Source organism: Chitinophaga ginsengisegetis (assembly GCF_900168065.1).
Taxonomy (GTDB): Bacteria; Bacteroidota; Bacteroidia; order Chitinophagales; family Chitinophagaceae; genus Chitinophaga; species Chitinophaga ginsengisegetis.
In genome coordinates this window covers 2,018,498-2,076,168 of record NZ_FUZZ01000001.1, presented here as the reverse complement: position 1 = coordinate 2,076,168, position 57,671 = coordinate 2,018,498, and the positions used below count along the sequence as shown (strand labels likewise).

At 47.7% G+C, this 57,671-nt stretch carries 40 protein-coding genes (2 of these 40 running past the window's edge); 23 read left to right on the top strand and 17 right to left on the bottom strand.

Features of this window, described 5'->3' with window-relative positions; all coding sequences use genetic code 11:
• Both B5Z18_RS08220 and B5Z18_RS08215 read right to left on the bottom strand, forming a co-directional pair.
• Nucleotides 1–896 carry the 5' portion of a copper amine oxidase gene (locus B5Z18_RS08220; RefSeq protein WP_200817213.1) on the bottom strand. It extends 301 nt beyond the left edge of the window, so only the first 896 of its 1,197 coding nucleotides appear in the window; it begins with the start codon at nucleotides 894–896; the stop codon falls past the left edge of the window.
• A gap of 102 nt (nucleotides 897–998) precedes the next feature.
• Nucleotides 999–2,237, bottom strand: coding sequence for an ROK family transcriptional regulator (locus tag B5Z18_RS08215; protein WP_079470008.1), 1,239 nt, complete (start codon nucleotides 2,235–2,237; stop codon nucleotides 999–1,001).
• Nucleotides 2,238–2,403: 166 nt separating this feature from the next.
• Between B5Z18_RS08215 and B5Z18_RS08210 the strand changes: the two genes are divergently transcribed.
• From B5Z18_RS08210 to B5Z18_RS08155, 12 genes are all read left to right on the top strand, one after another.
• Nucleotides 2,404–3,624 (top strand): n-acyl-d-glucosamine 2-epimerase, encoded by a 1,221-nt coding sequence (locus B5Z18_RS08210; protein WP_079468888.1) that lies wholly within the window; start codon nucleotides 2,404–2,406, stop codon nucleotides 3,622–3,624.
• Nucleotides 3,625–3,644: 20 nt separating this feature from the next.
• Entirely contained in the window at nucleotides 3,645–5,504 is a 1,860-nt protein-coding gene (locus B5Z18_RS08205) for an FAD-dependent oxidoreductase (protein ID WP_079468887.1), read from the top strand.
• 49 nt (nucleotides 5,505–5,553) lie between these two features.
• Nucleotides 5,554–8,751, top strand: a complete 3,198-nt coding sequence (locus B5Z18_RS08200) for a SusC/RagA family TonB-linked outer membrane protein (protein ID WP_079468886.1) — start codon at nucleotides 5,554–5,556, stop codon at nucleotides 8,749–8,751.
• A gap of 18 nt (nucleotides 8,752–8,769) precedes the next feature.
• Entirely contained in the window at nucleotides 8,770–10,476 is a 1,707-nt protein-coding gene (locus tag B5Z18_RS08195; protein ID WP_079468885.1) for a RagB/SusD family nutrient uptake outer membrane protein, read from the top strand.
• Between the two features lie 35 nt (nucleotides 10,477–10,511).
• Nucleotides 10,512–12,179, top strand: coding sequence for a DUF5018 domain-containing protein (locus tag B5Z18_RS08190; RefSeq protein ID WP_159454234.1), 1,668 nt, complete (start codon nucleotides 10,512–10,514; stop codon nucleotides 12,177–12,179).
• A 74-nt stretch (nucleotides 12,180–12,253) separates the two neighbouring features.
• Nucleotides 12,254–13,654: an alpha amylase family protein gene (locus B5Z18_RS08185; protein ID WP_079468883.1), complete on the top strand. Its 1,401-nt coding sequence runs from the start codon at nucleotides 12,254–12,256 to the stop codon at nucleotides 13,652–13,654.
• 22 nt (nucleotides 13,655–13,676) lie between these two features.
• Complete coding sequence (locus tag B5Z18_RS08180) at nucleotides 13,677–15,068, top strand: DUF5009 domain-containing protein (RefSeq protein WP_079468882.1); 1,392 nt, start codon at nucleotides 13,677–13,679, stop codon at nucleotides 15,066–15,068.
• A 57-nt stretch (nucleotides 15,069–15,125) separates the two neighbouring features.
• The gene (locus B5Z18_RS08175) at nucleotides 15,126–16,988 is read left to right on the top strand and encodes a sodium:solute symporter family protein (RefSeq protein WP_079468881.1); all 1,863 of its coding nucleotides are present in this window, start codon (nucleotides 15,126–15,128) and stop codon (nucleotides 16,986–16,988) included.
• Entirely contained in the window at nucleotides 16,985–17,662 is a 678-nt protein-coding gene (locus tag B5Z18_RS08170; protein ID WP_079468880.1) for a GDSL-type esterase/lipase family protein, read from the top strand. The genes B5Z18_RS08175 and B5Z18_RS08170 overlap by 4 nt, the downstream gene beginning before the upstream one ends.
• A gap of 1 nt (nucleotide 17,663) precedes the next feature.
• Nucleotides 17,664–18,356 carry a GDSL-type esterase/lipase family protein gene (locus B5Z18_RS08165; RefSeq protein ID WP_079468879.1) on the top strand — a complete coding sequence of 231 codons (693 nt, stop codon included), beginning with the start codon at nucleotides 17,664–17,666 and terminating at the stop codon, nucleotides 18,354–18,356.
• Between the two features lie 17 nt (nucleotides 18,357–18,373).
• A complete protein-coding gene (locus B5Z18_RS08160; RefSeq protein WP_159454233.1) occupies nucleotides 18,374–19,243 on the top strand; it encodes an alpha/beta hydrolase in 870 nt (289 codons plus the stop codon).
• Between the two features lie 28 nt (nucleotides 19,244–19,271).
• Nucleotides 19,272–20,216, top strand: a complete 945-nt coding sequence (locus tag B5Z18_RS08155; RefSeq protein ID WP_079468877.1) for a DUF4434 domain-containing protein — start codon at nucleotides 19,272–19,274, stop codon at nucleotides 20,214–20,216.
• 193 nt (nucleotides 20,217–20,409) lie between these two features.
• On the opposite strand, the gene B5Z18_RS08150 is transcribed toward B5Z18_RS08155, so the two are convergent.
• From B5Z18_RS08150 to B5Z18_RS08080, 14 genes are all read right to left on the bottom strand, one after another.
• Nucleotides 20,410–20,751, bottom strand: coding sequence for a HopJ type III effector protein (locus tag B5Z18_RS08150; protein ID WP_079468876.1), 342 nt, complete (start codon nucleotides 20,749–20,751; stop codon nucleotides 20,410–20,412).
• Nucleotides 20,752–20,858: 107 nt separating this feature from the next.
• Nucleotides 20,859–21,380: a putative antibiotic biosynthesis monooxygenase gene (locus B5Z18_RS08145; protein ID WP_079468875.1), complete on the bottom strand. Its 522-nt coding sequence runs from the start codon at nucleotides 21,378–21,380 to the stop codon at nucleotides 20,859–20,861.
• Nucleotides 21,381–21,459: 79 nt separating this feature from the next.
• Nucleotides 21,460–22,320, bottom strand: coding sequence for an NmrA family NAD(P)-binding protein (locus B5Z18_RS08140; protein ID WP_079468874.1), 861 nt, complete (start codon nucleotides 22,318–22,320; stop codon nucleotides 21,460–21,462).
• A gap of 116 nt (nucleotides 22,321–22,436) precedes the next feature.
• Entirely contained in the window at nucleotides 22,437–23,357 is a 921-nt protein-coding gene (locus B5Z18_RS08135; RefSeq protein ID WP_079468873.1) for a hypothetical protein, read from the bottom strand.
• 245 nt (nucleotides 23,358–23,602) lie between these two features.
• Complete coding sequence (locus B5Z18_RS08125; protein ID WP_079468871.1) at nucleotides 23,603–26,407, bottom strand: M16 family metallopeptidase; 2,805 nt, start codon at nucleotides 26,405–26,407, stop codon at nucleotides 23,603–23,605.
• A gap of 54 nt (nucleotides 26,408–26,461) precedes the next feature.
• Nucleotides 26,462–27,772, bottom strand: coding sequence for a MutS-related protein (locus B5Z18_RS08120; RefSeq protein ID WP_079468870.1), 1,311 nt, complete (start codon nucleotides 27,770–27,772; stop codon nucleotides 26,462–26,464).
• On the bottom strand, nucleotides 27,769–29,118 hold the full coding sequence (locus B5Z18_RS08115) for a MutS-related protein (protein WP_079468869.1): 1,350 nt from the start codon (nucleotides 29,116–29,118) through the stop codon (nucleotides 27,769–27,771). Before B5Z18_RS08115 ends, B5Z18_RS08120 begins: the two co-directional genes overlap by 4 nt.
• A gap of 14 nt (nucleotides 29,119–29,132) precedes the next feature.
• Nucleotides 29,133–31,433, bottom strand: a complete 2,301-nt coding sequence (locus tag B5Z18_RS08110) for a Gldg family protein (protein WP_079468868.1) — start codon at nucleotides 31,431–31,433, stop codon at nucleotides 29,133–29,135.
• Between the two features lie 21 nt (nucleotides 31,434–31,454).
• Nucleotides 31,455–32,384: an ABC transporter ATP-binding protein gene (locus tag B5Z18_RS08105; protein WP_079468867.1), complete on the bottom strand. Its 930-nt coding sequence runs from the start codon at nucleotides 32,382–32,384 to the stop codon at nucleotides 31,455–31,457.
• A 146-nt stretch (nucleotides 32,385–32,530) separates the two neighbouring features.
• Entirely contained in the window at nucleotides 32,531–33,457 is a 927-nt protein-coding gene (locus tag B5Z18_RS08100; protein ID WP_079468866.1) for a hypothetical protein, read from the bottom strand.
• Between the two features lie 28 nt (nucleotides 33,458–33,485).
• Nucleotides 33,486–34,913, bottom strand: coding sequence for a RagB/SusD family nutrient uptake outer membrane protein (locus B5Z18_RS32675; RefSeq protein ID WP_079468865.1), 1,428 nt, complete (start codon nucleotides 34,911–34,913; stop codon nucleotides 33,486–33,488).
• A gap of 11 nt (nucleotides 34,914–34,924) precedes the next feature.
• The gene (locus B5Z18_RS08090) at nucleotides 34,925–38,509 is read right to left on the bottom strand and encodes a SusC/RagA family TonB-linked outer membrane protein (protein ID WP_079470007.1); all 3,585 of its coding nucleotides are present in this window, start codon (nucleotides 38,507–38,509) and stop codon (nucleotides 34,925–34,927) included.
• A gap of 259 nt (nucleotides 38,510–38,768) precedes the next feature.
• Entirely contained in the window at nucleotides 38,769–39,977 is a 1,209-nt protein-coding gene (locus B5Z18_RS08085) for a FecR family protein (RefSeq protein WP_079468864.1), read from the bottom strand.
• A 57-nt stretch (nucleotides 39,978–40,034) separates the two neighbouring features.
• A complete protein-coding gene (locus tag B5Z18_RS08080; protein WP_079468863.1) occupies nucleotides 40,035–40,637 on the bottom strand; it encodes an RNA polymerase sigma factor in 603 nt (200 codons plus the stop codon).
• 270 nt (nucleotides 40,638–40,907) lie between these two features.
• Here B5Z18_RS08080 and B5Z18_RS08075 point away from each other — a divergent pair, with 270 nt between their 5' ends.
• The 3 genes from B5Z18_RS08075 to B5Z18_RS08065 all read left to right on the top strand — a co-directional run bounded on the left by B5Z18_RS08075 (nucleotide 40,908) and on the right by B5Z18_RS08065 (nucleotide 42,419).
• Nucleotides 40,908–41,120: a dodecin family protein gene (locus B5Z18_RS08075; RefSeq protein WP_079468862.1), complete on the top strand. Its 213-nt coding sequence runs from the start codon at nucleotides 40,908–40,910 to the stop codon at nucleotides 41,118–41,120.
• A 117-nt stretch (nucleotides 41,121–41,237) separates the two neighbouring features.
• Nucleotides 41,238–41,864, top strand: coding sequence for a DUF4142 domain-containing protein (locus B5Z18_RS08070; RefSeq protein WP_079468861.1), 627 nt, complete (start codon nucleotides 41,238–41,240; stop codon nucleotides 41,862–41,864).
• Nucleotides 41,865–42,074: 210 nt separating this feature from the next.
• Nucleotides 42,075–42,419 carry a winged helix-turn-helix transcriptional regulator gene (locus B5Z18_RS08065; protein ID WP_079468860.1) on the top strand — a complete coding sequence of 115 codons (345 nt, stop codon included), beginning with the start codon at nucleotides 42,075–42,077 and terminating at the stop codon, nucleotides 42,417–42,419.
• A gap of 36 nt (nucleotides 42,420–42,455) precedes the next feature.
• On the opposite strand, the gene B5Z18_RS08060 is transcribed toward B5Z18_RS08065, so the two are convergent.
• Nucleotides 42,456–43,928: a M28 family peptidase gene (locus tag B5Z18_RS08060; protein ID WP_079470006.1), complete on the bottom strand. Its 1,473-nt coding sequence runs from the start codon at nucleotides 43,926–43,928 to the stop codon at nucleotides 42,456–42,458.
• A gap of 245 nt (nucleotides 43,929–44,173) precedes the next feature.
• Here B5Z18_RS08060 and B5Z18_RS08055 point away from each other — a divergent pair, with 245 nt between their 5' ends.
• The 8 genes from B5Z18_RS08055 to B5Z18_RS08020 form a co-directional block, all read left to right on the top strand.
• Complete coding sequence (locus B5Z18_RS08055; protein WP_079468859.1) at nucleotides 44,174–47,263, top strand: SusC/RagA family TonB-linked outer membrane protein; 3,090 nt, start codon at nucleotides 44,174–44,176, stop codon at nucleotides 47,261–47,263.
• A 39-nt stretch (nucleotides 47,264–47,302) separates the two neighbouring features.
• A complete protein-coding gene (locus B5Z18_RS08050; protein ID WP_079468858.1) occupies nucleotides 47,303–48,961 on the top strand; it encodes a RagB/SusD family nutrient uptake outer membrane protein in 1,659 nt (552 codons plus the stop codon).
• A 91-nt stretch (nucleotides 48,962–49,052) separates the two neighbouring features.
• Nucleotides 49,053–51,260, top strand: a complete 2,208-nt coding sequence (locus B5Z18_RS08045) for an alpha-galactosidase (RefSeq protein WP_079470005.1) — start codon at nucleotides 49,053–49,055, stop codon at nucleotides 51,258–51,260.
• A 6-nt stretch (nucleotides 51,261–51,266) separates the two neighbouring features.
• Complete coding sequence (locus B5Z18_RS08040) at nucleotides 51,267–52,340, top strand: UDP-glucose--hexose-1-phosphate uridylyltransferase (RefSeq protein WP_079468857.1); 1,074 nt, start codon at nucleotides 51,267–51,269, stop codon at nucleotides 52,338–52,340.
• Between the two features lie 49 nt (nucleotides 52,341–52,389).
• Nucleotides 52,390–53,406, top strand: a complete 1,017-nt coding sequence (locus B5Z18_RS08035; protein WP_079468856.1) for a GntR family transcriptional regulator — start codon at nucleotides 52,390–52,392, stop codon at nucleotides 53,404–53,406.
• Nucleotides 53,407–53,418: 12 nt separating this feature from the next.
• Entirely contained in the window at nucleotides 53,419–55,017 is a 1,599-nt protein-coding gene (locus B5Z18_RS08030; RefSeq protein ID WP_079468855.1) for a solute:sodium symporter family transporter, read from the top strand.
• Complete coding sequence (locus B5Z18_RS08025) at nucleotides 55,014–57,023, top strand: alpha-amylase family protein (RefSeq protein ID WP_079468854.1); 2,010 nt, start codon at nucleotides 55,014–55,016, stop codon at nucleotides 57,021–57,023. The genes B5Z18_RS08030 and B5Z18_RS08025 overlap by 4 nt, the downstream gene beginning before the upstream one ends.
• Nucleotides 57,024–57,070: 47 nt before the next feature.
• On the top strand, nucleotides 57,071–57,671 hold the 5' portion of the coding sequence (locus B5Z18_RS08020) for a DUF2652 domain-containing protein (protein WP_079468853.1). 482 nt of this gene lie beyond the right edge of the window; the window shows 601 of its 1,083 coding nt (coding positions 1–601); it begins with the start codon at nucleotides 57,071–57,073; the stop codon falls past the right edge of the window.

Sequence of the window (57,671 nt, the reverse complement as noted above, 5' to 3'; positions counted from 1 at the left end):
TTCAGTTCCACGTTGTACATCACACCGTAGTTGCCGGCCAGGGTAGCTCTTTTTCCCGTGGTGCCTTCCCGGCCGAGTACCCAGGGGTCTTGCTCACCATCGGCCATCACCATTTGCACGATGCCTTTCTGTGTGTCGATGGTATCGTTGGAAACCACTTCATAATTGTTTACGCCAAAAAGGCCGCGGCCTGCGCCGCTCTGGCTTTTGGAGGGTAGTACGCTGGCGCGTGCAAGGGCAGTGGCGACAGGTGTTCCGGGGGCTGTTTGCACAACACTGATTTCGCCCGGCTGGTCAATCACAAAATCATACAGGCCATGCACCAGTTCATCATATTTTACCTGGTATTTTTCCTGTGCAGGATCAATGGCCAGGATTTTTCCGGGTGCTATGGTGCGGACTTCGGTTTGCGGTGTAGCAGCAAAATAATCTGCCAATCCCTGTTTACCTATCTGGAAATAGCTGGTGCTGGGCTTTTGGGAAGAATATTTCAGCATGCGGATATGCATGGGTGCGGCGCCGGTATTTTTTATCACCGCTACAATTTTGGTGGTGATCTTAGTTGGTTCTTTCACACCGTTTACGTTATATACATAAAGCCGTACTGTGCCTGGTGCTACTTTTTCTTTCAGTGCAATGGCTTCCGGCACGCGGATATATTCCGGATCATCTGAAATAATATATTGCGGGCCTGATAAAACTATCTTCTCATAGTTAATCTTTGGCAGTTGTTCATTGAGGATACCAGGCAGTTCTACAATGCTGCCTTGTTTGGTGGTCAGCAGCTTTTGCCGGATTTCTGCCGGCACCGTTTGTGCTGCGGCAGGCAAAGTAAGTACAAGATGACTGCTGATAAAGAGCATGGTGAGCCCTGAACGTGTGAATAATTTTTTCATGATGTTACTTAATAGAGATAGATAATATTTTTTATCAATTAAGACAAACTTAATAAAAAAATTAAGAAACAAATAGGTAAAAGAATATTATCTGCAAAAACATCATTGAACGGAGAGTAGTTTGTCTCTCGCAATCAGGCAGCCGCCTATGATACCGGCTTTTTCTTTTAGTTTGGACATCAGCAGCTGTGTATCGTTATTCACCAGGCTGAGGGAATACTTATTCAGTGCGCTGCGTATAGGGAGACGGATATACTCGTCGGTTTGGGAAAGGATGCCGCCCAGTACCACCAGCTCGGGGTTAAATATATTAATGAGTACGGAGAGGCCGCGGCCTATCTTTTCTCCGATACCGGCTACCAGCTCTATGCAGAGCACATCTTCATTACGGGTGGATTGTATAATATCTGCCAGGTGGAGTGGCTCGGGCAGTTTATTGTCGTGCTGCAGCGATGAGCCGGAGCCCTGTGCAATTTTTTCCTTGAACATCCTTATCAGCGCCTGTCCGGAGGCCTCTGTTTCCAGGCATCCCTTTTTGCCGCAGTGGCAGATCAGTTCATTGGTAAACAGCGGAATGTGGCCCATTTCACCTGCGAAACCTGATTTACCACGGTATATTTTGCCGTCGATCATGATCCCAAGACCAATGCCATAGTCAAGGTTTACGAACAGTACATTTTTTTCATCGCGTACAATCCCGTTGTGGAATTCCCCGTATGCCATTGCCCTGGAGTCGTTTTCCAGGTAGGTGCGTATGCCGGTGATCTTTTCAATGATGGTGCTGAGCGGTTCTTCATGGAAATGGAAGAAGCTGTAACTGTAGCCGTTTTCACTGTTCACACGGCCGGAGAGGTTTACACAGAGCGCCAGGATATTCCGGTGTGCAGCGGACAGGTTGCCGATAAATCCCTGGATGATCCGGATAAGATGATCAAAGGATTCCTGCGTGTTGGCCAGCAGGTAAGGCACCTGCATTTCATCGGACACCAGGTTTTTCTTGAAATCCAGCAGTCCTATATTCACATGATAATGTTTTACATCTACTCCTATAAAAAAGGCCGATTCGGCCACCAGTCCGTATATATTGGCGCGGCGGCCGCCTTTTGAATCTACTTTGCCTTCATCTTTTACCAGGCCGTCGCCTATCAGTTCATTAATTAGACTGGTGGTTTTGGGTACGCTGATGTTCAGCGCAAGTGTCAAATCTGTTATGGTAGCGTTGCCGGTTTTATCGAGATGGTTAATGATGGCCCGTTTCAGCGATTTATTCTTATAAGCTACCCCCGAAATAGTTTCTTCAGAAAAAAGATCAAAGATATTTTGATTTACCTGGGATTGCATTGGATCAGTTTTTTTCATTGTTCTAAGATAAATGAATTGATTTTAGTGAAAAGTAACCGTGTTATTTTGTTTTAAAAAAATATTTTTACAAAGTTTTGCTTAATTAATAATTTAATTTATAAATTTACGAACGAAAGTAAAATAAATTACAAAGATAGCGTTATTTATGAGGAGTGATCTACAGAATAAAAGCCAGGCACCGGAAATATTAGCGGCGGCATCCCTGCATAGCTCTTATGCAGGGCAATACCGCCAGGAACTGCTGGACAATGTGCTGCCTTTCTGGATGAAGCATAGCAAAGATGAAAAGAACGGTGGCTACTTTACCTGTTTGCAAAGGGATGGCCGCGTATTCGATACCGATAAATTTATGTGGCTGCAAGGCCGGGAAGTGTGGTGTTTCAGTTACATGTATAATCACGTGTCGCCAAAAGAAGAATGGCTGCAGATGGCATTGCATGGCGCCGGCTTTATGGAAAAATATGGACGGGACGCTTCCGGCAACTGGTTTTTTTCCCTGACAGCCGATGGAAAACCATTAACGCAACCGTACAATATTTTCAGTGATTGTTTTGCTGCCATGGCGTTTGCATCATTGGATAAAGCAGTGCCGAACGACCGCTACAAGGAAATAGCCATATCCACTTTTAAAAACATCCTGCAAAGAAAAGATAACTGGAAAGGCCAATACAATAAAGCATATCCGGGTACCCGTGCGCTGAAAGGGTTTAGTTTGCCTATGATTTTGTGCAACCTGTCGCTCGAACTGGAGCACTTGCTGGGTGCGCAACAGGTGAATGAGCTGATCCCGCCGGTGATCCATGAAGTGATGAATGTGTTTTACCAACCTGCCCGTGGGCTGATCCTGGAAAATGTATATGCCGATGGCCGTTTCTCCGACAGCTTTGAAGGGCGTCTTGTAAATCCCGGTCATGCTATTGAAGCCATGTGGTTTATCATGGACCTGGGTGTGCGGCTAAACGATACTGCATTGATACGCAAAGCGTGCGACATTATGCTGCGTACCCTGGAATACGGGTGGGACCAGGAGTTTGGTGGTATTTTTTATTTTATGGATATCCTCGGCAATCCGCCGCAGCAACTGGAGTGGGATCAGAAATTATGGTGGGTACATGCGGAAGCGCTGGTGGCCTTGTCCAAAGGGTATGAATTAACGGGTGATGAGCGCTGTTTGCTATGGTTTGAAAAAGTACACGCCTATGTGTGGGAGCATTTCAGAGACGAAGCATTCGGCGAATGGTACGGCTACCTGAACAGACAGGGCACGCCTTTGCTAACGCTGAAAGGAGGTAAATGGAAGGGATGCTTTCATGTACCACGTGCGCTGTACCAGGTATGGAAAACATGGGAACGTATCCAGTCTTAATACTATAAAATATCAACCAGATGACCACCAGTATCAGGTATATAATATTCGTTTTATTGTTGACGGGCTGTATGCAGCTCCGGGCGCAATCTGCCAATACGGATGTGCTGATTATCGGCGGTGGCGCCAGTGGCGCAACCGCCGGTATCCAGGCGGCACGAATGGGAGCGGAAGTGATTATTATAGAAGAAACTACCTGGCTGGGCGGGATGCTTACTGCAGCTGGCGTGTCGGCTATTGATGGCAATCACCGTTTGCCCGCCGGATTGTGGGGCGAGTTCAGGCAACAGTTATACAAATATTATGGTGGCCCGGATTCCGTTGCCACCGGCTGGGTAAGCAATACTTTATTTGAGCCGCATGTTGGCAACCAGGTATTGCAGCAGCTGGCATCTGCAGAAAAAAAATTGCAGGTATGGTATAACACCCGCTGGCAATCTGTAAAAAGAGAAAACGGTAAATGGACGATTACCGTAACACAAGGGAAGCACCTGCGGGTACTCACTGCCACCATCCTCATCGATGCCACCGAATTGGGAGATGTGATGGCTGCCGCCGGCGCACATTACCGCATCGGGATGGACAGCCGCCTGGATACGCGTGAAGAGCAGGCACCTGTAAAGGCCAACAACATCATACAGGATCTGACCTATGTTGCAGTACTGAAAGATTATGGCAAAAACGGTAACAAAATAATTCCCCGGCCGGAAGGCTACGATGCCTCTGTGTTCCAATGCAGCTGCGATGTAAGCGATCCGGCTACATCCGACAGCCCGCAGAACAACTGCTACCGCATGATGCAATACGGACGATTGCCACATAATAAATACATGATCAACTGGCCCAAATGTGGTAACGACATATACCTCAACGCGATTGAAAGTACCCGTGCAGAAAGGGAAGCTGCGTGGAAACAAGCGAAGCTGCATACGCTTCGTTTTGTTTACTATCTGCAAACAGCATTAGGATATAAAAACCTGGGACTGGCAGATGATGAATTTCCGACTGCTGATAAACTGCCCATGATACCTTATCACCGGGAATCGAGAAGAGTGAAAGGGCTGGTGACCTTAACGGTTAATGAAGTAGCGCATCCCTATGAAAGCACGCAACCATTATTTCGTACAGGCGTTGCCGTAGGAGACTATACCATCGATCATCATCATCTGAAAAATCCGGCTGCGCCGGCGATAGATTTCGTCAAGATAAAAGTGCCTTCTTATAATGTGCCTATGGGCAGCCTGATTCCGCAGGGAGTAGAGGGTTTGATAGTGGCCGAAAAAAGCATCAGTGTAAGTAATATTATGAATGGCGCTACACGCCTGCAACCGGTAGTGTTGCAGCTGGGGCAGGCCGCCGGCGTGATAGCCGCGCTGTGCATACAACTGCATCTGCAACCCGCGGCGCTTTCCGTACGTCAGGTGCAACAGGCATTGCTGAATGCCAACGGCTACCTGATGCCATTTATTGATATAACGCCTGCTGACCCTAATTTTGTCGCCGTCCAGAAAATAGGCGCCACCGGCATTCTTAAAGGAACCGGTGTGCCTTATATGTGGGCCAACCAAACCTGGTTTTACCCGCAGCAACCTGTTAGCGGTTATGAACTGGTGCAGGGCTTACGCGCTTATTATCCTGTACTGAACACCTATTGGGCTGCTTCGGGTGATATGCTAACGATAGCAGATTTCGTAAAGATTATTGCAGCAACAGGAACACCTGTAACTATACCACAAGTAAAGAATGATCTGGAAAGCGCCAGCATCAGGCTTTCCGGCAGCGAGCCTCTACACCTCAGCAGGTTGGCGGCAGCTGTCTTGCTGGACAAATACCTTCATCCTTTTGAAAAGCCTGTCACTATTTCAGGAAACCTGGAATAGCCTGTAGTTCGTATCAGTAACCACATTTTATTAACCAAAGTAATTGTTTATGAAACAATTCAGGCATTATTTATTATCCAGCCGTTATGTATGGCTGCTCCTATGCTTCCTCGCGTGCCAGCTGTCGTCGTTTGGCCAAACCAGAACGGTTTCGGGGATCATCACTTCTGCCGACGGGCTTCCTGTACCGGGAGCCACGGTTCTTGTTAAAGGAACCAGCCAGGGCGCTTCTACTGATACGGATGGAAAGTTTACGCTGCCGCTTACATCAGACAAGGCCACACTGGTAATTTCCATGATGGGATACACGCCGCTTACGCTCAGCGTAAAGCCGGGCGACCAGGTAAAGGCAACGCTGGAGCGGAGTTTAAAAGATCTTGATGAAGTAATGGTAGTGGCCTATGGCACGCAGAAAAAAGGAAGCGTGATTGGTTCGGTAGCGCAGATCAGCGGTGAAGAACTGAAGAAAGCGCCCGCCATGAACATCACTAATATGCTGGCAGGCCGGCTGCCGGGCATTTCAGCGCTGCAGCAATCGGGCCGCCCCGGAGCAGATGACGCTGCGCTGCGTATCCGCGGCGTAAGCACCTATGGCGCCAACCAGGGACCGCTGATCATTATTGATAACGTACAGCGTCCTTCGTTCTCCAACCTCGACCCGGATGAAATTGAAAGCATCACCGTATTGAAAGATGCCGTTTCCACTGCCGTATATGGTTTACAGGCGGCCAACGGTATCATCCTCATTACTACCAAGCATGGTAAAAACCAGAAGCCAACCGTTACCTATGATGGCTCCGTTACCTTCAACTCCAATACCCGCGTTCCAAAATTCCTGAATGGCCCGGATTATATGTCGTGGTATAATAAAGGAACCGATATGGACAACGACTACCTCGCGCATACCGGCGGCGATCCTGTGCCTTACGTATATACGAAGGAACAGATTGAGGCGCTGAAGAACGGCACCAACACCAACCCGCTGTTTGGTAATACCGACTGGATGGGTGAACTGATGGGAAAAACGAGTATGTCGCAGCACCACAACATCAGCGTGCGCGGTGGTACTGAAAAGATAAAATATTTTGTATCCGGTGGGATGCTCGACCAGGAAGGTATTGTAGAGAATACCAATTTCAAACGCTATAACGTGCGTTCCAACCTGGATGCAGCATTGAACGATTATATATCCGTAGGCGTGGACCTGGGCATGCGGCAGCAACTCACTGCCACACCTGGTATTTCGCCGGATAACGAGGCTTACATGAACCCGTTTTACCAGGCGGTGCGCATGTTGCCTAACCTGCCTATGTATGCACCCAACGGGTTGCCTACTGCTTACAACAGCGGCGCCGGCTGGGTAAATCCCTTAGCTGCCGTGCAGAACTCCGGTTACCAGAACGGGCAAACCAATGTGTTCCAGGGCAACCTGACCTTTAAGGTGAAAGTGCCGGGCGTAAAAGGACTGGAGCTGAAATTGCTGACAGCCTATGATAAAAGCAGCACGGAAAATAAAGGATGGTTAACGCCGTATACCGTGATGGGCCGCTATCGCGATCAGGTGAGCGGTGATTACACGACCATCAGTTCTTTGCCGGGCATCACCAAAACATCGTTACGACAGTCATACACCCAATATAACCGTAAAACATTCCAGCCAAGCGCCTCTTATACCAACCAGTTTGGCGATCATGCCATCAGCGCATTATTGTTGTACGAATGGTCGCAGCAAAAGTCCAGCCTGTTTTCCACAGGAGCCAGCAATTTTGCGTTAAGTGACCTGAAGGAGATCGATTATGGCAGCAAGGCTACCGAAGATTTTATTTCTCCCACAGGCTCCAGTGATATCGACGATTCCAGGGCAGGCGCCGTAGCGCGTATCAATTACAGCTACAAAGACAAATACCTGCTGGAATTGGCCAGTCGTTACGATGCTTCCGTGAATTTTATGCGCAACAACCGCTGGGAAATATTTCCTGCTGTGGGCGCAGGTTGGGTGATCAGCAAGGAATCTTTCTTTGATAACCTGAGCAAAACGATCAGCTACCTGAAACTGAAAGGATCTGTAGGCCGCGTGGGTAATGATGTGGCGCAGCGGTTTGCGTACCTGCAAACATTCGCGCTGACCACAAACCCGGTGGTGGTGATTGGCGGCAAACCTACGGCTGCCTTATATACCAGCGCACCGCCTAATGTGAACCTCCGCTGGGAAACCTCCACACAAACCAACATAGGGTTTGAGTCCGTTTTCCTGAATGGCTTGCTGGGCTTTGATTTTGAATGGTTCTATAAAATCACCAACGATATCCTCGATAGTCCTGGCAGCCTGTATCCTTTATCTCTGGGCGGTTACGCGCCTGCTGTGCTGAACTATGGTATTGTGGATAACAAGGGTTTTGATTTGCAGATAAGACACCGCAACACCATCGGTAAATTGCAGTACGGTGTTACCGGTAATATGAACTGGGCTAAAAACAGGATCCTGCGTTTGAATGAAAGCACCGGTTTGCCTGCATGGCAAAGCCGCGTGGGCCGCAGCATCGGTGATAAAATGGGTTTTGTGGTGGATGGTATGTACCAAACCTGGGAAGAAGCAGCGAATGGATCTTCACCAAGCGGCGGCGTTATTGTACCGGGCTTTTTCAAATATCGTGATCTGAACGGCGATGGCCGTATTACCCGCGCCGACGATATGACTTTTGTAGGACGCAGCAATATGCCGCAGCTAACCTATGGTTTGAACATAGATCTGAAATACGGCGCCTTCGATTTCTCTGCGCTATTCCAGGGCGCTGCACTGACCAGCATCAGCCTGGCCGGTACTTATGAAGGTTCCAGCGGAACCAGTGGCGTAGATGATAACACACCCTTTACCAAAACTTTTTACAACTACGGTAACGCGCCTTATTACCTGGTAGAAGATTCATGGACACCGGACAACCCGGATGCAAAGTATCCCCGTTTAAGCGCTTACAAAGCTTCTTTATCATCGCATAACGCCCATGCCAATTCCGGTTGGGTAAGGGATGCATCTTACCTGCGTTTGAAATCCGCACAGCTGGGATATAATCTTCCAAAGAGATGGCTGAACAGGGCTAAAGTGCAGCAGGTACGGTTGTATATCTCCGGCTTTAACCTGATCACCTGGGATAAACTGAAATACCTGGATCCTGAGATGCCAAACGTGAACAATGGTTTTTATCCGCAACAGCGCATGTATTCAGGCGGTGCATCTATTACTTTCTAAACCACAACACAGATCATTATGAACAAGGTAACTACCACCATACAACAGGCTTTACTGGCAATGGGTATCATCATAGCTGCGCATGGCTGTAAAGTGGATATAGACCCGACGGACCGCTACACGGAAACAGCGATATGGAGCAATTCCGCTAACATGGAGCTTTATATCAACGGCATGTACAGCGAGTTTAAAACATTCCAGTTCGGTGTTTTCCCTATTGGTTATGATAACGCTACCGATGCGTTAAGCGATATAGAAAAATATACTTCTACCGTTGCCGGTAATGGAACAGTGAACATATTGGCAACTGATGCGTCCAGGGTAAATTCGGCAGGCCCGCAACTGAACTACTGGCAAACGGGTTACTCGCGTATCCGCCGCCTGAACGAGTTCCTGGACGGTCTTGCGAAATATGCCAAAGTAGATGAGGCTACCAAAAAACAGTATGAAGCAGAAGCGCGTTTTATCAGGGGCTATGTATATTTCTGGCTGGTAAAACTGCATGGCAGCGTGATCCTGATGGACAACATCGGGCAGTATCTGACCAAAGAACATCAGCGTGCTTCGGAAGAAGACTGCTGGAAATTTATTGCAGCAGATTTTGCATATGCCGCTGAAAATCTCCCAGAGCAACAAGATGCCAATCGCACCGGCAGGGCCACCAAAGGCGCGGCCTATGGCATGCTGGCGCGCACCTGGTTATATGCCGCTTCCATTGCGGAATATGATAAGAAACAATTTAACCAGGATGCACTCACCGGCGTGAATGCCGCCAATGCACCCGCGTATTACAGGAATGCTGCAGATGCCGCCAAAGCGGTGATAGATCTCGCGGCAAAAGGGTACTACGACCTGGAGTCTGATTATGCTTCCATCTTTACCAATAAAAATACAAAGGAAGCCATCTTCAAACTGGACTATGTATCGCCACAGGTAACCCACAGTTTGGATCTGGGATTTGCGCCTCCCGGTGATGCGCCCGGTCAGTGCCTGGTGTACGGTGTGCCCACCGCTGAACTGGTGAATGAATATGAAATGAACGACGGCACAAAATTTTCCTGGAGCAATGCTGCTATGGCTGCTAATCCTTACAGCAACAGGGAGTCCAGGTTTTATGCGTCCATACTTTATAACGGCGCTTCCTGGAAAGGGCGTACGCTTAACACCACGCCTGGCAATGTTACCGAAGGCTTTGCAGAATATGCAGTAACCGGCGAGCCCCGCAAAACGGTAACGGGCTATTATATCCGTAAAATGCTGAATCCCGCTGTGAACGATTTTGTGGCGAACAAAAGCACACAGAGCTGGATAGAAATGCGCTATGCAGAAATACTGCTCATTGCTGCGGAAGCCAGGGCTAAACTAAATGATATTGCAGGCGCGCAGCTGGCGCTGAATACGCTGCGGAACAAACGCGGACTGCCCAATACGCCCGCTTCTACTGCTGCTGCGCTGATGACAGCCATAGAACACGAACGCAAGGTAGAACTGTCTTTTGAAGGACACCGTTACTGGGACCTCCGCCGCTGGCGTAAAGCGCATATTGTGCTGAACAATGTACGCTTTACCGGTCACCGGATAACGCCTACCGACGACGGCTTCAAATATGAAGTGGTGAACTGTGATAACATGAACAGGCAGTTCACGCCGGCCTTGTATTATATCCCTATCCCGGTGTCGGAACTGCAGAACAATGCAGCGCTTACCCAGATAAAAGGATGGTAGATCAAGATTCCCTGACAACAACCAAAATGAATCACATGAAACCAAACATATTTTTTATTGTCATCGCAGCTGCCGCCGCCCTGTTTTCCTGTCGCAAGCCCGATGCGGTAGTCCGCAAGCAACAGAGTGCATTGAGCGATATTTATCTCACTACAGATGGAAAGGGAAGCGAGCGCTTATTTGACGCGCGTTACAGCGCCAATAATGACACCATTTATTTTGATGTTCCCTGGTATTACCCGGCAACATCCGATAATGAGGTGGACCTTAAAAAGCTGATTGTGCGGGCTACCATTCCTACGGATGCTACAGTAACGCCGGCGATAGGGGCTGTAACGGACCTGAGCAAACCCTTAAACATCACAGTAACAGCCGGTAATGGCGCTAAATCTTCCTATGTAATAGTAGCAAAAAAAGTAGGGGATTATTCTATCACCAGCGCAAAAATCAGCGTTACAGCAGAAGGTGCGGCGCAGGAGATTGAAGGAGTGATACAGGAGAAAGAAGTGATCTTTTATGTGCTGCCTGGTGTGGATATATCCGGAGCAGTTTTCAATTATGAGATCAACAAACATTCTACGGCATCGGTGGCAGAAGGCGCCACTATCAGCCTTGCGCAGGAACAGCCTTTTACGGTAACCGGTGTTGACGGTGTATCCAAAACCTATACGCTGCGCGCCCGCGAGCCGCAGAAACTGGCTTACGGCGCAGGGATCAACCGGAAGCTGTGGATAAAAACCGGCGCGGAATTATCTTTCACGGCCAATATGGAAACTTCTATTACCGTGAGCGGCGATTACCTCGTAGTGGTACGCAGAACCAATCCTTCCAAATACAGTGTGTACAACCGGTTTACGGGCGCTTATGTAAAAGAGATGTATTATCCTTTTACGGGGCTGTCGTTCCAGATCGCCAGTGATACCACGGGTAATTTGCTCGCTGCTTCCTGGGCACCGAAAAACAGCAAATTCATATTGTACAAATACAGCAGCGTAGCGGATGCCGCTCCTGTAAAACTGGTAGACTGGACCAACAGCAATCCTACCGGCATCACCGGCGACGGTGGCGTAGGCAGGAGGGTGAATGTTTTCGGCGATCTCAACAAAGATGCAGTGATCATGGCTACCGGTGGGCAATCTACCATCATCTACAAATGGCGTATTGCGGGTGGCGTTTTGCAGAGCAATGATCCTGAAATCATCAATTATAAATCCATCGCCGGCGGCGCCTCCAGCTTATGGGGATATTACGCCGAAGCGCAACCTGTTTCTGCAGCGGCCAACAGCGATTATTTCCTGAACTACCAATTTGAAGTGGCACTGGTAAACGGCGCTACCAATGAGAGATCCGCAGCGCTTACCCTGGGTGATCCGGTGGTGTTTACGATGCCTACCGCTTACGGCACATTTAACAATGCCAATTACCTGGCCATTGTGAAGTACCTGAATTCTTATGATCTGAACCAGGTACAGATGTCGCTTTATGATGTTACCAGTCCTTCGAAAATAAGCCTGCCGCCTACGGATGCTGCTTACCCGCAGTTCAACATATTTAACTCAGACCTGTTTACCGGTACTGCCAATGGCAACGGTACCGCTGATATCTGTATCGGTTACAGCGATCACAAACAGCGGATGCAGGTATATATGATGCTGACCAACGGCGGTATCATGGCGCACGAATTCACTACTTATGCACCTTAAGAAACACAGCATACTGCCGGTTGCAACACCGGCAGTATGCCTGCTGAATACCTGTAACCATTAATCAATTTACCATGAAGCACCGCGTATATTTTATCGGGTTATCCGTTTGCCTCCTGCTGGCAGCGGCATGTAAGAAGTCGGGTAAAGCTGATCCAACGCCGGTTTTGCCGGTGGACACCAGCGGAACATTTGTGCCCGGCAGGAATGTGATTGTGTGGGTAGATGCGCGTTCCAACGTTTTCGGAACCTACGGAAGATTAAACGATACCGCGCAGATAAAAACAGTGCTGGACACACTGAAACAAACAGGCGTCACCGGTCTGGTGATTGATGTAAAAGGAAGCACCGGCTACACCATGTATCCCAGCGCATACGCCAAACAGGTAACATCGATGGATGGTAAATCACTGCCGGCCAATGTGGACTATGTAGGATTCATGATCAGCGAAGCGAGGAAAAGATCATTCAAGGTATATGCTTCCATCATCACTTTTGTAGAAGGAGATGGGGGCAGAAGCATTGGCACTGTGTTCGATGATCCTGCGTTTAAAAGCCGGAACGAATCCATTGTATGCGATGTGAACGGCAACCGCGTGCCGGTTACATCTACCGGTCGCAATGCCTTTGTAAACCCGGCCCGGCCGGAGGTGCAGACCAGGGCCTTGAATATCATCAAAGAGATTGTGCAGAAATATGATATCGATGGGCTGATTCTCGATTATGCCCGTTATACAGATATTGACGCTGATTTCTCCGACTTCAGCAAAGAACAGTTTATTGCTTTCCTGAAAGAGAAATACAACGATAACGATGCCGCGAAGATGAACTTTCCCGGCGATATTGTTACTTCATGGAAAAACACAAGTGGCCAGGTGTTGCCTGCTACCACCGGTAAATACTACAAGAAATGGCTGCTGTACCGGGCCACCGTGATCCACGATTTTTTTAAACAGGCCAGGGCAGCAGTGAAGAGCGTAAAATCGTCCGTGAATTTCGGCGTGTATGTAGGCGCGTGGTATGTTACCTATTACCAGGTGGGCGTGAACTGGGCCAGCGAAGAGTATGATCCTTTCAACGATCAGGCCATCCGGTTCGACTGGGCCTACCCGGAATACTATAAAACGGGATACGCAGAGCAGCTGGATATCATGATGACGGGAAATTATTTTACACAGATCCTGTTATCTGAAAACGCTGCTACCGCCAATCTTACTTATCACTGGTGGAGCGTGGAAGGCTCTATCCGTGGTACCCGCTACGTTACTAAAAACAAGGTGCCTTTATACGGTGGTATTGATATGGGGAATGTAGACTGGGCCAGCAAAGCAGAGATCACCAGGAGTATTAAATACATCACAGCCAATACTACCGGCGGCATCATGTTGTTTGACCTGGTACATATTTATGCACCGCAATACAACCGCCTGAAACAGCCTTTGTGGGACGCCGTGAAAGCGGGCCTGCAAAAATAAAAGTATTAAACAACGGAAACACATGCAGCATCGTGATAATAGCCTCGACGCATTGAGAGGGCTGGCCATACTGGCTATGGTACTCAGCAGCAGTATTGCTTTTGGCATACTGCCGGCGTGGATGTACCATGCCCAGGAGCCGCCGCCTGCACATATTTTTATGCCGGACTTGCCGGGTATTACCTGGGTGGACCTGGTATTTCCATTTTTTCTGTTCACGATGGGAGCCGCTATACCACTGGCTTTGAGCCGGAAGGTAAAAGAAGGCGCGAACTTCGGTGACGTGTTGTCCGTTGCCTGCCGGAGATATCTCTTACTGGTTTTCTTTGCACTGTTTACCATGCATGCCCGGAGCATTGTGCCGGCCGGTAATCCTTCGCCTTTTATGTACCTGTTACAACCGGCTGCGTTTATCCTGTTGTGTTTTCAATTGTATAAACCGGCCCGGCAAACGAAATTATGGACCGCCGTAAAGCTGTTGTCGTTTGCGCTGGCAGGTGTTCTGTTGTACCTGCTGCCTTTTAAAGATGGCAAAGGTTTTTCTTTATACCGCTTCGATATTATCATGATGGTGCTGGCTAATATGGCTTTTGCGGGTACGCTGGCCTGGTGGTGCACCAGGAATAATCCCTGGCTGCGGATAGGGCTACTCCCTTTTGTGATGGCGGTGCTGCTGGGCGCGGGTGTACCGGGTTCTATTAATGAAGCTGTTTTTCAATGGTCGCCTTTCCCCTGGATGTATAAATTCTATTATTTAAAATACCTGTTCATCATTATTCCCGGTACATTGGCGGGCGAGTGGTTATTGCAGGACAATGCTGTCCGCCCGCCTGCGGAGAATGCGGCGGCTTCCCGTACAGGTATGTTGGCTGTTTTATCGTTTGCGGTGATTGTTACCAACGTGGTATGTTTGTTTGGCCGGCATCTGCTGGTTAATCTTGTTATTACTACCATACTCTGTTTGCTGTTATATTATTTTTCCGGGAGATTTTTACATGCTGCAAAGCCGCTGCTGCTAAGGTTCTTCAAGGCGGGCGTATATCTTTTGCTACTGGGTCTCTTTTTTGAGGCGTATGAAGGCGGTATAAAAAAAGATCCTTCCACTTTCAGTTATTATCTTGTAACCGGGGGACTTGCCTTTTTTATGTTAATGACTTTTTATTACTGGCAGTTGAGCGGCGCCGGCGCCGGTATCTTGCGTTATTTAAGCATGAACGGCCGGAACCCTATGGTGGCTTATGTAGCGGGCAACCTGTTGCTGCTGCCGTTGTTGCGGTTAAGCGGGGGGATGAGCCTCTATACCGCTATGCAGCAAAATATAGCAGGCGGTTTTTTTAGCGGCGTATTGTTTACGGGAATAGTGTCCCTGATTACCGTGTTTTTTACAAAACGCGGATGGCTGTGGAAAACATAGTCATAACTGCTGTTAACATGTAAACTATTTTATCAATCATACCGACATCACAATATTATGAATCTTGCGACCATCGACATTTTAATTATCTTATTATACCTGGTCATTATCATCGGCCTGGGGTTCTGGATCTCCAAAAAAGCCTCCGGTAACATACAGTCCTATTTCCTGGGGAATAACAATATCAAATGGTACTGGCTGGGCTTCAGCAACAGCAGTGGTATGTTTGATGTAAGCGGTACCGCTTTTTATGTAGCGCTGTTATTTATCTACGGGTTTAAGGCTGCCTGGCTGCCGTGGCTGTGGCCCATCTGGAACCAGATATTTGTGATGGTATTCCTCGCTATCTGGATCAGGCGGAGTAATGCCATGACCGGGGCCGACTGGATCATCAAACGATTTGGCGATGACAGGGGAGGACGGTTGGCGCATATGATCGTAGTGATATTTGCAGTGGTAAGTGTGATCGGTTTTATCGGGTATGTATTTGTGGGCATCGGGAAATTTGCTGCCAACATGCTGCCCTGGGATCTTTCCAATGGGATGTTTACCAATCAGCAAACCTATGCGCTGATCATTGTGGCGCTGACTACCCTCTACACCGTGAAAGGCGGTATGTACAGCGTGGTGGCTACTGAAGTATTGCAATATGGCATCCTGGTGGTGAGTTGTATACTGGTGGTAATATTTGCCGTGAAAGGTGTGAACTATGATCAGCTGCATCAGCAACTGCCGCAGGGCTGGGCCTCTTTCTGGCCGGAATGGAAACTGAACCTCAGCTGGGATCACACCTTTCCGCAGGCCAACCGTAAAATAGCCGAGGATGGTTTTACCTGGTTTGGCGCATTGATGCTGATGATGATCGGTAAAGGTATTTTTGCCAGCCTGGCCGGACCGGTACCGGGCTTTGATATGCAGCGTATCCTCAGCGCCCGCCGGCCCTGGGAAGCGGCGAAGCTGTCGGGGTTCACTAACCTGGTATTATATATCCCGCTGTTTATGATGGTGAGCGCTTTAACGCTGATTGCCTTCAACGTATTTATGCCTTCTTTACAATCGCAGGCGAAGCCTGATTTTGAAACGATCCTGAGCCAGGTGGTAAGCAATTACCTGCCCGCGGGCATCCGGGGCGTTGTGCTGGCCGGTTTGCTGGCCTCGTTTATGAGCGCATTCTCCGCTTTTGTGAACGCGGCGCCTGCCTACCTGGTGAACGATTTCTATAAAAAATATTTCAGACCCGACGCGCCGCCCAGGCATTACGTTAAATGTAGTTATCTCGTTTCTATCGGCATTATTGCTACGGGTTGTTTTTTCGGCCTCTTTGCAGATTCCCTTAGTTCCCTTACCATCTGGCTTTCCTCTGCTTTATACGGCGGGTATGCTGCTGCCAACGTATTAAAATGGATCTGGTGGCGCTTCAATGGTTACGGTTATTTTGCCGGTATGCTGGCCGGACTGTTATCGGCCACATTTGTACCTAAACTGATGGAGTGGCTGAGCAATCATTATTTCAGCGGCTACAATGAAGTGTTTGGTAGTGGCATCGGTACACTGATCTCTTTCTTTATCATCCTGGTGTTGTCGATGTCGGCCAGCGTGATCGGATGCCTGCTTACGCCGCCAACGGAAAAGAACGTTCTGAAAATATTTTACGCCAACACCCGTCCGTGGGGATACTGGAACACTGTATTGCAATGGGTAAAGCAGGATGATCCTGCGTTTGAGCCTAACCGCCAGTTTAAATGGGATATGCTGAATGTGCTGGTAGGCATCTGCTGGCAGATGAGTATGGTGATTATGCCGGTATTTTTTGTATTCGGCTATTTCAGAAATGGCTTCCTGGCTGCAACTGTATGGATACTTTGCATGATTGTTTTAAAATTCACCTGGTACGACCGTCTTAAAATTACTGCCGCATGAAAAAGATGATGTATTTTTTAATGTGCCTGTTAACATCCGCGAGTGTGGCAATGGCCCAGGAGTCGCTGGATAGCAGCTATGCCAACAACTATTACAAAGAACGTGTAAAATTTTTTAATCAGCTGCCTGTACCCGCCAGGGGCGTGGTGTTCCTGGGCAACAGTATAACGGAAGTGGGTCCCTGGAGCGAAGTGCTGCCGGGTATGACCGTCAGTAACCGCGGTATCAGCGGCGATAATTCCTTTGGGGTATATGCCCGTCTGGATCAGGTGCTGGCTTTGCATCCGCGAAAAATATTCCTGCTCATAGGCGTTAATGATATAAAAAGAGGAACACCGCTGAATTATATAGTGGCCAATTATGAGCGGATAGCAGCTAAGGTAAAGGCCATGGCGCCGCATACTACCTTGTACCTGCAAAGCGTATTGCCGGTAACGGAACCGGTGTTGGCGGATATTTACGTGAAGATCCGCAACGAGAAAATAAAATTGCTGAACGAAGGGTTACAACAGATCGCCGCTAAATACCACTGTACTTATATTGACCTTCATAACGATGTTTTTGCAGGTGAAGATGGACAACTGAAACGGGAGCTGACAACAGATGGTCTGCATCTCCAGCCACAGGCCTATATTTTATGGGTGGAATACCTGAAACGTAAAAAATATTTATAGCATGAAAGCAGTAGCGTATTTTTTTAAACGTATTGGCTGTGCAGCTTTACTATGCGTGGGCTTCGTTTCTGCAGCGGTTGCGCAGAAAATCGACAGCAGCTACAACAACACCTATTACCAGGGAAGAATGGAGCTGTTTAACACGTTGCCGCTGCAAAAGAAAGCCATCGTTTTCCTGGGTAACAGCATCACGGAACGGGGCGCCTGGGGCGAGCTGCTGCCCGGCGTAAAAGTAATGAACCGCGGCATCGGCGGCGATAATACTTTTGGCGTACTCGCCCGGCTGGATGGTATTGTGAAAGCCGAGCCGCGCAGGCTGTTCCTGTTGATCGGCATCAACGATCTGAGCAGGGGATTGCCGCGGGAAGTGATCCTGGAAAATTACGATCATATCGTGGCTTATATCCGTACCCATTCTCCCAAAACAAAAATTTATATTCAAAGCGTATTACCTTTATACGAACCATTTACAACAGCTGCATATCTTAAAAATAAAAAAGACAGCATCCTGCAGTTGAACGTGGGCATCCGGAAAATTGCAGAGAAGTATGGCCTGCCTTACATCAACCTGCATGAAATATTTGCCGACGCCAATGGAGACCTGGTAAAAGAGCTGACGGCTGATGGCATCCACCTGAAGCCCGCTGCTTATGTAATATGGGTGGACTTCCTCAAAAAACGGAAGTACCTGTAGCAAGGAAAAATATCGTTATGAATAATAAAAAACTATACGTGCCGGCATTATGGCTATTGTTATGTATCCCGGCATTTTTGTATGGCAGTGCGCCATCCAGGGAAATTTATGCGGTGAAAGGCGCGGATACCTTATGGTTTGATCATTACCGTCCGCAAACAGCGGCCAATGGCATTTCTGTGCTGTTTGTACACGGTGGCGGTTTTACCGGCGGAGATCCGGTAAACCAGGCGCCGTTTGCCGAAGGCCTTGCCCGCATGGGATATAATGTATTTGTGATCAAATACCGTTTATACCTGAAAGGTAAAAGCTTTGGTTGTGAAACCGTGGTGCCGGAAAAACTGAAAGCCATCAGGCTGGCTGTAGAAGATACCCGTGATGCTACCAACTATTTACGCGGACACGCCGCTGCATTAAACGTAGATACGTTGAAGTTATTCCTGGCTGGTAGCAGCGCCGGTGCAGAGGCCGTGTTGAACCTGGTGTTCAATCCTTTTGTAAGCCGGAAAGACAGTAGCCATAAACCATTCCGTTACGCCGGCCTGATGGCCTTTTCCGGCGCTGTGCTGGATATGAACCCGGTATATGTGCAGCGGCCGTTTCCTGTATTGCTAATGCACGGCACCAATGACCAGCTGGTGCCCTACGCCACTGCAGCGCATCATTTTTGCAACGCTACCGATGCCGGATGGATCATGATGTCGGGCGGCTATACACTTTTTACAGAAATGCAGAAGAAACGATGGCCGGTAACCCTTTACACGTATGAAGGTAAAGGACACGAGGTAGCCAGCTTTATGTTCAGAAAGTTTAAGGAGATGGATAATTTTATGCAGAACGCTGTGCAGGGAAAAAAGCAGGCGCCGGTGCATTTTGTTGAAAAATAAATAACGGATTATAAATTTATAGGGAGATATGAAGATAACCGGAACATTCCTGGATGAGATCAGCCACGACATCCCCCATCAGAACTGGGGAGCCAAAGAATGGCGCAGGGATTTTGAGCACATGAAAGCAATCGGGATAGATACCGTGATCCTCATCCGCAGTGGGTACAGGCGTTTTATTACTTATCCGTCGGCCTATCTCATAAAAGAGCAGCAGTGTTACCATCCGCCGGTAGACCTGGTAGAGCTGTTCCTGCAACTGGCAGATGAGCTGGATATGCAATTTTATTTTGGGTTGTACGACAGTGGCAAATACTGGGATTCCGGGGATATGCAGCATGAAATCGACAGCAACCGTTTTGTAATAGATGAGGTATGGAAAAATTATGGTCATCATAAAAGTTTCAGAGGATGGTACCTGAGCATGGAGATCAGCCGTAAAACCAGGGGCGCTACCACGGCTTTCCGTACATTGGGATTGCAATGCAAAGCCGTGAGCAATGGCCTGCCAACACTGATTTCCCCGTGGATCGATGGGAAGAAAGCAGTGATGGCGGCATCGGCTGTGATTACAAAAGAAGATGCCGTTTCTCTCAAAGCGCATGAGCAGGAATGGAGCGAAATATTTGCCGGTATACAAGGCGCGGTGGATGCCGTTGCGTTCCAGGATGGGCATATCGACTACCACGAACTGGATGATTTTTTTGCAGTCAATAAAAAAATGGCGGACCACTTTGGGCTGCAATGCTGGACTAATGCAGAAAGTTTTGACAGGGACATGCCGATTAAATTTTTGCCTATCAAGTTTGAAAAGCTGCGTTTAAAGCTGGAAGCTGCCAGGAGAGCAGGTTATGATAAGGCCATTACTTTTGAGTTCTCTCATTTTATGAGCCCGCAGTCGGCTTACCTGCAGGCAGGACATTTGTATAACCGCTATAAGGAATACCTGGAAGAAATAAAGGGCGCGGAGTAATGTCATTCGGTTATTTCTTCTTCTTAAGAAAAACATAAGAATCTTTTCCCGGCAGCCCGTGCAGTCCGGTAGAGGAAGCAATAAAAACGGCGTTAGGTATTTAGCACGTCTAATAAAGTGGATGTCCGGATCTACCTGCGGGATATCCGGACGTCCTTTTTTTGCTCATTTTCCTCCAAAGAAGTATTGTGAACTACTTCACAAGCAGGGCCTGTCCTTCAAAAACCACTCCCGGCCAGCCATGAAGCATAAATTGCCTGATATTCTGGTGATCTGTTCCATCCGGATTATTTAACACCGATTGATAGTGTTCTGCAAACAGGTACAGCGTATCTTCTTTGTCCAGGTTATTTAGCCGGGCGAAAGCAAAAACCTTCGCGCTCCCCTGATTTTGGGTCGCTTCATTATGTGCCTCTCCGTTTTTAAAAGCGGTTGGCTGATGTTGATAGTAAGTTTCTATAAATTCAATCACCTCTTTGAAACTAAGTGAATTGTCTTTTAAGTTTTTAATCAAAGTAATTAATTGCTCTTTCATCCGGCGTATTATGTATTTAGAATCATGTGAGTTTATGCAAGGCCAGTACACCTCATTTAACGGATCAAAAATAGAAATTTAAGATGATGTCGTGTTGCTGAATATTTTCAGGATGGCCGCAGCCATTTTTTCAGCAACCGGGTGATCACAGGCATTACCACCCATGTTAACAAGGCTACCATGCAAACGGCAATAATAAGTACCCGCAGCGGCATGGGCAGGTTTTGAAGATAGGGGCCTACTGTGAATGACAACAACAGGCTGGTGGGGAAAACGCCGCATAAGGTGGCAACAGCCATTTTCCATCTTGGTGGTGGCAGCGGATAACGAAACCAGGCTTCCAGTCCTGTTAGCGGCCTGTAAACCGGTTCTTCGGTCAGTTTTGAGGCGTAAGCCTCCCAGTCTCTAAAAAGTTTTGAATTATAAAATGCGTCTCTTTCAGCTTCATCTGCAAAAGTTCTTAAAATGCCAATCTCATTCGAATCTGAACCCGGCAGCGACGTGATCATGGCAGCGCCATGAACGCCTCCATGTATAAATGATTCGCCGAGAAACTGCCTGAGGGCTTCCTTAAATTCCTCTTCTTTTCCCGGAAGTACCTTTCTTGTAATGGCTACGTGTATCGACATCTGTTAAATGATATTTAAAAGCGAACAACAAATAAATATACAAAAAACTGTCTTTACAGATGTAGATGGGCATAAGAGGTTACTTTGCCGAGGCCACTAATTCCCCGATATAAGCTGTCAATGTTGTGGTACCTCTGACCGGGCCGGGCGGTGTATATTTTCCCTTCAATGTAGCGTGGGTCATTGCCGCCATTGATTTCGCTGCCGGCGCTGAAAAGCCTGCGTCTTCAAGTGCCTGTATCCAATGGCTTTCAGGAATTTCTACCGCTTTCACATCTTTCCCCAGCGCAGCAGAGAATGCGTCTGCAACATCCTTTGCGGAGTATTGTTGCGGACCTTCCACATTATGCAGGCCGGTTTGGGTAACCGGTTCCAGCATCAGCCTGGCAGCCACGCCGCCAATATCACCGGGTGATACCATGGGGAGTTTGAAATCAACAGGATAAAAGGTATAAACAGTGCCTGCTTCACGTGCTGTTTCCAACGAAGCGGCCCAGTTGCTCATGTAATAAGCGCCGCGGATAATAGTGGTTGGTATATTCATATTCGCCAATGCCTGTTCCATTTCATACAGCACACCAAGATCGCCGAGACCGTTACCCGGCTGCGCACCGTAAGTAGACTCCGCCACTACTTTTTTTATCCGGGATCCTTCAAGTGCAGTAAGAATAGCATTCAGTGTTTCTTTTTCTTGTGCCGCCGTATCTGTTGAGGGGGCTGCCGGGGGATTAAGTAAAAACAACCGTTCACCGGTATTGAAAATCTTCTGCAAATGCTTTACATCCAACACATCTGCGATGGCTACGTCCGCTCCCTTTTGTTCCCATTCCTGCTTCTTTTTTGGATCGCGGGAAATAATGGTTACCAGCTCTCCCTTTTCTATGAGGGCCTCTGCCAGTGCAGGTCCTATATGTCCTGTACCTCCTAAAATAATATGCATGTCACCAGTAATTTAATGTTAGAATGGAATTCCACAAATCATACCATGATGTTGTAAATAACAACAGCTTCCCCTGAGAGAAGCTGTTGAGTGGAATGATAGCAATAAAGTTACTGTCAGTAGAATACGGCTATGCTGTCTGGTTTCCAGTTGGTGTCGTTGAGATCCACCTCTATGCCACTGCTGGTGGGTGCAAAGAGATTGCCTTTTAAAACGGTGCGTTTGTTGGTTTCAAACTTAACATTGTTAATGACTTTGTTGGCCAGCAAATTACCCAGGGTACTTCTGCAAACAACTGTTATCGACGGCACTGTGTAGCTGCCCTGCAAGGGGAAGTAAGCCTGTGTTTTAAAACCTGGCTTTCCCTGGTTGTAAGCGGGTATCTGGAACGTATAGCCCAGGTAGTTCGAATAAGCGGTACCGTTAGCAGGGTTGCTTACCTCCCCGGTAGGAAAATTAAATATCCGCGGGATGCCGCTGAACTGAATGTCCATCCAGGCGGCATCAGCCGGCAGCGGGTCCTGGATAATAAATTGGAGTCGCGCCACAATACGGTCCAGTGAAACTTTGGCATTAGCCGGTCCATTTACCACCATTTCAAAGTGCTTGCTGAAAGCATCGCTGCCGGGATACTTGAAACCGGCATTGGTGATGTTTGGACGATACTTGTCGCCGGTAGCCAGCAAGGTAAACCTGTAATTACCGGGCGGCAATGTATCCCGGATTACACCAAAAGAAGGACTACCTACTTCCTGCACAATTTCATGTTTGATGGCAGCCTGTGCACCTGTACCATACACTTTGTAGTAAAGGTATTTTACATGACCATCCAGCGAATCTTTTGCAGTTGTGGCATCGCCGGCGATGCGGGCAAAGCTGTCCAGCTCCTGCGAAAAATCATCGACATTAAAAGTAACGGGGAAGACAGTTCCGGCACTGGCTTCAGGTTCGGTGTTGGCAGGTTGTGAGAGGTTTTTGTTACAGGAAACAAATAGCATGGCGCCGGCGAGCCATACCAGGGGTGTGGTTTTAGACATGGTTGAAGAATTTAGGTTGATTAAGTTAACTTTATTCTGTGCCTTTTTTGCTACTTGTAATAGTAGAGTTTGAAGCCTGTTTAGTGACAGGCTGTGATAAACCAGGCATACTGAAACGATCACGGTTAGCAAAGAGAAAATGTCCCGGTTCCTGGAATGGCTGGTACAGCCTTGATATAACGCCCAAAAAAAAGCCGCCCCCGGTAAAGGGAAACGGCTTTTGCATCATCACTCAAAAACAATCTTTATTTCTTTTCCGGCAAGGCAACAAAGCGGATCACATTTTCTCCGCCCAGGTAATTTTTTGAAGCGGCCTTAATGGATGCGCCGTTAACACGACCCAATTGTTTTTCTATATTAGGCAACTCTTTCAGCGCTTCATTACTTTCTATTTTTCCGGAGATGTATTGTAACCAGAATTCATTGCTTTCTACCTGTAATTCATATTGCTTCTGGAAGCCTGCTTTGAATTTCTGCACTTCATCGGCAGTAGCGCCCTGTTGCTGTAGATTGGCGATATCCTGCTGTACCAGTCCTACGAGGTGTTCTACGTGTTCAGGTGCACAGCCAAATGATACATTTACGGCGAAGCGCTGCTCGGGTTCTTTCGACATATTTGCATTTACAGAAGGGGTGTATACTTCGCCGGCGTTTTCCCGCAGGCTTGTTAACAGGCGGTATTGCAGTATTTCAGACAGTGCCTGCAGCTGTACTTTATTTTCGGTACTGTACACGCAGTCGCCATTGTAAACCAGTAATACAGTGGCCTTATTATCAGTTCCTTTGGTCACCGTTTTTACCAGTTGACCTTTAGGCACACGCAGTGGCAGTTTCACGGCTTTCTCCTTTCTGTTCAGGGAAGGCAATGCACCGAGGTATTGTTCCAGCAAAGGTTTGATGCTGTCGGTATTAAAGTTTCCTACAAATACGAAGTTAGCCTGTGAGGCATCCGCAAAGCGGTCGCGGTACACTTCATACGCTTTTTCCAGGCTGATACTATCGAGCCTGGCTAAGGTAGATGGGCTTGTACGGTAATTGTAGCCGCTCAATACTGCGGTCACGGTATCTTTAAATACATTGCCCGGATCATTGTAACGGGTTTGGATCTGCTCCCTGGATTGGGCCAGTGCATTTTCAAACAGCACGGTGTCTTTCCGGGGTGCAGTAAACCGTAGGTATACCAGTTGCAGCGCGGTCTCAAAATCTTTCACGGTGCTGGCGCCGCCCACACCCTGGCTACGTCCACTGATGAACGCGCCCACGGAGGCGGATTTGCCGTTTAATATCTTCGATAACTGAACCGGCGAAAGGTCAGCAAGACCGGACCCGCTTATAATTCCGTTTGCACTGGAAGCACTGGGGAACTCTTCATTTGAATATTTATTGATACCACCGGGGGCAAATGACATGAACTGGATCACATCATTTTTGTAAGTGGTGGGTTTGAGCCATACTTTCACGCCATTGCTCAAAGTTAATTGTTGTACGCCCAGTGCCGCATAGCTTTTTTGTGCTACTACTTTTCCTGGTGCAGGTAATTTTTTTAACAGCGGTTGATCGGTAACGTTGTCTTTGTACGCTGCCAGCGAGGCCGCGGCTATTGTTTTAAACCACCCGTTAACGGTAGCGGAATCAGGAAGATTGTTTTTCTCTTTGTCAGGAGCAACGATGAAGATATCGCGGTTGGTATCTTTGATGTATTCGTTGGCTACTGCTTTCATATCGTCAAGACTGATACCCGGCAATTCCTTTTTCAGGAAATTGTATTCCCAGTCGAACCCTGGTGAAGCCGCTCCTTCGAGGAACAACGCCTGGTATTCTTTCACATAGCTTTCGGAAACTGTTTTATCTTTTTCCTTTGCTGCTTTTTCGAGATTGTTGAGGTAGGCCACTTTGGCGCGGTCCAGCTCTGATTGTGTAAAGCCGAAACGTTTTACCTGTTCTACTTCCGACCAGCCAGCGGCAAAGGCTTCTGCCAGCTTACCGGGTTTAGCGGTCACGGAAAAGGAGAACTGATCCAGTCCGCCCATTAAGTTACCGATGCCTGCGTTTACACCCAGGAATGGGGGATTGGGTTTTTGAGATAATTCCCCGATCCGGGCGCCGAGTACCTGGTTAAACAACGACCGTTTTACCGTGTTGAGATAGTCGGTAGTAGTGATCATTTTACCGGCTGTATGCTTTATAGCCATTTCCAGGTTGGTGGCAGATACTTCGGGGTCGGTAATGGTGAGGAACTGATTTTTGCCGGTGAGGGCAATTTTATAATCGGGCCGGGGTTTTTCGTTAGCAGGGTTTTTCAGGTCTGCAAATTGTTTGCGGATCTGTTGTTCTACCTGGTCAACATCCACATCGCCTACTACAATGAGTGCCTGCAGGTTGGGACGGTACCAGTCGTGGTAAAAGCGACGGAGTGTAGCCGCCGGGAAATGCAGCAGTATGCTATCCGTACCAATGGGCGAACGGTTGGCATACCGGGCATTGTTTAACACCACGGGGAGTGTTTTGTCCTGTATGCGCGCTGCAACGCCTTCGCGCAGGCGTTTCTCTTCAATGATCACGCCTCTTTCTTTGTCAATATCGTCTGTTTCCAGCAGGGCTTCCTGTGCCCAGTCGCGCATAATATCCAGGCCACGGCTTACCATTTTTGGATCAGTGGTAGGAATAGGCAACTGGTAAACGGTTTCATCGAACGATGTATAGGCGTTCAGGTCAGCGCCGAAGCGCACGCCTGCTTTTTGCAGGTAATCGATCAGTTCATTTTTGGGGAAATGGGTGGTACCGTTAAAATTCATGTGTTCCAGAAAATGGGCAAGACCACGTTGGTCCTCATCTTCCAGGATAGAACCTACTTTGTTGGCCAGGTAGAATATTGCGCGTTTGGCAGGTTCATTGTTTTTGCGGATGTAGTAGGTAAATCCATTTGATAATTGCCCGGTACGGACTGCAGCGTCCAGCGGAATGACCTGGCTCTGACCGGAGCCCTGCGCAAAGCTGTCTGCTGTTGAAAAACACAGCAGCCCTGCTATGGCCAGATAACGATAATGCATAGCTATTTATCTTTTGTTGGTTTTTGTGTGTAACATGGTTCCGTTATAAGAACATTACAGCATGTCTAAGATACCTTCATTCTCAATAATAATCATTCCCTGTCTGTCTGTTGTAATACCTTTTTGCAGGGTATAGGTGTATTTCGGTACGGTACCTTCCATGATGGTTGGCAGGAATTCAAACTGTATATGATCGCCTTCGGTTTTTAGTGCGTCTCCCACTTCAAAGATATGAGTGGAAATAATAAAGAAGCAATCCCTGAAAGCGGTGAAAGCTGCTGTTACAGCCAGTGTGGCGTCATAAGCGTCTTTCACGTTGGTGCCTTTAAACAGTTCGTCGAAAATAACGAAGAGATGTTTGTCGGCGTCTACTTCTTCCGCTACCTTTTTTACACGGAGTACTTCTGCATAAAAATGGCTGTATCCGCGGTTCAGGTCATCAGGTACATTTACGGAAGAATAGATGCCATCCAGTACGGAAAACTCCAGCTCCTGTGCAGCCACAGGGAATCCCATATGCGCCAGGTACACCATGATCCCTGTTGCTTTCATGAGGGTAGATTTTCCCGCCATGTTGGCGCCGGTGAGAAACAGTACGTTGCTGTTGCCGTTAAACGAAAGCGTGTTGGGTACTGCTTTATCCAGGCCAGGATGTTTAACTCCTTTAGCTGCCAGCACATTTTTTTCTTTCGGTAATGCCTTTGCGTAGGAAAATCCTTTTGCTTTGGCAATACCGGAAACGGTGATATATACTTCTATTTCGTAGGTGAGCGCCAGCAAGGCTTTTAACTTATCCTGGAATACGTGTGCCAGCAGATAGTGTAGCCTGGCGGTTTGCAGCAGGGATCTTTCGTCGTTTATATTTTGCAGCCGTTTATCCCGGACAATGCTCCGGGCGCCTGCCACCCATTTTTCCCAGGGAGTGTTTTTATCGCGGCCTTCTTTTTCCAGCTGACCAAGTAGCGTAGTGAAGCCTTTCAACAGCTGTACGCAGTTAGCTATGCCCTGCAGTTGCAGTTCATATGCATCATCCTTTACCAACAGGGCGGCTAATTTTTTCCGGCTTATTTGCCAGAGGGCCAGGGGAAAGTTGCTGTTGCTTCCTTCATCCAGGAAGGCTTCTGTGCTGCCCAGCAGTTGTTCCTCAAAAGGGAAGGGAATGGGCTGATCACCGAAGTAGCGGAATGCGGCGCTCCTGGCATTGATCTGGTCTGCATCGGTTAACGGGTGCAGGAACATGGTATCCAGCAGTTTCTCCGCACCCCGGGTTTTTACCTGGTTGAAAAGACTGAAGATGGAATTGGCATTATACTTTCCCAGCAGCGACAGATCGTCCAGTGTTTGTTTATCTGCAATAAAGCTCATGTGGTCTTCTTTATTGATTTTTTCCTGGCCAATATGTCCAGGATACCTTCATTTTTTATAATTACCATACCATGCCTGTCGGAAGTAATGCCTGTGGCCAGTTTATGGGTATAAACGGGCTTGCTGCCTTCCATTAACGTTGGCAGATATACGAAATTGATATTGTCACATTTCTCTTTGAGCACGTCGCCGGCTTCAATGATATGTGTAGATACCACGAACATACAGTTCTTCCTCCGTGCAATGGCCGATGTAATGGCGATGGTGGCTTCGTATGCGTCTTTTACATTGGTGCCGCGGAACAGTTCATCAAAGATGACAAACAGGTATTTATCGCGGCTTAGTTCCTGTGCAATGGTTTTAACACGCAACACTTCTGCATAAAAGTGACTGGCGCCCTGGCTCAGGTTATCCGGCAGGTTGATGGTGGTGAAAATGCCATCTCTTACGGAAAATTCCATTTTTGCAGCAGGTACCGGGAATCCCATCTGGCCCAGGAACATAGCAATGCCCAGTGCTTTCATGAAGGTGGATTTCCCGGCCATGTTGGCGCCTGTCAGGAAAATAATATTGCTTGAAGGAGTGATGTTGAGTGTATTGACCACCGGTTTGGTTAAAGACGGATGGTAGAAATCTTCCAGCACTACTGTTTGCTTTTCCGCATCCAGGGCAACGGGGAAACAGAATTTACGCTCCCGGGCGGTGCGGGCAACAGACAGGTATACGTCGGCCAGGTAAATATGTCCCAGCAATTGCAATACGATACTCCGTTGCCGGAAGCGGAGTATTTTATCATACTCCGCTACCGTGGCAAAGGAAAATTTCTGTTTGGTATGTTCCTGCAACAGGGGCTGCAATTCCGCTGTTTGTAATAACCGGTCGATGGCCGCCAGTTCCTTGTTGTAAGGAAGATCCGCCACCTGTTGCCGGATGTTGTCTGCAAACGTACGGGTTGCCTGTAAAATACCGATCAGGCTCACTACACCTTTTTCAATGGCTTTGTACGCTGTATCGGCGGCAATCAGGTGATTAAACTTCCTGCCCAGTGTATGTTCCTGGTCATTCAGTTTGGTGCGTTCATCGGTATTCTGCAGGTGTTGTTCTGCGGCATCAAACCAATCGCCTTCATACGGGAAGCGTATTTCCTGTTGGGAAAACGCGCGGATGATAGTGCTGCGCGCATTAATGGCAGCTGCGTCTGAGAGCGGGCTGCGGAACATTTCTTCCATCAGTTCCGATCCTCCGCGGGTAAAGGTGCGGTTATATATCGTATACACTGAATCGCCTCCACCTTTCCCGAAAATGTTCAGGTCATTCAGCGTTTGTTTGTCGGTCATTAGGCTCATACCAGCTGTTTGTTTTATTTTCTTCTTCTCCTGATAAGTAAAATGCTGCTGCCTATCAGCAATAATCCGGGGATTACACCCATTAACCCGTATTTCACCACTTTCAAACTTCCTTTGGTGAGGAAGAGCGTGTTGTCTTTTGAATGCGGGCGACTTACATCTACCGGTACGGTGCCGTAAGATAGCCAATGGAACATACCTGGAATCAAAGAAAAGTTGGAAGCGCCGTAATATCTGATAGGCGGTTTCATACCACCGTTACTGATACAGTCGGCATCTCCTATAATCATGATGCGTTGCTCTTTATTACCTACTTTTCTCGATAAGGCCATTGCTGTAACGAAGCTGTCTGCTTTTTCTCCGGCCATAATATCTACGGAAGCAGAATCATTGACAAAATCGATGGTCTGTGTTTCGTTCCATGTTTTCATGGTATCGGTTTGAAGAACAGGAGTAGCTTTAAAACCTTTATCTTCCGCCATCACCAAACCAGCCGCTTTTACCATACCCACATACGCATGTTGTTTGATCATCAGCTCAAACATAGGTGCGATGCTGATAGCCGCATTTGTTGGCCGGCATATCACGGCATTGGCCGCTACATCCGTTTTAGGTTGTACCAGCTGACCAGGTATTGTTTTTACACCAAATTGTGAGATGAAAGATTCCATCACCGCTGATCCGGGTTTGATGGTTACCACCAGGTTTCCGCCATTGGCAATGTAGGCATCCAGTTTACGTTTTGAAACGGAATCCATGTCCTGTAGCATGTCGGAAACCACGATAATGTCTACGCCTTTGGGGATCTGGTTATTGCCGGAGAGGTCCAGTGTTTCCACATCGCAGCCCTGGTTGGTGAGGGCATAACGGAATGTTTTAACAGAAGAAAACAGGGTATAGTCCTTTATGCGGTCGCCTTCTATTTTCCGTTCTCCCTGGCCTTGCAGGAACGCGATTTTTGGCAGCTTCATCACCATGCGTTTGAACACGGCAGATATTTCTGCTTCATCGGGGAATTTCATCATATCTTCATAAATCCGCAGAAAAGCCTTTTGTCCGTTTTCTCTTTCTACCAGGCGAACAAAAACATTGCCTTCATCTCTGAGGTTGATTTGCTTTCTTATTTCTTCCGGTTTCAGGAACATATCAATATCCAGGTCTTTGATCTCTGCTTCCTTTTGCGCCATTTCCGCGAGGGATTTGTTTTTATAAACAAAATTCAGGCGGGGGTTATTACTGGCGGTATCATAATAATAAACGTACTTCAGCTTTGTTTCCGGTTTGAAACGGATATATTGTTTCAGTTGCTGTTTATCTTCATTTACCATTTCGGGCATCCCATTGTAGCCTTCCCGGTCGAGGAGATTTACATAGGTGGTGATGGTGAGACCGCCATCCAGTTTGGCCATGATGGCCTGGCTGTTGGGCGTGAGGGTATTGCGCTTTGTTTCGGTAGTATCATAATAGGCCATGAATATTGGCCGGGAGGTGGTGTAACCCAGCGCCATAGCGGCTATCACCACCAGTGCATACTTGCTCCATACGGAAGAAAAAGATGCATGCGTGCGGTTGGCCTGTAATTTCAGGATGCTCAGCCCCAGGAACATGGCTACTACAATAATGAAATAAAGTACATCTTCTGTACAGATCAGTCCGGCGATCATTTCGTTGCACCGGCCGGAAATCGATAGCCAGTAGGTGATATCACGTACAAAATCAATGCTCTGCCATACTTTGTTCATATAGCTGAGGGTGCCCAGCAGTACCAGCGTTCCGAGGGCGGCCACTACCTGGTAGGAGGTGAGGGACGACATAAACAATCCAATGGCAGCATAGGCGCACATCAGGAGGTAAATGGCAAGAAGTCCCGATAATACCGGCGCCAGTTCAAACTTGTCCACTATAAACATACACACAACCACATACACAAGCAGCACGGCTATCAGCAGGAGGCTATAGGCCATCATCGCCAGGAATTTACCGCGGATGATTTGTGAGGAAGTGATGGGAGATGAATATAATAATTTGATAGAACCGCTGCTCAGCTCCCGGCTCATCAATCCCATTGTGAGCAGGGGCATATAGAGATAGAGATAACTTTGCACCGAGGCAAGCAATCCTCGTTGTCCGGAAAAAATATTGGCGGAGATAAAGGACAAGCCAAGGCCGCTGCTCTGGCCCCGCAGCATCTCCTGCATGGTGTCTGCAAAACCCATCCCTGTCTGAAAAGTAAATACCACGAGGATCATCCAGGCGATCGGTGAATAAAACAAAGTGAATAACTCTGCTTTGGCGATCTTAAAAATTTGTCTCATTGAATATCTTTTATTGATTTTTTATTTGGTATTTTTTTTAGACAACCTGGCAAATACGGCATCCAGTGAACTCTTTTCAATAATCAGTTCCATAAGTCCCCAGCCTCTGCCCACGCTTATTTCCGCGATCCGTTGCGCCGTTTTCTTTTCCCCGTCGTATCCGAGTCTGAAACGGGAGGGGGCCAGTTGTTCAATAGACCTGATACCTTCCAGTTTCAGCAGTTCCTCCTGTGCGGGAGGGGTTTCCAGCATTACTACCAGTGAATTGGGTTCGATGTAGTTGTCGAACATTTCCAGGGTTCCGGAAAACACCATCTGCCCTTCTTCAATCATTTTGATTTCCTTGCAGGTAGCCTGTACTTCTGTGAGGATGTGGGTAGACAATAACACGGAGCGGTCTGTTGCAATTTCTTTGATCAGGTTCCTTACTTCCACGATCTGGTTTGGATCGAGGCCGTTGGTGGGTTCATCGAGTACTACAAACTTAGGGTTGTGCACAATGGCCTGGGCAATGCCCACACGTTGCTGGTATCCGCCGGAGAGGTTGCGGAGCAGGCGTTCCCTGAAATGCGCCACGCCGCATCTTTCCAATGCCTGCTGTACTGCTTTTTTTACCTGGTCTTTTTCCACCATCCGCAAATCGGCGCAATAGGTGAGGTATTCTTCCACGGTGAAATCGAGGTACAGCGGCAGCTTTTGCGGCATAAACCCGATATTTCGTTTGGCCGTTACCGGATCTTCTTTCAGGTTGATGCCGTTGATAAATACTTCTCCCTTTGATTGTTTTAACACCCCACAAATGATATTCATGGTAGTGGATTTGCCGGCTCCATTGGAACCCAGCAGGCCCACAACTCCCTGGCTATGGATCTCAAAATTTATGTCTCTTACCGCCCACTGGGACGCGTAACGGTGAGACAGATTCTCAACTTTTACGATGGCGTTTTCCATTCATTACGGATTGTTTATTGAATAAAATAGCAGGCGTAAGCTTTTGCTTACGCGGTTATTGCGTTTGAATATTTTTTTATAAAGATGGGTTACTGAAAAATACCTTTCGCCGGGGACAAGCCCCGGGCGAAAGGAAAGGTCAGGAATCAGTAGGCGGCGTTTGCAATAGCGCGTACATCTATATGATATTTTGTTTTGTAATAATCCACCAGGATATCAAACTTCTGTTTGATGAGCGGATACTGCAGGTACGGTTGCATTTGTGCATCCGTCCGGGTTGTAATATGCATGATAAATGAAGTAATATCATTTGACTTGGCCGTTCCCCAGGAATAGGTGCCATAATACCATTCGCCTATTCTGCCGCTGATGGGATCATAGCTGGTGGGTAAAAAGCCCCTGTTCCGGAAGGCTTCCAGGTTGTCCGGCATCGACAGCGGCGCAGTAGGTGCTGCAGCTGTAGCGTAATTGCTGACGGTATAAAATGCTGCGGGAATATCCAGGATATTGTTACTGATGTAATAACTCCAGATAGCGCTTGTGAGAATATTCTTTTTCGCTACTTTCTCTGCCGGGGTCATGGTTCGCAGGGATGCGTTCATGCCTGCGAAAGTGATAGACTTACCTACTACTTTGCAATCGAAATAAAGATATTCCCTGCCCGGCGGCATGCCTGGCCGGTATTGTTTGATGGTATCGGCCATCAGTACCCGGTAAGGAATCCCCTGGCTTTTCCTGAAATCTTCCGGGAGAAATTTCAACCACACATCATTGAGAAAGTTCAGCATATCCCCGGCATAGGCGGGATTGCCCAATACCGCTGTATCGATCTTTGATGCGCTGCCGCCGGCTGCCTGTGTCCACTCAAAATCCTTTTGTGTAAACACATACAGGAAGTAAGATCCGTAGTTGTTGTACAGCTGCTGGATTTTATCATTTGCCTCTTTGGGGGCGTTCCCCTGCGGCAACACATAATCAGGTCCGATCGGCGCCGGTGCGCCAATTTCATTATCCTTCGAACAGGAGAATAATAATATGCTGGAGATGCAGCCGATGAGAAATATATGTTTCATGTTAAAGATGGTATTGCGTGTTAAATAGTTACTGTCCGATCCTGTCGCTCATGGTGCCGGAAGGATTTTGTTTCAGTGCCGGATTCCTCTGCAACAAACTGTTAGGAAAAGGCAGCGTGTACATCGGGTCTTTTTCTTTCAGTGTGTAATGCAGAATGGCTTCTCCCAGTTCATGCTGATACCGGTGTGTAATGGCCGGCATGCCGTAACGGCGAAGATCAAACCAGCGGAATCCTTCCAGGAAAAATTCTTTCCGGCGCTCGTCCCGTACCGCCTTTAGCAGCACTGCTTTATCACCGATGTTTTCATCTGTATAACCGATGATACGCGTACGGCGCAGGTCATTCAGATCTTTCATGGCGGCGCTCAGTTTTCCGAGTTGCACATTTGCCTCTGCCCTGTTTAACACGGCTTCCCCGGTACGAAGACATTGAACAAGTTCCCCGGCTATGTTTGTATACTTCGATATGAGCGGCGCGTCGCCGTTTGAATCAGAGATGCCATATTTGCGGCGTACATCTTTCTCTGCATCATAAATGGACATAAGTTCCGGTGAAAACGTATAGGCGGTTTGGTCGCCCCCCTGTGATTTTCCGCCAAACATCCATTCCACTTCCGGGTTGGTATAGGTGAGGTAGTACCCGGTGGTGATGCCGGTCATATCCATCAGCACACTTCCCTGTTCAAACACTTTATTGGCTTCTGCTACACAATCCTCCCATTTCTCCATATAGAGATATACCCTTGATAAAAGAATATGAATGGCAGGCTGGTTGATGTGATAGTCCCTGCGAGCAATGGGCAGCGGGTCCATCAGCGTGGCAGCTTCTTTCAGGTCGTTGACGATTTGCTCATATACTTTTGCAACGGTCGTCTGCTCCATGTATTCCGCAGTTACACTGGAGTTCAGCTTTAAGGGTACGGCAAGCGCCTGTGGATTGCTGTTGTAAGGTTCTCCGTAGAGATTTACCAGCCGGAAATAATAGAAAGACCGCATCGCCAGGGCTTCTCCCTTCACCCTGTCTTTTTCCTGCTGGCTGCCGATGGCGGTGTTGATATTATCCAGCACGGCGTTGCATCCCATGATCCGTTCATAAAAATAGAAGTAGGCGGTAGATGCAGGATCTTCACTGATAAGATCGCCCAAACCATTTCTGTCGGCTAACTGAGGCTGCCACGTATAGTAGAGGTAATCCGTTTTCACAGTAGCCGTTCCTACAATGGAGTAGCCGGTACCGGCGCCCCATTCAATGTTAAGATCCACGTCGTCGTCCATGCGGGAAAGAAAATCAGTTGGCTCGTCATTTCCCATATAACCTGATCCCATCAACAGCTCCCGGAAGTCGGTGGCAGTTTTGGGAATGATTTCACTCTGGGATTGTTCTTCCAGGAATTTAGTGCAGCTGGATGCCAGCAGCGTGAAGACAAAGAAAACAGAGAATAACTTATATTTCATGCGCTTCAATATTAGAAAGTCATATTAAAAGATAATGACGTTGTTCTGCGGGCAGGCCATCCGTTTGTTTCGGGGTCATAGCCTCTCCATGCATCGTCAAAAGTTACCAGGAACGGGTTGGTCATGCTGAGGGATGTACTCAGTCGTTTGATGTGTATCTTTTTCAGCAGTTCCTGTGTAAACTCGTAGTTAAACGAAATTTGCCGGCAGCGGACAAAATCAGCATCTGCCACCATGTAGTCGGATTGGTTATACAGGTCATATGGTGTTACCCTGAATGGTACTGTTGTTGGCAGGTAGAATTCTATCCTGCGGGGATTGCCGGGTGGAACAGCAGGAACGTTGGTATATTTCTCATCGCCTGGTTGTTTCCAGCGTTCCTTCAGGATCCTGGGAGCATTCTGTTCAGGAGTGGGCGCACCGGAAGCGTTGTAGAACACGGGCAGTCTTTTTTGATTTCCGAATGCCATGGCGAATTGTGCGCTTAAGGAGAGGTTCTTATACCTGACCATTGTATTGAATCCACCGGAAAAGTCGGGATCCAGCTTACCTGATTTTACCAGGTATTCCAGGTCGTTGGCAGTAGGTTTAATATCCATGTTTTTGAAGAGCGGCACTCCATTGGCCGGACTTAAACCTGCATAAGCATAGGAATAAAAAGTGGAGTAGGCTTCTCCGTTCACAATAGCTGTTCCGTTCAGATAATCCTCTCTCGTATTAACCCTTTCGTTTTGTTTCAGCACGTTCCGGGCAAGACCTGTATTCACAGAAAACTGCCACATGAAGTCTTTGGTACGCACCGGTACTACACTGATGATCAGATCATAGCCGGTGTTTTCCATCAGGGAGCCAAATACGGTTGCGGAATTCATCCCGTTTTCAACGGGCACGTCCCGTGAAGCGAGGATGTTACTGCTTTTTTTGTACCAGTTGGCGGTAGCGCTCAGGCGGCCGTTAAACATGGCAACATCCAGTCCGAGGTTCCATGTTTTTGTTTTCTCCCAACCCAGTTCAGGATAAGGCAGCGATTTGATATTGAGGATATACTGTTTGAATACATTGCTGAGTCCTCCGTCGGTGGCAATCAGGTAAGGAGATACCGCTTCCACTGCATTTCCCTGGTAGCCGTAAGTGGCAGATACGTCGAAGGCATTCAGCCATTTCTGGGAGCTGAGGAATTTTTCGTTGGCAACGCGCCATTTTCCACCCACCGACCAGGTTGGCTGGAACCGCTTGTTTTTATCCTGCCCGAAACGGTTGGAGGCATCCAGTCTTGCGTTGAAGTTGAAGATAAAGCGCTGATCAAAACCATACACCGCAGAAAAATATTCACTCAGGAAATTACTCTTCTGGTTAACGATGCGGGAATTGACGCGCATGAGGTCAAGGAGATTGTCGCCATTGCCGGAGATCATCGCAGACAGTGCCGGAACAGGCGCATAACTTTCTCCGCGGTAACGGAGATAGCCATAACGGGTATCAGTGTTACCCTGCGTGAGTGCGGATCTTGCCTCCATTCCCCCCTGGAGGGTAACGGCATGTTTAGTACCAAACAGGTGGTTATACACCAGGCTGTTTCTCCAGGTATATCCACTGTTGTTGGCATTCTGCATTTGTACGAGTCCTCCGAAAGGCAGGCGGCTGGCCAGTTCCTGCGGAGAGTTGGACAGTACGCTGCCAAACTCATATCCTCTTGTTTGAGTGATATAGTAAGATAATTCCGTAGCGTAAGATTTTACGTTGGAATTGGTAAGGGTGTAAGATAACAGTCCCTGGTATTGCAGGTCCTTTGTTAACTGCAGGTTTACATCTGCAGTAGACGACAGGTTAGTGGTCACATTTTTATTCCCGGTATTATTAATTTCATTCTGAATGTTATACTGGTAGCTGTTGTTGCCGGGGAAAACGGTGCTGGATTCCCCTCTTTTCTCATGATAGAAAAGGGAGCCGTCGTCGTTATACATAGGAATGGTTCTGGCGGTATTGTAAGCATAGGTGAACGGATCTACGCCATATGCAAAACCATTTGTTTCCCGGCGGCTTCCATTCAGCATGAAGTTTACGGTTAGCCGTTTTCCAAACCGGAGCGTGGTATTGGAAGAGGCGGCGAAAGAAGTAAGGTCATTTCCTTTGGCTTCGCCGTTTTGCTGTTGCAGGCTCAGAGAGGTTCTGTTTGAGATCTTCTCGGTACCGCCGGAGATGCTCAGGCTGTGATTCTGACTGAACGGGTTGCGGAACAGGAGAGAGAACCAATCGGTATTCTGATTTTCCAGTTTCCGGTACCGTTCCACGTAAGTGGCGTAATCAATTTCTTTTCTTTGTAGTTGCTGGATCAGTGCAGCGTAGCCGATAGGCAATACTTCAGCAGTATAGCTGTCGCGCGCTTCGTATACTTCTTTCGAAAACTGCATCAGTTCCTGGGAGTTCATCAGGTCGAAGTCGCCGTAGGTAGGTTTCTGACCAACGGTGAGGTTGGAGTTGTAAGACACCGACAACTGGCCGGGACGGGCTTTTTTTGTGGTGAGTACAATTACGCCGTTGGCTGCCTGTGAACCATAAATAGCGGTGGCCGAAGCATCTTTTAAAACGGTGATGGTTTCAATATCGTTTGGGTTCAGCCAGGAAATTGCGTTAGAGGCGATCAGGCGCAGTTCACTCATGTCTCCTGCCAGTGATCCGCTGCCACTGGGCATTGGTAAGGGATCGCGCTGGATTACGCCATCCACTACCCAAACCGGTTCCTGGTTGCCCAGGATGGTAGAGGTACCGCGGATACGGATCTTTGGGGTGGAACCCACCTGCCCCGATTGCGTCATTACAGACATGCCGGGCACAACGCCCTGCAACATCTGGTCGATGCTGGTTTCGCCGGCTATCTTGATATCATCGGCTTTCACGGAGTAAACGGAACCTACGTAGTTCTTTTTATTCACGTTCATATACCCGGTGATTACTACATCGTTCATTTCAAAGTCTTTCCTGTTCAGCGTGATGTTCAGTAACAGGTTGGCGCCATCGGTTACCAGCAGCGACTTCGATTGTGCTTTATCAAGCGTGTTGGCAGTGAAACCATTATTCCCTTTCAGGACAGCGATTTCCAGGGTTTCATATCCCAGCATGCTGATCACGAATACCGCGTTTTCGGGAGGACGGTTAAAGAAGAAAGAGCCGTCAGACCCGGTGATGGTGCCGCTGACCGTATTTTTTATCCGGACAGAAACGCCTGGCAGTGGTTCACCGGTTGCAGAGCGGATGGTACCGGTGATGGTATTGGGAGGAGCCAGGATATTGCCGGCCGGCGCTGTTTTGCGGGACAATACAATTGTTTTGTCCTTGATCACATAGGTAACCGGAAAGTCTTTCAATACTTCATTCAGCAGATCTTTCAACGGCATATCACGTACGGAAAGCGATACATTCCGTGTATCATTGATCGTGTTATTATTACTGAAAACTACGTACCCTGTTTGTTGTTTGATGGCACTAAATACTTGTTTGATAGGGATGGCTTTACCCGAAAGGGTAACGGTTTGTGCGTGACCCGAGGCATTTGCCTGAAAGATGGCGGCGGCTAATAAAATGACAGTAAGTCTCATTACCAGAAAGATTTTGGTTAGGCCCATGTTTTTTCCCCGGCGATCGGGCGGCCAATAGCATTTTTTTTGCATAAATTGCATGAGATTTGGTTGTTAATAAATGTGAATTGCAATAAACCGTTTAGAAACCAACTAAGTCAAATACACCGTCACGGCCGCAATCCGTGACGGTTTTTTAATGGTTGGTTCGTTTAATAAAATAGTCAGGCCGGGCCATACAGGCCCCTTCTGTGATTCTCCGGTGAAGTGTATCTGATACTTATTTATTCAGCACAATCAATTTGCGTCCTTCTACTCTAAAGTCTACTTCTGTTCTCCTTAATATTTCCAGCAGGTCTGTTAATGATATCTGCCTGCTCATTTCTCCCATGAATTGTATATCCGGTATACCATTTTCATAAACTACATCTATATTGTACCAGCGTTCCAGCTGTCGCATTACTTCTTCGAGATTGGCGCCTTCAAAGTTGAACAGGCCGTTTTTCCAGGCCATTATTTTTTCAATGTCCGGATTGCTTACTATAGCTATTTTTGCTCCCGGTTTATTGGTGCCGGAAATATTGTTGATCTGTGCCTGCTGACCAGGTTTGAGGATTATGCTGGCAGGTTCACTGACTACTCTTACGCTTCCATCGAGCAATGTTGTATTGATCGTTTTTTCATTTTCGTAGGCGTTTACGTTGAACAACGTGCCCAGTACTTCTATGGAAGCTTTATTATTTACATTTACCAGGAAAGGTTTATTGACATCTTTTGCTACTTCAAAACAGGCTTCCCCGTATACTTCCACTTTTCGTTCCTTGCCCGCAAATACAGTAGGGTAGCGGATGGAGCTGGCTGCATTTAACCACACTTTGGTGCCGTCAGGTAAGGTCATCTGGAATTGCCGTCCTTTGGGCGTGGTCATTTTGTTATACTGGATATCGGAAACGGTTTCCCCGGAAGGATCATACATCAGTTTTCCGTTAGATAATACTACGGAGGTACCGCTTTGGTGCGCAACAATTCCGCTGGTCATGCTATCCAGTACAACCTGTCGTCCGTCGGCCAGGGTGAGTATAGCGCCCTGACTGCCGGGAGTGATATCCGCTACCTTTGATGCGATGACCGGCGACTGATCTTTTTTATTCATTACCAGCAGGTAGGTGCTTCCTGCAAGCAGCAGTGCTGCAGCAGCTGCCCAGCCCCATCTGCGGATGAAATGAACCCGGTGAACCGGGGGCGCAGCAGGTTGGTCAAATCCAGGGATCTGTTCACTGATCTTCCTGGAAATCCTGTCTGTATCATAGGCATAAAACCGCTGAAGATTCGCCACCAGCTGTTGCTGATCGGTTAGTTCTGCAAAAAGACGGCGGTTATCATCGGAGGTGTTGATCCACTCCGTTAATGCAATTTGCTCGTCAGCATTCAGACTATTGTCCAGGTATTTGCCAATCAGGCCGGCTATGTAATGATTGTTCTCCCTCATGTCGATACTACTAAAACAACTAACTCCTCCTTTTATACCGCCCTTCTCAAAAAAAAATCAGCGTTGCAGCAATAATAGTGCGGAAACAAGGACTGGCAGGGATATCAGCTCGTTTTTTAAAAGAGCGGTGCGTAATAATCCTACACCTTTTGCTTTTTGGTTCAGAACGGTCTGGTAGGCCATATTGAGTTCATCGGCTATTTCCTGCGGCCGTTTCCCGTCGATAACGGAGAGGCGCACTACCTGCCGGCATTGTGGTGGCAGCTTTTCAATTTCGAGGAAAATAGCCTGTATTACCTCCGTTTTTATATAGGCTTTTTCAACATCTATGGAAAAGCGGTCGGCTACCCTTTCTATCGACTGGTGAATATCACCATGTCGTTTTTGTGCCTTCAGATAATTAAGGGCGGCGTTTCTTGCGGCAGTGAACAGGAAAGCTTTCAGTTGGCCCAGTGTGGGGAAGTTTTCTTTTTTTTGAAATGCCTGGATGAAGCACTCCGAAACAATATCTTCTGCGGCCATGGTATCGGAAGTCAGCTGTTCCGTAAAAAAACAGAGTGGCCGCTGGTATAGCGCATAAATTTGATGCAGTGCTTTGTGTTCGCCCTGCTGAAAAGAAGATATCAGCTCAATTTCCCCGTATGCTTGCTTACTTGACAATGCTTATTTTATGTTCATGTTTGGAAGCACAAACTAGAGCAAAAATTCTCAAGGAAAAAGCGGTGTCTTTAAATAATTGAAAATTAATTGATTATGAATTAAGATTAAGGCCGGAAGTTCTTCCTGGTACCGGGAAAATGTTTTGGATGGCCGGTTCCGGAAGGTGCCTGTTTCTTCAGAAGTTACCGGCTGCCGGTGGAACCTTATTGACAATGTTATTGTTATCACCTCTTACAAGGTTCTTTTCTAATCATTTAAAAAGATCATCTTATGTCTATCGTAAAAGTAATTGAAGTCATCTCTTCATCAGAAAAAAGCATTGAAGACGCTATCAATAATGCTGTAAGCGAGGTTTCAAAAACCATACATAACATAGATTCTGTTTATGTAAAAGACATCAAGGCACATGTAAAAGACGGCAAGGTATCTACCTATGGCATCATTTGTAAAGTATCTTTCCGTATAGATGAAGAACGGAAATAAAAGGGGAATATAGCCATAAAACCCAGGCTGAGTTTATATCATAAGACCCCCGGATATCTTATGTAAGGGGATGCTCATGGCATATGTTTTGGGGCCATTTCCCTAAAAGGAGGGATTATGAAAAACTCACTTTTCTTCTGTTATACGCTGTCGTCATTGTTCCTCTTATGGGGTTGTAACAACAGGTCTTCCGACAGCGAAAAGAAAGCCAAAGAAGCCAACCGCGCAAAAATCGACAGCCAGATGATGGGCAGCCCGTCTGCGGAGTTATTAGCCGTTATTCCTTCCAAAGCAGATGCTGATTTCCTGGTAGAAGCCGCCAGTGGAGGAATGACAGAGGTACAGCTGGGACAGCTGGCCCAAACAAATTCTATGAACAAACAGGTAAAGGCTTTTGGGGCCTTAATGATAAAAGATCACGGAGCAGGTAACGAAAAACTGAAAGCATTGGCTGCATCCAAAAATATAATACTCCCTGATTCGGTGTCCAATCATCAGCAAAAAATGAAGGAAAGACTGGAAAAAAAGAAGGGAGAAGCATTTGACAGGGCCTATATCAGCATGATGATAGATGATCATAAGAGAGATATCCGCGCATTTAAAAGTGCGGCTAAGAATGCGGCAGATGTGGAGATAAAGGCTTTCGCCCTGGACAATCTGCCTATCTTATCAGCGCACCTTGACTCTGCCCTGAACCTGCAAAGAAAGATGGGTATACCGGTTGGGCCATTACCTTACCAGTAAGCAGGCTCAGGCAGCCTGAGTGCATGGATAGTGCATCAATAGTGCATGAGGAGTGCATGAGGAGTGCATGGGAACAGTATAGATAGTGCATGGATAGTCCATCAGGTACCCATGTCCGAAGTACCGGACACGCATCCGTGAGGCAACAGGGATACCTACTTTTTAGTATATAAAGGCAAAAAAACGGGAATACGGAAGTAAATTTCCGGTATGAAAGATTTCCGGCATCAGAACAGGTTGTATTATAGTCCTGTTGAATTTGCAATGAATTATATCGGGGGTACCTGGAAAATGCCTATCCTGGTGGCGCTTCGTGAAGGACCGGTCCGGTATGGCGATCTGAAAAAGTCCATATCGCATATCACCGATAAAATGCTGATTACGCAACTGCGCGACCTGGAAGAGAAAAACATGGTGACCCGGAAGGCATATGCTGAAAAGCCCCCGCGCGTGGATTATGCGCTCACCGAAAGGGCAAAGCAGGCATTGTCTGTTATCGATGCACTGCATGCCTACGGCGCATTCCTGATGAAGGAAGAAGAGATTACACTATAAGGAAGCAGCGACTGCGGCCGCTGCTTCCTTATACATTTACCTTTCCAGCTGGAAGCCGGGTTCCATTGCCGGCCGTTCTGCCAGGTTGGATACAGTAAAGCCGGTGGCATACATCCACCGGGCTATTTTTGTCAGCTTTTCTATATTGATGGTAGCCGCTTCATCGCCCGGGGTGTGATAAAGTGCGTGAGGTAATGAGCTGAAGTACAGTACCGGGATATTCTTTTTCGCATAGGGATAGTGATCGCTGCGGAAGTACCATACTTCCGGATGGGTGGCTTTATCCCATGCCGTATCCAGTTTGAATCCCGGCCCTTTACGGTTTTCTTCCAGTCCTATTTTTGCCAGCGCGGAAGAGCTGAGATGAGGCGGGATGAGGCCAAGCAGGGCGGCGCTGTCGGGCGCATTATTACCGATCATATCCGCATTTAATACAGCTACCAGTGATTCCCGCGGCACCGTTGGATGATCCGCAAACCAGGTGGAGCCAAACAGTCCTCTTTCTTCCGAACCATGCCAGATGAACAGGGTGGAGCGCTTGCCCGGTTGCCGGCGGAAGGCCCGGCCAATGGCCAGCAGGGCAACGCTTACGCTGGCATTATCATCGGCGCCATTGTAAATAGAATCGGCTACTCCGGGTACATTCCTTACCCCGTCATGATCCTGGTGGCCGCTGAATACGACATATTCTCCTGCCAGCTTAGGATCGCTGCCTTTTACTTTCGCTACCACATTTACCGAAGGGTAGGTGAAAGATTCAGAGAAGATGTGCGCTTTCAGTTGTTGCCCTGGCTGCTGTACCAGCGGCAGGGCATCCTGCTGCAGCCAGATGATGGGAACGCCGGTTAACAGCTGCCGGTGAAAAAGACTGCCTTCTATCTGGTAGGAACCTCGGTTGTTATATTGTGTGGCTTTGCCCCATCCTTTCTGTGCCAGTTCATCCCCAACAAAAATAATGGCCACTGCGCCTTTGGAGGCGAGGTACTTTGCCCAGTAGTTCACCACTATGCCAGCGTATCGCGTAGGTACCTGCACACGCGGATCATTGATGCCTTTGGCGGAAAACTGCAATGCCACTACTTTTCCTTTTATGGTGGCGGCAGATACGGTGTCGGCGTCATTTATAAATACAATAGGCGCATCCACCGATGCAAAGCCGGGTTCATATACAATGGCGTCCTGCCATAAATGAAACGACCGGTTGCCTATACTGATGGTGCTGTTGTTACTTACCCGTTCCCGTATCAGGGAAAAGAACTGGAAGTAGGTGCCATCATCACCGGCGGGCTCAAGACCGGCTTTACGCGCCTGCTCTGCCAGCCATACAGATGCCTTTAATTCGTCCAGTGTGCCGGCTTCCCTTCCCCTGAAATGATCGTCGGCCAGGTAGTACAGGTCCTTTTTAATATCGTCCGCTTTTATGGCGTCTATGGGTTTTTTGCTTTGCGCCATTAATGCGCTGCCGGTTAACAACAAGGCAGCCAGTGCGGCGGAGAAACGGTTTGTCATAAGCATATCTTTCTGCAATAAAAATAAGGTAATGAGGGCTAATATATTCATCCCGTTGGTGCACGGGAATTTTTTTTGGAAGTTTCAATACCGGAAATTATATTTGTAGAATAGTATAGTATAGTACAGATGCAAATAGTACAGGTCAACTAAAAAAGCACGTTATGAATGATTGGATCACAGCGCCGTTCCACGATTGATGTTTCCACCATTCGTATTCCATTTACGTTTTAAATTGAAAAAAAATGATTGCCAAACACTTGCTGAAATGCGTCATCGCATTTTTTGCTGCGTTTTGTTTGTGCATACCAGCGTATGCCCAGCAAAAACCATTCAAAGGTAAAGTCATCAGTTCCACCGACAAATCACCACTACCATTTATCTCCATAGTTGTAAAAGGCACCACCGCCGGTGCAAAAACAGATGAAGAAGGCAGGTTTGTGCTTACCATGCCGGCAGGCAGCAACACAGTAGTTGTTTCGGGAATTGGTTTCCGGCAGCAGGAGTTAACGCTCACGCAGGATTTCACCACTATCGCCCTGGAACCCTCTGTGGAAAAACTGAACGACGTAGTGGTAGTAGGATATGGCACCACAAAAAAAGCCACGTTAACAGGTTCCGTTGCGGCGGTGAAAAGCGCGGAAATAGTAAGAAGCCCGCAGCCCAATATCTCCAACTCACTCGTTGGCCGTATGCCGGGCCTCATTGCGCCCAACACCAGCGGGGAACCAGGTTACGACGATGCCCGGTTGCTGATCCGCGGGGTGGCTACCACCGGTAACTCTGCCCCGTTAATTGTAATTGATGGCGTACCCAATGCACTCGGTGGATTTTCCCGCTTAAACGCCAGCGATATTGAAAGCATCAGTATCCTGAAAGATGCTTCTGCCGCCATTTATGGCTCGCAGGCAGCGAACGGCGTTATATTGGTCACCACCAAAAAAGGAGAAGCCGGCAAAACAAATTTCAGCTTCAACCTCAACCAGGGTTTTATAAAACCTACCCGGTTGCCGGAATTTGTAGATGCGGCTACCTACGCCACTATCGTAAATGAAATAGGCTATTATAACAATCCTTCACAAGGCCAGCACCAGCGCTATTCCGATGCGGAAATAGAATTGTTCAGAAACGGAAAAGACCCCGTGTCTTACCCGAACACCGATTGGGAAAAGGAAGTGATGAAACCACTGGCGCCTCAAACTTCCGCCAATCTTTCCTTCTCCGGCGGCAGCAATAAACTGTCGTATTATATCTCCGGCGGTTATCTGAACCAGGATGGATTGTATCGCAACAGTCCACTCAATTATAAACAATATAACATCCGCGCAAACTTCGATATTAACTTCTCCTCCCGGTTTAAAGCAACGGTACAGATGTCTGGCCGGCAGGAAGAAAAGACCGCGCTGGCTGGCTTTGGCGCCTCCAACGTATTTGAATTCCTTTACCGCACCTACCCAACACTCCCGGCTTATTATCCGAATGGCATGATGGGGGCCGGTGTGGAAATGGGGAAAAACCCGCTGGCAATGGCACAGTTATCTGGCGCCGATAAAAGACCCATCACCACCGGTAGTATCATCGGTAAAGCGAGTTACGAATTAGCTAAAGGATTATCAGTAGATGGAATGGTATCTATCGACAAGCGTTTTGAATTTGATAAACAGCTGGCTAAAAACTGGATCGTGTACCAGTACGATAAAGGCACACAAACCTATGACGCGGTGAAAGGTGGTCCCAATAACCCTTCCATGTCGGAAAGCCAGATCAACTATACACTCCTGAACTCTTTTCTCCGTTTGAGCTATGATAAACATTTTGGTAAACACCAGCTCAGCGCATTTGCAGCAATACAGCAATCGAAAACAACGTATGAAACTTTTGGCGCCGGCCGTCAGAACTATATCACTACCTTGTTGCCGGAACTGAGCCAGGGCGGCGCTTTGCCAACAGATGCAAGTAACTACGGCAGCAGTTACATCATTACCCGCAGAAGTTACTTCGGCCGTATCAGTTATAACTATTCAGAAAAATACCTGTTGGATGTACAGCTCCGCGAAGATGGCTCCTCCATTTTTGCACCGGGAAGACAATACGGATTTTTCCCCAGCGCAATGGCAGCATGGCGTATTTCAGAAGAATCGTGGTTTAATAAAAATACGATCAACAGCTTAAAGCTCCGCGCTTCCTACGGACTGCTGGGAAATGAAAATATTAAACCGGACGATGCGCCCGGCTATCAATATCTTCAAAACCTGAACCTGCAAACCAATGTACTGAGTACATTAACAAACGCAGGACAGCCTTACGGCGCCAATATTCCCACCATTGTATACGCCAAACTGGCGAATCCAAATATCACCTGGGAAACAGCAAAGAAGGCCAACATCGGTATAGACGCTTCTTTATTCAATCACTTTAATGTTACCCTGGATGTGTTCAGTGAAACGAGAGACAATATCCTGGCGCCGAGAAATTTAAGTATCCCCGGCGTAAGCGGTATCAGCAGCAGCCAGATCCCCGACGAAAATATCGGTAAGGTTACCAACAAAGGCATTGAAGCCTCCGTGATGTATGAAACCCGCTTCAACGACGTGAAATTCAATATCGGTGGTAACTTCAGCTTTATCAAAAACAAAGTCATCTTCCTGGATGAAGCGCCTGGCACCCTTTCTTACCAGAAAGTGGAAGGACACCCGATCAATGCCGGCCTGTACTACCGCAGCATCGGCATCTTCAAAGACCAGGCACAGATCGATGCTACACCACATGCTCCCGGCACCAGGCCCGGTGACCTGATCCTGGAAGACTACGACGGTGATAAAGCAATCACCGCTGCCGATCGCGTAAGAGTAGACCAGAACAATATTCCGCAAATCGTATATGGCATCACGTTAGGCGCCTCCTGGAAAAGTTTTGATGTAAATATTTTATTACAGGGACAGGGAGAATCCGCACAATACCTCCTCTGGGAATCCGGTGAATTTGGCTCCTTCCTCAAGGAATGGGCAGATAACCGCTGGACACCGGAAAATACCAATGCTTCCTGGCCACGCCCCGTATCCAGACCGAATTCCAGCAACCTCGGCGCATACCCAAGTACTTTCTGGAACTGGAATACTTCTTTCCTCCGCCTTAAAAACGTAGAGATTGGCTATAACCTCCCCACTGCTTTATTGTCGAAAGCATCCATTAAATCCGCCCGCTTTTATGTGAATGGATTTAACCTGCTCACCTTTACAAGAGTGAAACAAATAGATCCGGAAGGCACCGATGGCAGCGGATATTTTTACCCGCAACAGAAAGTGTTTAACGTAGGCGTGAATGTGAATTTTTAAGAGGGGAAACAAATCATTTACTATTTCAATTGCAAAGAAATGAAGACTAAAAATATATCACTGATCCTGGTAGCAGCCGGCCTGGCCGCACTGGGAGCATGTAAGAAAGATTTTCTTGACACCGCACCAACCAGCATCATCACCGATGCTGCCGTGTGGGGCGATTCCTCGCTGGCGGAAGCCTATGTTACAGGAAGATATATCGGTGTGGGCGGTAGTAACGATGGTGGAAAACCCGGCTTTGGCCGCGCTTTTGAAGATGCCTGGATGAGCTCTGTAACAGACGAATCCGTGGTAGTATGGGACAACAATACCTGGTTTGTGCAACAGGGCGCCCTCACGCCGGACAGAACCGGCTGGATGAGCGATACCTGGATCAGGAGCTATCGCAGCATCCGCGAGGTGAATTACGCGTTAGCCAACATCGACAAAGTTCCAATGAGCGATTATGGAAAAGAACGGCTGAAAGGAGAACTCCACTTTATCCGCGCTTACCGCTACCAGGACCTGATCCGCAACTTCGGTGATGTGCCTTTGGCCGGCGACCGCGTATACAACCTGGATGATACCAACTTCGATTCGCTTTTTATCCGTAAACCGGTGCAGGAATGTATTCAGTATGCAGTGAATGAACTGAATACTGCCGCTACTATGATGAAGGATAAAAGTTATCCCACTGGCCGCGGCTCCTACGCCGCCGCACTGGCATTGAAAGCGCGCCTGTTGTTATACGCTGCCAGCCCTTTGTACACCAATGGCACCAACGATAAAACAAAATGGGCTGCTGCCGCTGCTGCCGCTTCCGATGTAATAGCGCTGAACAAGTTTACGCTGTATAACAACTACAAAACTTTATTCACCATCAGTGGTACCAGTGAAGATATTTTTGAACGGGTATATTCTCCTACCAACGAACACACCAACCTGGAACTGGTAAACGGTCCCAATGGTTATGGCGGATGGGGCGGAAATACGCCAATGCAGAATCTTGTAGACGATTATGAAATGGCCGATGGCTCCCGTTTCGACTGGAACAATCCTGCAGAAAAAGCAAATCCTTACCAGAACAGGGATCCACGTTTTTATGCGAGCATTCTCTATAACGGCGCTCCTTACAGAACCCGCAACGTGGAAACATTCCGTCCCGGCGGTAAAGACAGTAAAGATGGCAATGGTAACTGGAATACCAGTCCTACCGGCTACTACGTAAGAAAATATATCAACGAAGCCAACCCGGTTGAAAACCCGAACCAGACAGCTTACCAGCCCTGGAAATATTTAAGGTATGCGGAAGTGCTGCTGAACTACGCGGAAGCGCAGAACGAAGCTGTAGGCCCGGATAACACGGTGTATAAAGCGGTGAATGATATCCGCGCAAGAGCAGGCATGCCTGAACTACCCAAAGGATTGTCGGCCGACAGTATGCGGAGCCGCATCCGCAACGAACGCCGCATTGAACTGGCCTTTGAAGAACACCGCTATTTCGATGTACGCCGGTGGAAGATTGCAGAGGTAACAGAAAACGTTCCCGGTTACGGCATATTGCCATCCAAACAACCCAATGGCGCCATCGTATACACAAGAATTATTGCACTGGACAACCGCAAATTTGATAAAGCAAAAAATTACTGGGTGCCCATTCCGCAGTCGGAAATTAATTCATCCGGAAGAAAACTCCGTCAGAATGCGGGGTACTGATATACTCCTTAAAATGATACGGATAGCGGGCATACCGTTATCCGTATTGCTCATAAATACCTGTAGCTATAAGTTTAAAAAGATTTTTTTCATGATACGATTCATCCACTTGAAACAGGGCATCTGGTTATTGGCGATGTGCTGCTGCGGACAAGCCTTCGCACAGGATGCCAGGCCATTTACAATCCCTGTGGAATCAAAAAATAATGCCGTGGTATTACAGGTAGATGCAAAGGGACAATTGTCCACCATCTACTTTGGTACCAAACTATCCAATGCCGCAGAGTACCAGCAGGTACCAATGGCGTACAAACAAACCGAAGATTATTCAACCGTATCCAATGCTGCCTATACCGCTGCCGGTACAAAAAACCTGGTGGAACCCGCCATCGCGGTAACGCATGCCGATGGCAATAATGCACTGGACCTGCGTTATGTAAGTCATAAAGTAACTCCCCGCGGAGCAGATGTAGAGGAGATTAGTATCCTGCTGAAAGACCCCGTGTATCCCTTTGAAGTAACGTTGTATTACAAAGTGTATAAAGCTGAAGATGTAATAGAACAATGGTCCGTAATCAGGCACCAGGAAAAAGGAAATGTAACCCTGCAGAAATTTGCTTCCGCCAATCTTTATCTCAAAGCGCCGCGTTACTACCTCCGGCAGTATCATGGCGACTGGGCAAAGGAAATGCAGCCGGAGGAAACACCGCTTACACACGGCATTAAAACACTGGATTCAAAACTGGGTACCCGCGCCAATTTATTCCAGCCACCGGTATTCATGGTGTCGCTGGATAAACCGGCTACAGAAGACGAGGGCAGTGTGTTATACGGGTCCCTGGAGTGGAGCGGAAATTTCAGGATCGATCTTGAACTCGACAACCTGGATAACTTACGTATCATAGCTGGAATCAATAACTATGCATCTCCCTATGTATTAAAAACAAATACCGCTTTTGAAACACCGCCTTTCCTGTATACCTTCTCCACAAAAGGAAAAGGAGATGCCAGCCGTAAGCTACAAAGCTGGGCGAGGAACTATAAATTACTGGACGGAAAAGGAGAGCGGCTCACACTATTAAATAACTGGGAAGCCACTAATTTCAACTTCGATGAATCCGCACTGAAAAGCTTATTAAAAGATACCAAAGACCTCGGCGTGGATCTCTTCCTGCTGGACGACGGCTGGTTTGGTAATAAATTTCCGCGCAACAGCGATCACGCCGGGTTGGGCGACTGGCAGGAGAACCGCAAAAAACTGCCTAACGGTATTGCTGCGCTGGATAGCATGGCGCAACTTAATGGGGTGAAATTTGGGATCTGGATAGAACCCGAAATGGTGAATCCAAAGAGTGAGCTGAACACAAAACATCCGGATTGGGTGTTAAGACAACCCGGCCGCGAAGAACATTATTTCCGTAACCAGCTGGTGCTGGATTTGAGTAATCCGCAGGTACAGGATTTTGTGTTCCGGGTGGTGGATTCGCTGTTTATAAAAGCGCCCAAATTATCTTATATCAAATGGGATTGCAACGCTGTTATTTACAACGCATGGTCCGCTTACCAAAAGCAGCAGCAGTCGCAGTTCTATGTGGAATATGTGCGGGGCTTGTATAAAGTACTGGCCAGGGTACGCGCTAAATATCCCAATGTGCCCATGATGCTTTGCTCCGGTGGCGGCGGCCGTGTGGACTATGCCGCGTTACAATATTTTACGGAGTACTGGCCCAGCGATAACACCGATCCTTTGGAGCGCATCTATATCCAGTGGGAAAATTCTTACTTCTATCCGGCCATTGCCAGCGCCAACCACGTAACCGACTGGGGTAAGCAACCCATCAAATTCAGGGTGGATGTAGCTATGATGGGCAAGCTGGGTTTTGATATTGTAGTAAAGGATTTAAAAGAGAAAGATCTCGCTTTCTGCAAGGAGGCGATTAATAATTATAATGCTTTGAAAGATGTGATCTGGCACGGCGACCAATACCGGCTGGCAAATCCGCACGAGGGCAGCGTAGCCGCCGTAATGTATCTCGATGAAAAGAAAGCCACCGGCGTATTGTTTAACTACCTGGTAAATTACCGTTATGGCGAAGGCAGCAAATTTCCCATCCGGTTAAAGGGCCTGGACCCTGCAAAGAAATACCGCCTGAAAGAAATTAATCTTTATCCCGGAGAAGATACAGTTATCCCGGATAACACTATATTTACCGGCGAATTTTTAATGAACATCGGATTTAATCCACAGCTGCATGTTAAAAGAACCAGCGTGGTTATCCGGATTAACGAAGTATCCTGATTATCTATGAACAAATTCCAGTTAGAAGAGCACCCCCACCAGCGGTTAAATATCTTAACGGGCGAGTGGGTATTAGTATCGCCGCACCGTACCAAAAGGCCGTGGCAGGGCAAAGTAGAGAAAGTAAATAAAGATCCGCTGCCGGAGTACGATGCCTCCTGTTATTTATGCCCGGGCAACAGCAGGATGGGAGGGGATCAGAACCCTGCTTATACAGAGCCTTTTGCATTTACCAATGATTTCGGCGCACTGATGGCAGATACACCAGCAGGCGTTGAAGTGACCGACTGCTTATTACATGCACGGGCCGTGAAGGGTACCTGCCGCGTGATCTGTTTTTCTCCGCGGCATGATCTTACGCTGCCGCTGCTGGAGGTAGCAGACATCCGGAAAGTGATTACGTTGTGGCAGGAAGAATTCCGCCAGCTTGCTGCCGATACGGATATAAAGTATATCCAGATCTTTGAAAACAAAGGCGACATTATGGGGTGCAGCAATCCTCATCCACATGGGCAGATCTGGGCAACCAGCGATTTACCGGCGGAGTTGATCAAGGAAACATCTCACCAGAAAAAATATTATGAAGCTACCGGTAAAAGCCTGCTGCAAAGCTATGTAGCTTTGGAGCTGGAAAAGCAGGAAAGGATTGTTTGTGAGAATGATCACTTCGTGGCATTGGTGCCCTTCTGGGCGGTTTGGCCATTTGAAACCATGATCATCAGCAAGCGGCATGTACCGGACCTGCTGCATTTTAATGAAGCAGAGCAACACGCGCTGGCGGATATTTTAAAAAGACTAACCATAAAATATGATAATCTTTTTGAAACATCATTCCCTTACTCCGCCGGTATGCACCAGGCGCCTGTGAATTCGGGCGATCATCCGGAATGGCACTGGCATATGCATTTCTATCCGCCGCTGTTGCGTTCTGCATCCGTGAAAAAGTTTATGGTAGGGTATGAGCTGCTGGCCAGTCCGCAGCGGGACATTACACCCGAATGGGCTGCCAGGAAGTTACAATCGCTGCCTGAAACGCATTATTCACTGCAAAAAGTTGTAAGTGTAGAAAAAACGCAATAGCTTAGTAGGATAGTGTAGTACAGTTAATTCCAGATCAATTTTTCCTTACATGCAGGACGTATACGAACAGATACATGAACTGGACGGCATTCCGGGTCTTTCTAAACATGAACAATTTGTTCAGGGCATCATCAATGCCATCAACTCAAAGTTGTTGTCGAGAGGCGACTCATTGCCTTCTGTGAATAACCTGATCGGGGAGCTTGGATTTGCGAGGGAAACGATTGCCAAAGGTTATAAGGAACTGGTGGAAAGAGGGATTGTGGCGTCGCAAAACAGGAAAGGATTTTTTGTGAGCAGCGACGATACCGGGCAGCAGCTGAAAGTGGCGTTGCTGTTATTTGCGTTTGATACTTTCCAGGAAACATTTTATAAAACCTTCCGGGCAAATCTTGGTGAAAACATCCAGCTGGATGTTTTCTTTCATCATAACAACATCGAGGTATTTGAAAGCATTGTGGCTTCCGTAAAGGGCCGCTACGGGATGTATGTGGTAGCGCCTATCCCTCATCCCAAAACGGCGGAGATCCTGCGGGGGCTGCCGATGGATAAGTTCCTGATGATTGACCGGTACGAGCCGTTACAGGCAGATTGTTCTTACATTGTGCAGGAGTTCGGGGAATCTTCCTACCGGGCATTCACCGCGTTAACGGATACCATCAGGCAGTTTGATGAAATGATTTTTTATTACCGGCCATCTACCGATACGCCGATAGAAATACTGAAGGCATTCAAACGTTTTATAAAAGACCATCAGATCAATGGTATTATTAAAACGGAATATGTACCCGGCACGGTGGCAAAAGGAAAAGTATATTACACCATCAATAATACGGAGTTGTGGGCCATTCTGAAAGATTGTGTGGGAAAGAAAATGACGCTTGGAAAGGATGTGGGCATTTTATCTCACAATGATGATGTGGTAAAGGAAATTATCTGTAATGGTATCACCACTTATTCCACGGACTTTAAACTGATGGCGGAGAAGGCAGCAGTTTTTGTACTGAACCGGGAGAAGATCCAGGAAGTACTGCCTACCGTGCTGATAAGAAGAAAATCTTTGTAACTGTAATTATTAATGCCACTTTCTACTATTATAAGCTTTGCTTTTTTCGTGGTACTCATGACGGTATTGTCGTGGTACATTACAAGAAGGCACCAGTTGAAAACCGCCGCCGACGTATTTCTTGGCAGCCGTAGTTTAAACTGGCTGGTAATAGGTGGTGCGCTCATCATGACCAACATCAGCGCCAACCAGTTTATCGGTGAAAACGAATCTGTTTTCATCAATAACATGTCTATTATGTCGTGGGGTGTTACCTCTGTATTTGCGATGTTGCTGGTAGGCGAATTCCTGATGCCTATCTATCTGCGGATCGGGGCCGTTACCACACCCGATTTCCTGGAAGTACGGTATGATAGCGGCACCAAGAAAATAGTATCCGTTATTTTCCTGCTCAGCTATCTTGTAAACCTGATCCCAGCCGTATTGTATGGCGGGGCAGTGGCCTTTAACGGTATCTTTCACCTGAATGAGCTGCTGCATATCAGCTATTGGTCCACCATCTGGATGCTGGCCTGCCTGATAGGTATCACGGGCTTTTTCTATAATGTATTGGGCGGTTTAAAAGTGATCAGCATCTCCGACACATTGCTGGGCGGTGGTATGATCATCGGTGGATTGCTGCTGCCTTATTTCGGGTTTAAATACCTGGGGCATGGCGATGCGGAAACCGGTTTGCTGACTGTACTCGGAAGCCATACCGATCATTTAAATGCCATCGGCTCGGCACACGACGCGGTTCCTTTCAGCACTATTTTTACTGGTATGTTGCTGGTGAATATTTACTACTGGGGCATGGAACAGTTTATTGTACAGCAGGCGCTGGGCTCCGTGAACCTGGAGCAAAGCCAGAAAGGGATTGCGCTGGCGTGTTTGTGTAAGTTATTGTCGCCGCTCATGCTCAATATCCCCGGCCTCATTGCCGTACACCTGTACATCCATCCGCAGGCAACGGCGGAAGTATTTCCCAGGATGGCAGCAGATGTGTTGCCGCCGGTATACACCGGTTTAATTGCGGCCATTGTTTTTGGTGCGGCACTCAGCACTTTTAATGCGGGGCTGAACAGTGTAGGTACGTTGTTCACCATGAATTTATATAAGCCTTTCATGATAGCCCGCAAAGGCAGTGTAACGGATAAAGAACTGATCAGCAGAACCCGTATTTTCCAGGTGTTGGTATTGTTGTCGGGTATTATCATTGCGCCATTTATCATGTTGTTCAAAGGCGGCTTTTATAATTATATCCAGATGCTGGCAGGGTTTTTCAGTCTTCCCATTTTTACCATCATGGTGGTGGGAATGGCCACCCGCCACGTTCCGCCGGTGGCGGCCAAAGCGGGACTGGTATTTTTCCTGGCCGTAAACGTATTACTGCAATGGGTATTTGATACCGGTATCCATTACCTGCATCTGCTGGCGATCACCTTTGTGGTAACGGCGGTGCTGATGCTGATCATCGGCAAAATAAAACCAATGGCAGTACCTTATCAGCCGGCAGTAATCCCGGTAGTATCCGTGGAGCCCTGGAAAAACCGGCACTGGTACAGCGCTGCCTTATTGATATTAATGGTGTTGCTATTTATGATCTTTTCACCACTAGGACTTGCAAAATGAATAACGCTCTGATCTGGTGCAGATACTTTTTATCTGTTACGGGAATGCTTTGCCTGTTAACGCCATTACACGCGCAGGAGGCCACTCATGTGAAACATATTCCTTTCGGGAAAAACAATTATATCGCCTACGATTTGCGCAAAGGCACTTACTCCGTTTGGACCGGAAATAAAGAAGTGATCCGGAATGCATTTGCTTTTTATGAAGATGCCCACCGGCCTGATACCCTCACTGCTACCCGTACTTTTGCCAGTGCACGCATAAAAGACCGGATGGGAGAAGGTACCCGGTATGTGATTACTTCTGCCGGTAACGGCATAAAAAAACAGCAGGTATTTTATGTGTATAAAGGGAAAGATGGTTTTTATACAGCTGTAATCCTGCAGGGAAAGGGCGCGCGCTCCCGGGCGATGAGCCCTTTAACAGGAGAAGCCGCGATGTATACCAGCGGGGTAGTGGTGCCCTTTGACAATGATGCCTGGATCAGGTATCGTGTAGCGGACCAGCAAGGCCCGGCATTCACCAGTTCAGAAGTAACCGCGTTGTACGACAGTATCACCAACGCCGGGCTCATACTCGGCTCGGTAGAACACAGCAACTGGAAAACAGGGGTAAAGGTGGAAAATTCACACGTTTCTGTGGTGGCCGGGTGGACTGACAGTCTTGTTACCCGCGATAAAATACCCCACGGCATCGTTACGCAGGGCGATACGCTGTGCAGCTCCCCGAAGATCCTGGTGCTGCCCGCCGCCAACTGGCGCAAAGGCATGGAGCAATATGGCAGCGCTAACCGCCTCGCCGAACCCCGCTATATTTTTGAATGGACCGCGGCAAAGCCGTTGGGCTGGAACAGCTGGGGAAGCATGCAAACGAAATTAAACCTGGCTAAAGCCAAACAGGTTGTCGATTTTTTTGCAGACTCCTGTAAAACGTTCCGTGGTAAAGACGGCAGCATTTACATTGACCTCGACTCCTATTGGGATAACATGACCAAAGGCGGCATGACAGGCGATTTCAGCCAGCTGAAAGAATTTGTGGTGTATTGCAAACAACGGGGATGTAAGCCCGGCATTTACTGGGCGCCGTTTGTAGACTGGTCCAAATCCTCCCGCGTGGTAGAAGGAAGCCACTACAATTATGAAGAAACCTGGACAAAAATAAACGGGCAATACCACGATTTTGACGGCGCCCGCGCAATGGACCCTACCCATCCTGCTACCCGCGAGCGCATCGCCTATCTCATTAAACGGTTCAAGGAAACCGGCTTTGAAATGATTAAGATTGACTTTATCGGGCATGCAGCCATAGAAGCAGATGCGTATTATGATCCTTCCGTGCATACGGGCATGCAGGCATTCAGGAAGGGCATGGAATTCCTCGTAGATCAGTTGGATGGCAAGATGCTGGTATACGCCGCCATTTCGCCCGGTATGGCCACCGGCAGGTATGTGCATATGCGCCGTATTGCCTGCGATGCTTTCAAAAATATTGACGAAACAGCCTATACCCTCAACGCTACCAGTTTGGGATGGTGGCAAAATAAAGTGTACGATTTTACCGATGCAGATCACGTAGTGTTTGCAGGCGCCGCTCCCGGTGAAAACAGGGCCCGTCTTGCCTCTGCCATCGTTACCGGCACTGTTATTACCGGCGACGACTACTCCGCGTACAGCAGTGCTTCCGGCGTAGCGCAGCAACTGCTGCAAAACCACGATGTGCTGGAAGCGGCACAGTTGCCAAATGGTTTTGTTCCGGTAGATCATCATACCGGTGATACGCCGTCCAGCTTGTTTGTACACAACAACGGCCGCTTTACCTACCTGGCCGTGGTGAACTATAACAAGCGCCCCACTACCTTTGAAGCTGATTTTAGCAAGCTTGGACTCGGCAGCGGGGAATATCTCTGTAAAGAATTATTTTCCGGTAAAACATCTACGGAGAAAGGGAAGATCCATATAACTGCAGATGCGGCAGATGCCATGATCTTCCGGTTAGAAAAGAAATAAAGGAAGAGCGGTCATGTGCCATTTTATCTCTAACTTTAATAAAAAAAATGGAAAATAAAGGGCTGCTTTTTATTCCGGATATAAGTGGCTTTACCCGTTTTGTGAATGAAATAGAGATTGAGCACAGCCGCCATATTATCCAGCAATTATTGGAACTGCTGATAAACGCTAATCAGTCGGGCCTGGAAGTGTCTGAAGTTGAAGGTGACGCCATCCTGTTCTATAAGTTTGGATCCCCGCCGGAGCTGGAAGTACTGTATAAGCAGGTGGAAAAAATGTTCTGTGAATTTCACCGGTACCTTGTCAACTACAACCACCGTAAAATTTGCCAGTGCAAAGCATGTGTATCCGCTATTGACCTCACCCTGAAGGTAATTACCCACTATGGCGAGTTCACCACCTACCAGGTGAAAAATTTCAGTAAGCTGATAGGGAAAGATGTGATTGTAGCGCACCAGCTGCTGAAAAATGATATTGAACAACATGAATACTGGCTGGTAACAGACAACCTGCTGCAGGATGAACCACCGGAAGGACTGGCGCAATGGATGACATGGGATGCCAGCACCAAACAAACAGAAACAGGCGCTATTCCTTTCCATTACACTCATTTAAGTGAACTGCGCAATGGGTTGCCGCCTGATCCTG

What these genes read in the sequence shown, in the direction of transcription:
- B5Z18_RS08085 (WP_079468864.1), bottom strand. Translation starts at nt 39,977, where the DNA reads ATGAGGGAGAACAATCATTACATAGCCGGCCTGATTGGCAAATACCTG.
- B5Z18_RS08045 (WP_079470005.1), top strand. Translation starts at nt 49,053, where the DNA reads ATGATACGATTCATCCACTTGAAACAGGGCATCTGGTTATTGGCGATG.
- B5Z18_RS08135 (WP_079468873.1), bottom strand. Translation starts at nt 23,357, where the DNA reads ATGTCTAAAACCACACCCCTGGTATGGCTCGCCGGCGCCATGCTATTT.
- B5Z18_RS08160 (WP_159454233.1), top strand. Translation starts at nt 18,374, where the DNA reads ATGAATAATAAAAAACTATACGTGCCGGCATTATGGCTATTGTTATGT.
- B5Z18_RS08115 (WP_079468869.1), bottom strand. Translation starts at nt 29,118, where the DNA reads ATGAGCCTAATGACCGACAAACAAACGCTGAATGACCTGAACATTTTC.
- B5Z18_RS08125 (WP_079468871.1), bottom strand. Translation starts at nt 26,407, where the DNA reads ATGCATTATCGTTATCTGGCCATAGCAGGGCTGCTGTGTTTTTCAACA.
- B5Z18_RS08140 (WP_079468874.1), bottom strand. Translation starts at nt 22,320, where the DNA reads ATGCATATTATTTTAGGAGGTACAGGACATATAGGACCTGCACTGGCA.
- B5Z18_RS08100 (WP_079468866.1), bottom strand. Translation starts at nt 33,457, where the DNA reads ATGAAACATATATTTCTCATCGGCTGCATCTCCAGCATATTATTATTC.
- B5Z18_RS08200 (WP_079468886.1), top strand. Translation starts at nt 5,554, where the DNA reads ATGAAACAATTCAGGCATTATTTATTATCCAGCCGTTATGTATGGCTG.
- B5Z18_RS08185 (WP_079468883.1), top strand. Translation starts at nt 12,254, where the DNA reads ATGAAGCACCGCGTATATTTTATCGGGTTATCCGTTTGCCTCCTGCTG.
- B5Z18_RS08120 (WP_079468870.1), bottom strand. Translation starts at nt 27,772, where the DNA reads ATGAGCTTTATTGCAGATAAACAAACACTGGACGATCTGTCGCTGCTG.
- B5Z18_RS08065 (WP_079468860.1), top strand. Translation starts at nt 42,075, where the DNA reads ATGAAAGATTTCCGGCATCAGAACAGGTTGTATTATAGTCCTGTTGAA.
- B5Z18_RS08060 (WP_079470006.1), bottom strand. Translation starts at nt 43,928, where the DNA reads ATGACAAACCGTTTCTCCGCCGCACTGGCTGCCTTGTTGTTAACCGGC.
- B5Z18_RS08180 (WP_079468882.1), top strand. Translation starts at nt 13,677, where the DNA reads ATGCAGCATCGTGATAATAGCCTCGACGCATTGAGAGGGCTGGCCATA.
- B5Z18_RS08205 (WP_079468887.1), top strand. Translation starts at nt 3,645, where the DNA reads ATGACCACCAGTATCAGGTATATAATATTCGTTTTATTGTTGACGGGC.
- B5Z18_RS08190 (WP_159454234.1), top strand. Translation starts at nt 10,512, where the DNA reads ATGAAACCAAACATATTTTTTATTGTCATCGCAGCTGCCGCCGCCCTG.
- B5Z18_RS08025 (WP_079468854.1), top strand. Translation starts at nt 55,014, where the DNA reads ATGAATAACGCTCTGATCTGGTGCAGATACTTTTTATCTGTTACGGGA.
- B5Z18_RS08145 (WP_079468875.1), bottom strand. Translation starts at nt 21,380, where the DNA reads ATGTCGATACACGTAGCCATTACAAGAAAGGTACTTCCGGGAAAAGAA.
- B5Z18_RS08170 (WP_079468880.1), top strand. Translation starts at nt 16,985, where the DNA reads ATGAAAAAGATGATGTATTTTTTAATGTGCCTGTTAACATCCGCGAGT.
- B5Z18_RS08155 (WP_079468877.1), top strand. Translation starts at nt 19,272, where the DNA reads ATGAAGATAACCGGAACATTCCTGGATGAGATCAGCCACGACATCCCC.
- B5Z18_RS08090 (WP_079470007.1), bottom strand. Translation starts at nt 38,509, where the DNA reads ATGAGACTTACTGTCATTTTATTAGCCGCCGCCATCTTTCAGGCAAAT.
- B5Z18_RS08210 (WP_079468888.1), top strand. Translation starts at nt 2,404, where the DNA reads ATGAGGAGTGATCTACAGAATAAAAGCCAGGCACCGGAAATATTAGCG.
- B5Z18_RS08215 (WP_079470008.1), bottom strand. Translation starts at nt 2,237, where the DNA reads ATGCAATCCCAGGTAAATCAAAATATCTTTGATCTTTTTTCTGAAGAA.
- B5Z18_RS08195 (WP_079468885.1), top strand. Translation starts at nt 8,770, where the DNA reads ATGAACAAGGTAACTACCACCATACAACAGGCTTTACTGGCAATGGGT.
- B5Z18_RS08075 (WP_079468862.1), top strand. Translation starts at nt 40,908, where the DNA reads ATGTCTATCGTAAAAGTAATTGAAGTCATCTCTTCATCAGAAAAAAGC.
- B5Z18_RS08040 (WP_079468857.1), top strand. Translation starts at nt 51,267, where the DNA reads ATGAACAAATTCCAGTTAGAAGAGCACCCCCACCAGCGGTTAAATATC.
- B5Z18_RS32675 (WP_079468865.1), bottom strand. Translation starts at nt 34,913, where the DNA reads ATGAAATATAAGTTATTCTCTGTTTTCTTTGTCTTCACGCTGCTGGCA.
- B5Z18_RS08175 (WP_079468881.1), top strand. Translation starts at nt 15,126, where the DNA reads ATGAATCTTGCGACCATCGACATTTTAATTATCTTATTATACCTGGTC.
- B5Z18_RS08055 (WP_079468859.1), top strand. Translation starts at nt 44,174, where the DNA reads ATGATTGCCAAACACTTGCTGAAATGCGTCATCGCATTTTTTGCTGCG.
- B5Z18_RS08165 (WP_079468879.1), top strand. Translation starts at nt 17,664, where the DNA reads ATGAAAGCAGTAGCGTATTTTTTTAAACGTATTGGCTGTGCAGCTTTA.
- B5Z18_RS08150 (WP_079468876.1), bottom strand. Translation starts at nt 20,751, where the DNA reads ATGAAAGAGCAATTAATTACTTTGATTAAAAACTTAAAAGACAATTCA.
- B5Z18_RS08030 (WP_079468855.1), top strand. Translation starts at nt 53,419, where the DNA reads ATGCCACTTTCTACTATTATAAGCTTTGCTTTTTTCGTGGTACTCATG.
- B5Z18_RS08070 (WP_079468861.1), top strand. Translation starts at nt 41,238, where the DNA reads ATGAAAAACTCACTTTTCTTCTGTTATACGCTGTCGTCATTGTTCCTC.
- B5Z18_RS08035 (WP_079468856.1), top strand. Translation starts at nt 52,390, where the DNA reads ATGCAGGACGTATACGAACAGATACATGAACTGGACGGCATTCCGGGT.
- B5Z18_RS08105 (WP_079468867.1), bottom strand. Translation starts at nt 32,384, where the DNA reads ATGGAAAACGCCATCGTAAAAGTTGAGAATCTGTCTCACCGTTACGCG.
- B5Z18_RS08050 (WP_079468858.1), top strand. Translation starts at nt 47,303, where the DNA reads ATGAAGACTAAAAATATATCACTGATCCTGGTAGCAGCCGGCCTGGCC.
- B5Z18_RS08110 (WP_079468868.1), bottom strand. Translation starts at nt 31,433, where the DNA reads ATGAGACAAATTTTTAAGATCGCCAAAGCAGAGTTATTCACTTTGTTT.